This window comes from Alteromonas sp. AWJ4_199, from assembly GCF_056159165.1.
In genome coordinates, this window is the sequence record NZ_JBSWUR010000004.1 from 57,672 (window position 1) to 115,342 (window position 57,671).

Here is a 57,671-nt window from a genome sequence, read left to right on the forward strand (position 1 = left end):
TGAACTTTCACCCTATTCTCTTCAAAGAAAATGTCGACGCCTTTATAAATGACGTGATACCTCATGAAGTTAGTCATTTACTGGTATGGACGTTGTTTGGAAAGGTTCAGCCCCACGGCAGAGAATGGCAATCGGTTATGCATGGTGTTTTTAACCGTACACCTGCAGCCACCCATCAGTTCGATGTAAAAAGGGTGATAAAAACCTTCCAATACGTTTGTGACTGCGACACCTATGCACTATCCACGCGCAGACACAATAGTATTTTGAAAGGCGGACAGTACAAATGTCGGAAATGTCAGGCTTTGCTGCGAGCCGTATAAAAAGCTACGAGCCGTATAAGTAGCTACGAGCGGCCTAAACAGCTACTAGCCGCCTAAACACTTCATTTCTCGGGCGAGAGTTCGCCTAGTAGCTAGACTACTATTAGTAGGCTACGAGAGTTTGGAAGCAACAGATGGCTTTTAATTAAACCAGTGTTTGGTAAATGCGTTATCAAGATCGTTAAAGGCCGTTTTAAGTAGCTGAGCCAGCTCCTTATATTTAGGCTTAGACTTAGCATTACTGATATTCACTCCCTGCGTGCGCATTTTAGAATGAATTTCCTGATACCAGCTTTTTAGCTGTGGTGGAAGATACTGATCTGAGCGATGCCCCAACCATAGTAAGCCCTGCATAGGTAAGCTTAGAAAAAAAGCGCCTATTGTAATAGTTTGAGGAAGATAGTCTGTGCCTAAGTTCTGGTACAAAAGCGCACACGACACCATAGCAACCGGCGGCATAGTTTTAATAGCAAACTTGGTGGCTGCGACTACTCTGCATTCTGGGAAAAAAGCATAAAGTTCTTTTCTCACAGGCCATGTCTTCATGTACTGCTGACCGTTTTTCAACATTGTCATTACTGATTGAGACATGGTTCACCTCTTCGTTCTCAGATAGGTATAGTTAAATTGTAAACTGCTTTTTATCTATTACAATTTAGTTGCGTGATTTTCACTCGTTATTTTTGCGCTAAACGCAGCACCTTCTACAAGGTATCTACGACACAAAACATTTTATCAAATAAGATAACGATTTGGGTAATTAAGTTTTGTCTAAGGCGCTGTAAAGCGCTTCAGCGAACCCACTGTGACTATTTACGCTCTGGCTTACTTTTTAGATGCGTTCGGCACATTGATTTCAGTGGTTATGCTTTAAAGGTACTACAAAGTTAAAAGCATCGTAATAATTAAAAGGTATAAATTGAACTTATCTTTAAGTGACATTTTTAGCACTTGAAGGCATCATATAGCGCTTTAGCCTGAACATAGTCTTGTATGGCTTAGTTGTTACTTTTGTTGACACAACTAACTCACGACCTGCAGATAATGCGCTGGCAGATTACTATAATAAAAGTAACTGGGTATTGAGCTTGATTTACGAATTTTCGCCCCTACCTAGCTTTCTAAGAGAATTTTATAAGTAACCCATAACGGGTGAATTATTTGGAGAGGAAAATGGCAGAAAGCAGACACGTCCGTCTACTTATCTTAGGTTCAGGCCCTGCGGGTTATTCAGCGGCGGTTTACGCTGCACGTGCAAACCTTGAACCTGTATTGTTAACTGGTATTCAACAAGGCGGACAGCTTACTACCACCACTGAAGTTGAAAACTGGCCGGGCGATCCAGAAGGACTTACAGGTCCTGACCTAATGGTTCGTATGCAAAAGCATGCAGAAAAGTTTGATACCGAAATTATTTTCGACCATATCAACAAAACTGACTTTTCAAAGCGCCCTTTCACTCTTTACGGTGACAGCGGTACGTATACCTGTGACGCATTAATTATTGCAACAGGTGCCTCTGCTAAATACTTAGGCCTAGAGTCAGAACAAGCCTTTATGGGTAAAGGTGTATCTGCCTGTGCAACCTGTGACGGTTTCTTCTACCGCAACCAAAAAGTAGCGGTTATCGGTGGTGGTAACACGGCTGTTGAAGAAGCACTATACCTTTCGAACATTGCTTCAGAAGTACACGTTATTCATAGAAGAGACAGCTTTAGAAGCGAAAAAATTCTAGAGAAGCGTCTTCGCGAAAAAGCTGAGAATGGCAACGTGGTCCTTCACCTAAATCGTACCCTTGATGAAGTGCTTGGTGATGAGATGGGCGTAACCAAAGTTCGTATCAAAGATACCAACAGTGAGGCAACAGAAGAGATTGATGTTATGGGTCTTTTCGTGGCTATCGGCCACAAGCCAAACACTGATATCTTTGATGGCCAACTAGAAATGAAAGATGGCTATATCGTAGTGAATAGTGGAACTAACGGAAACGCAACTCAAACTAGCGTTGAAGGTGTATTTGCCGCGGGTGACGTGAGCGACCACATTTATCGTCAAGCTATTACATCAGCCGGAACAGGCTGTATGGCTGCGTTAGACGCCGAAAAGTACCTAGACGGTACCATGCCTGAGCAAGGTTAATACTCTATACCCAAGCCCTACATTCCTGTGGGGCTTTTTTCTGGCTGAATTATGATAGCGTTACACTATATAGAAGAAGGCGCTCCCTTCCCTTCTGTTGATACCGCATTGCAAGATCCTAACGGCCTGTTAGCGTTTGGTGGTGATCTCAGCCCAGCCCGTTTATTTTCAGCGTATTCGCAAGGAATATTTCCTTGGTTTAGCGACGACGAACCTTTGTTATGGTGGTCACCTGACCCAAGAGCCATTATCGAACTCGACAATTTTGTTGCATCGAAAAGCCTTCAGAAACTCGCTCGTAAGAGGAAGTATCAAGTTACCCTGAATCATGCGTTCGACCGTGTGATAGAAGCGTGTTCATCAACACCTCGTAAGAACCCTAATACGGGTGAATTGAACAGCGAAACCTGGATTACCGACGACATGATTGGCGCCTATCGGCAGCTTAATGGTTTGGGTTTAGCCCACTCGGTAGAAGTATGGAATGGAGATTCGCTAGTTGGCGGGCTGTATGGCGTGGGAATTGGGAAAGTATATTGCGGCGAGTCTATGTTCCATATTGAAAGCAATACATCTAAGCTTGCCATGTTGGCGTTGGTCGAACATATGAAATCGCAAAACATGGCGTTTATCGATTGCCAGCTTCCTACTGATCACTTGTCATCACTGGGCGCTACCGTGTTGCCTCGCGAAAATTTCATTGAAAAACTGGAAAATAGCAACCACACTTTAACTGAAGACGGTAGGCTGTCTGAAGACTATCTTAATCGTTGGAAGCCAAGAGTGATTACTCCGTGAAGTTTGGTATAACACAATCATTTTCATGTAGCTATTTGCCTGATGAGCAAGAGCAGTTGTTAGTGTACGCCGAAAATAACGATTTTCAGGCGTGGCGATATTCACAACTGATACAAGCGGGCTTTCGTCGAAGTGGCGAGCAAATTTATCGCCCCCACTGCCCTGCCTGCCAAGCGTGTAAATCAGTGCGAATACCTGTTCATGATTTCGCGCCTTCTCGCAGCCAGAAGCGGCTTCTTAAAAATAATAACGGGTTTAGTGTAAAACTCGTTGATAAAACCAAATCAACTTACTACCCCCTATATGAACGCTATATTACAGAGCGCCATGCAGACGGCAGTATGTATCCGCCATCTAAAACACAGTTTGATAATTTCGTTTTGTGTGAGTGGATGACAACACATTATTTAGAGGCCTATGATGGCGACAAGCTTATTGCTGTAGCCGTCACTGATATCGTCGATGCCAACCAACACATGGGGGCGCTGTCTGCGCTTTACACGTTTTTTGACCCCGACTATAGTTCAGCCTCTCTGGGAACCTGGATGATATTGATGCAGATCGAGCAAGCTAAGGTTTTAGGCCATCGATACGTCTATCTGGGGTACTACGTAGATGGCTGTAAAAAAATGTCTTACAAACATAAATTTTTGCCTTTTGAGCAGTTTAGTGACAATGAATGGCATCTATTTAGCAAAAATAGTAAAATAGACACTTAATTGCTTTACACCGAACCCAAGATTGGGTAAGGTCTGCGCGGCAAAAATTTTGAATTACTGAGGTAACTGCTTTACATGGCAAAAGAAGATTGTATTGAAATGGAAGGTACTGTGTTGGACACACTACCTAACACTATGTTCCGCGTTGAACTAGAAAACGGTCACGTTGTGACTGCACACATCTCTGGTAAAATGCGTAAGAACTATATCCGTATTCTTACTGGCGATAAGGTCACTGTTGAGATGACTCCTTATGATTTGACCAAAGGTCGTATCATTTATCGCGCAAGATAATGAGCCATTTAAGCGGTAACGCATAAAAAAAGCCCGATGAATATCGGGCTTTTTCGTATCTAGTGGTTACAGTTTCAAAAAGAAACAGTAGCGCTAAGATAAACAACGTCAGTTGTATTGCCTAACGCTACGTTCGGTCACTGTTCAGTATGAATATGCTGTTCTAGCTTGGTTCTACTTCTTCAGACTTAGCATCAACGCCTGAGTATTCGAAGGTAAGCTTGTCATCAACACAATCTACTTTCACATTTCCGCCTTTAGATAGCTCACCGAACAATAATTCATTCGCCAGCTCTTTCTTAAGGTCGTCTTTAATTACCCGAGCCATAGGACGTGCGCCCATCGCTTTGTCATAGCCCTTCTCAGCCATGTAAGCACGTGCAGCACTGGTTACCTCTAGCGACACCCCTTTAACGTCAAGCTGTGCCTGAAGCTCGATAATAAACTTATCAACCACTTGTAGGATGATCTCTGGGTCAAGGTGATTAAACCAAATAATACCATCAAGACGGTTTCTAAACTCAGGGGTAAACACCTTGTTGATTTCAGACATTGCATCGTGGCTGTGGTCTTGCTGTTTAAAGCCAATAGACTTACGCACCGTTTCCTGCACACCTGCGTTGGTAGTCATAACCAACACGACATTTCTGAAGTCTACTTTACGGCCGTTGTTATCGGTCAACGTGCCGTGATCCATAACTTGTAGAAGGATGTTGTATATGTCGCTATGCGCCTTCTCAATCTCATCTAGAAGCACTACCGAGTACGGATTTTTAATTACCGCGTCTGTTAACAAACCACCTTGATCAAAACCTACGTAGCCTGGAGGAGCACCAATAAGACGACTTACTGCATGGCGCTCCATGTACTCAGACATGTCAAATCGCACTAGCTCAACGCCCATGGTTTTCGCCAGTTGTTGTGTTACCTCTGTCTTACCCACCCCGGTAGGGCCAGCGAACAGGAAACTACCAATAGGTTTTGCTTCATTGCCTAAACCTGAGCGCGATAACAAAATAGCGTCATTTAGCGTCTCTATGGCTTTATCCTGACCGAACACAACCATCTTAAGGTTGCGGCCTAGGTTCTTAAGCACTTCTTTGTCAGAAGCCGATACAGATTTCTCAGGGATACGCGCCATTTTTGCAATAATTTGCTCAATATCGCCTACATTGATTGTCTTCTTGCGTTTTGACGGTGGCAATAGACGCTGGCTCGCGCCGGCTTCGTCCATAACATCAATAGCTTTATCTGGAAGATGTCGCTCATTAATGTATTTAGCTGACAGTTCAGCAGCCGCCTGAATCGCTTTTTGAGTAAAGCGCACATTGTGGTGCTCTTCATACCGACTCTTAAGCCCAAGTAGTATCTTGGTCGTATCGCTCACACTTGGCTCAGTCACATCTACTTTTTGGAAGCGACGAGCAAGAGCGCGATCTTTTTCAAAGATACCCTGGTACTCTTGATAAGTAGTCGAACCAATGCAGCGAAGTTCACCGCTAGATAGCTTAGGCTTAAGCAAGTTAGACGCATCCATTACCCCGCCTGACGCCGCACCGGCACCAATGATGGTATGAATTTCATCAATGAATAGAATTGCGTGTTTGTCTTTGCCAAGCTCTTTCAAAATCGCTTTTAAGCGTTTTTCAAAGTCACCACGATATTTGGTGCCAGCTAACAGCCCGCCCAAATCAAGTGAATACACTGTACTTTCTGCGATAACTTCAGGCACGTCATCGTTTACAATTCTATATGCCAGACCTTCGGCAATTGCAGTTTTACCTACACCGGCTTCACCTACAAGCAGTGGATTGTTTTTACGGCGACGACACAGAATTTGAATTGTGCGTTCTACTTCTGAATCGCGGCCAATGAGCGGGTCAATTTTACCGTCTTTAGCGTGGCGGTTTAGATCAGTGGCGTATTTGCTTAATGCAGAACCGCCCTCTTCACCCGACTCACCTTCTTCAGAAGCTTCAGGATTAACGGGCTCATCGTCATCAGCTTTACTAACGCCGTGACTGATGAAGTTCACAACATCTAGACGAGTTACATCAGCTTTCTTGAGGATGTATACCGCTTGCGATTCTTGTTCGCTAAAAATAGCCACTAGCACGTTGGCGCCGGTTACTTCGTCTTTGCCTGACGACTGCACGTGAAACACCGCGCGCTGTAATACGCGTTGGAAGCCCAGGGTTGGCTGCGTTTCCCGTTCGTTTAATTGGTCATCTAAGATGAGTGGCGTGGTGTCTTTAACGAACGATAACAGTTCGCTTTTGATTGCCTCAATATCGGCACCACACGCTTTGAGCGCATCGCGAGCAGCTGAGTTATCAAGCAATGCCAACAACAAGTGCTCTACCGTCATAAACTCGTGACGGTGCTCTCTGGCAAATACAAACGCGTCGTTTAACGTTTGTTCTAATTCTTTATTTAACATATTGCTCGCCCTCTACAAAAAACCTTATGCTTGCTCCATCGTGCACATCAACGGATGCTGATGTTTGCGTGCGTACTGATTAACCTGCATCACTTTTGTCTCTGCTATCTCAGCAGTAAAAATGCCACACACGGCTTTTCCTTGATAGTGAACGGTCAGCATAAGTTGGTTGGCTTTCTCATCGTCCATATTGAAAAACTTTTTGAGTACCTCAATGACAAAATCCATCGGTGTATAGTCGTCATTGTTCAACAACACTTTATACATGGGAGGCGGCTGCGGCTTTTGTCGCTGCGCGTCTTTTTGTTTTTCCTTTTCGATACTAATAGCGTTGTCTTTACTCATAACTTAATAATAGTGGTATACCGGCAGATATGTGTACAAACTTTTGTATAAATTTATTCACATTTGCCCTTGACATAATATGGTTAAAAAATCTACATTTTGTATAGTGGTTTTGAGTATTACACGTTTGTCACTCTAAAGCAGTCACTTTAAAGTTTCTATAATGAATACTCTTTCCACAATGTCTCCGGATCTATAATGGGGGCAGATACTCGTGAGTTCAAGGATTAAGAGGAAGTCGAAGTATGGCGGTTGGCAAAGTTAAATGGTTTAACAACGCAAAGGGTTTTGGATTTATCGTACCTGAGGAAGGTGGTGAAGATATTTTCGCACATTACTCTACGATTCAAATGGAAGGCTATCGTTCGCTAAAAGCAGGTCAGGAAGTAACGTTCGAAGTTCAGCAAGGCCCTAAAGGTCTTCACGCTGAGAACATTGGCTTCAAAGAAGAACCAGAGCGTTAATTAGAGAATTTATAAAGCCTGACCTAGTGTCGGGCTTTTGCTTTCTTTGCTGTAAGCTTTTGCTACGTGAAAGTGATATGGGCGCAATTAGCGTCAGGTTTTTTGTCGTCTTTAAATTTTCATATACCGTATTCTCACACCTTCTACCCCTAGAGCCCTCTTCTCTCTTTTTTGTTTTCTGTTTTATTATTAATTCTTAAGTCTAGCCATATTTCTAGAGTTAGTTAGCGCGGGCTCGTGCTTACAGACTGCTAATGCTGTTGTTTTTATTCACGTACTTTCATATTTATTTTTAATCTGCATATCTTTCTCATTTCGCCGTTTAGCGTTTTTTAATTTTACTAACTTAGTAATTCCTTACCCTGCTAACTTTGTATTTTCACTCTGCGCTTTGCTATACCGCTCTTCTTATACCGTACTTTCAATACCAGCCTTAACTTGTAAGCGGCATAAAAAAGCCCGCTTATATAAGCGGGCTTTTAAATTGTATTTAGATAACGCTAACAGCTATCTAGGCAAGCTTACGCGGATGCAATCATACAGCCGCGTCTAAACGCTACTATTATGCGTCAAGAATCTATGCGCCAAGAATCGCTTTTAATGTCTGGCTAGGAGACATTGTTGCGAAAAGTTTGTCTTCGTCTGGGTAGTAATAACCACCAATTTCTTGCGCGCTACCTTGAGTCGCATCAATCTCAGCCAAGATGTCATCAATTTTTGCAGATAACTCTTCATACACTGGCTTAAACTGCGCTGCTAGGTCTGCATCTTCAGTTTGGTTCGCTACTTCTTCAGCCCAGTATAGACCTAGGTAAACATGGCTACCACGGTTGTCTAGCTGACCTGCTTTACGAAGTGGCGACTTACCATTGTTAAGTAGCTTCTCAGTTGCCTTATCAAGGGCAGAAGCAATCACCTTTGCTTTAGTGTTGCTGTGTTTAATCGCAACATCTTCTAGCGATACCGCTAGTGCAAGGAATTCACCTAGTGAGTCCCAACGCAGGTGACCTTCTTCAACAAACTGTTGTACGTGCTTAGGTGCACTACCACCTGCACCCGTCTCATAAAGACCGCCGCCAGCCATCAATGGAACAATTGATAGCATCTTAGCGCTTGTACCCAACTCTAGAATTGGGAATAAGTCAGTTAAGTAGTCACGAAGTACGTTACCGGTTACTGAAATAGTGTCTAAACCGCGAAGCGCACGTTCCATGCTGTAGCGGATAGCGCGTACAGGAGACATAATTTGAATGTCTAAACCGTTTGTATCGTGGTCTTGAAGGTACTTTTCAACTTTCTTGATAAGTTGCGCATCGTGAGCACGCTCGTCATCAAGCCAGAATACTGCAGGCATACCAGATTGACGTGAACGAGTCACCGCTAGCTTAACCCAATCTTGAATAGGTGCATCTTTCACCTGACACATACGCCAGATATCGCCTTCTTCAACATCGTGAGAAATAAGAACGTTACCGTCTTGGTCAACGATTGATACCGTGCCGTCTGCTTCTAGCTCAAACGTTTTATCGTGTGAACCGTACTCTTCTGCTTTTTGCGCCATTAGACCAACGTTAGGTACCGTACCCATTGTTGTCGGATCAAATGCACCATGTGTCTTACAGAAGTTGATAACTTCTTGGTAAATGGTGGCGTAAGTACTTTCAGGAATAACCGCTTTAGTGTCGTGCGCCTTTCCATCTGGTCCCCACATTTGACCAGAGTTACGGATCATTGCAGGCATAGACGCATCTACAATTACGTCACTTGGTACGTGTAGGTTCGAGATACCTTTGTCAGAGTTAACCATCGCAATTGGCGGACGGTCTGCATAACAGGCGTTGATATCTTTTTGAATTTCAGAGCGCTGGCTTTCAGGTAGGCTCGCGATTTTGTCGTAAACGCTACCAAGACCATTGTTTGGATTAACACCAAGCTCTTCAAAAAGGTCGCCCCACTTGTCGAATAAATCTTTATAGAACACTTTTACACAGTGACCGAACACGATTGGGTGAGACACCTTCATCATGGTCGCTTTTACGTGTAGTGAGAATAGAACGCCAGTGTTCTTCGCATCTTCAATTTGCTCTTCGAAGAACTCGCAAAGCGCCTTTTTGCTCATGAACATGCCGTCGATCACTTCGCCAGCAAGCAAGTCTACGCGAGACTTAAGTGTTTTCTTGCTGCCATCTTTGCCAGTAAATTCAATGCTAACGTGACCGTCTTTTTCAACTGTCACTGACTTCTCACCAGAGTAGAAATCACCGCCGCGCATGTGCGCTACGTGTGAACGAGACGCTTGAGACCACTCACCCATTGAATGCGGGTGCTTACGCGCATAATTTTTAACAGCAGTAGGCGCACGACGGTCAGAGTTACCTTCACGCAGTACCGGGTTAACCGCACTACCTAGTACCTTACCGTAACGCTCACGAATCTCTTCTTCTTCAGCATTTTTAGGTGAATCAGGGAAAGCTGGTACGTTGAAGCCTTTATCGTTTAATTCTTTGATCGTTGCACGAAGCTGAGGAATTGAGGCACTGATGTTTGGAAGCTTGATGATGTTAACGTTCGGGTCTTGGGTCATCTCACCCAGTTCAGCTAACGCGTCTGGCACTCTTTGTTCTTCAGAAAGATACTCAGGGAAATTTGCCAAAACACGCGCAGCCAATGAAATATCGCTTAGCTCAACGTCGATATCTGCAGCTGCGGCAAACTTCTGGATGATTGGAAGAAGTGAGTAAGTCGCCAGCATTGGCGCTTCATCAGTCTTCGTATAGATGATCTTAGACTTGGTCATTATATACCTCAATTTTTTCGACAGGGTACTGTCGTTTTTAGTCCATTAGGTCGCAACAACCCGTAACATGTGTCATGTTACGCCCACAGTCATTGCGAAACGTATTTGATGTTTTCCACCTTTTGCTTTTATTAAGCATTAGGTCACTTGCTGTTTTCTTCCCTGCATATTATTCAATTCCCTATGTTAGCAATAAGCACCTCGTTGCCATGCGCTTAACTTAATAGTTACGCAAAGCAGTAAGGTCTGATGTACAAGCAAGCCCGCTTGTCACTGCTAAAACTGTCTAATAATTATGCAGATGCGCTCTCTTATAAAAATGGGAGCGACCATTAGTATAGGGTCGAAAGTTTGAGTTACAAGTCATACCATTGTCTTAGCACATAAGATCACCGAATTTATCGACAAATTACTGTGCAGAAACGGCTATTTGTACTGAATTTTCTCAAGCGCGTTAATTCAATTTGAAGTAAAATCCCCCCGAAATCTCGACAATCAACAAGCGGAAGTATCATGTCTTCAAACGCCAAAGTGGTGCTGTTTAATAAGCCCTTTCAAGTTCTTTCTCAATTTACCGACGCGGACGGTAGAGAGACGCTAAAAGATTATATTGATATTCCCGATGTTTACGCTGCGGGCCGCCTAGACCGAGATTCTGAAGGCCTCTTAGTACTCACTAATGATGGTAAGCTTCAACACAAACTTGCAAACCCCAAAGCCAAGACCAGCAAAACCTATTGGGTGCAGGTTGAAGGTGTCATGGATGAAAAAGCCATGCAGGCACTACGCGATGGTGTTGAATTAAAAGATGGCATGACCCGCCCTGCCAAAGTCAAAGCAATGCAGCAGCCCGATGTATGGCCAAGAAACCCACCTGTGCGTTTCAGACAATCTATTCCAACTAGCTGGGTGTCAATTACCATCACAGAAGGCAGAAACCGACAAGTCAGGCGTATGACCGCACACGTAGGTTTCCCTACCCTTCGCCTTATAAGATATCGAGTAGGCAGCTGGACCATAGATGGCATTGAAAATGGCAAGTACGTGAGCTTTTGATGACTAAACCAAGCCCAATACTTGAATTCACTTTTGTCGACCACACTAATGTGGCACCGAGAAGCTGGAAATATATCAACCGATAGGCATAGTTGTACCTAGTGGTGCTTATTTACGCACGGAAACATTAATGCGTTAAAGACCAAGCTTGTCCACGTACATATTTAATTACTTAATCAGATAAGGATTAGATGTGAATTACCGATCGGAATCTGATAAAATCCGCGACCTCGAAAACGGGCCTGTTTGTTCGTGCTTTCTTACTGTAAAGCTTACGGTGAAGCTCATGTTGCAGCTTGCATAGTAGCTTGGTGGATAGCGGCTTGGTGGAATAGCCCACCCAATGAGTTAGTGTATTGGCAAATTCATAAATATGTTAATGCATGACCCCATTAACAAATAAGGTTTCTTTTTTATTAATCAAATGAGTGTGCAATCTGTAGTGAGTGATATTGAATCTAACGCCAGCAAAAAAGTGATCGTCGGCATGTCCGGCGGTGTCGATTCGTCTGTTTCAGCCTATCTGCTTCAACAGCAGGGATACCAGGTTGAAGGTCTTTTTATGAAAAACTGGGAAGAAGATGATAACGATGAGTACTGCGCCGCTGCGGAAGATTTAAAAGATGCGCAAGCGGTTGCTGACAAGCTAGGCATTGAGCTGCACACCATCAACTTTGCTGCAGAATACTGGGATAATGTATTTGAGTATTTTTTAGAAGAATACAAAGCAGGCCGAACGCCTAACCCAGATATTATGTGCAACAAAGAAATTAAGTTTAAAGCGTTTCTTGAGTTCGCTGCAGAAGATCTTGGTGCAGACTATATAGCCACGGGACACTATGTTCGCCGCCGTGAGGTAGACGGTAAATGGCAGATGTTGCGCGGTCTCGACAACAACAAAGACCAAAGTTACTTCTTGTATACGCTAGGTGAAGAACACGTTGCTAAAACCCTTTTCCCTGTGGGTGATATTGAAAAACCACTGGTGCGTAAAATTGCTGAAGAGCAAGGGCTTATTACCCATGATAAGAAAGATTCAACAGGGATCTGCTTTATCGGCGAACGTAAGTTTAAAGACTTCCTAGCCCGCTACCTTCCAGCGCAGCCTGGCGTTATCGAAACCGCAGAAGGTGAAGAAATTGGGCAACACGAAGGTTTGATGTATCACACTTTAGGTCAGCGTAAAGGCCTTCATATTGGCGGTTTAGCTAAATACGGTGATGACCCTTGGTATGTGGTAGATAAAGACGTTGCCCGCAATGTTCTTATTGTTGGTCAAGGTGCCGATCACCCTCGCCTTTATTCAAAAGGTTTGGTTGCCAAGCAGCTACATTGGGTAGACAGAAAAACACTCAATGAGCCTATGCGCGCGGTGGTTAAGACGCGTTATCGCCAGGCGGATATCCCTTGTACTATTACACCAACTGAACACGACACCATAGAAGTAGTGTTTGACGAACCACAAAAGGCGGTAACACCTGGCCAGTCGGCGGTATTTTACAGTGAAGAGGTCTGCCTTGGCGGCGGTATTATTGAGAGTTACATTCGCTGATGCTAGATACCGATATAGAAAATAATTTGGCCCTAGCTGGGGTATGTCAGGCTGCTGCGCTAGTGCAGCAGCTAGCCAGACGAGGCTCTGCTGAAAACGAAGCCATTGAAGCAAGTTTATCAAGCATACTGGTTACCGACCCTGAAACTCCTCAACAGGTGTTTGGGCAACTGTCTAATCTAAAAACCGGTTACACTACTCTTGCTGCGCAATTATCTGACAAACAAGCAACAAAAGACACAGAGCTAACCCGCTATATCGCAAGCATCTTAGGTCTTGAAAGAAAGCTAGCCAGAAAGCCTAAAGCTATGCAGGAACTCGGTGAACGCATTTCACATGTTCAGCGCCAGCTTGCCCACGTAGACTTTCAAAATCCGCAAATTGTTTCCTCATTAGCCAGTATTTACAGCGATATTATCAGCCCGTTAGCTCCGCGTATTCAGGTGGCGGGCAACCCAGACTATTTGAGCCAACCTGCTAATCAGCACAAAGTACGTGCCCTTTTACTTGCGGGCGTAAGGGCTGCGGTGATGTGGCGTCAGATGGGCGGCAAACGAAGAAATATATTATTTAAACGCAAACACATTCTTAACAGTGCTGTTAAAGCACTACGATTAATAAACTAGTGAGGAGCTTAAGGTGGAACTGAGTCAGTTAACTGCAATTTCCCCTGTCGATGGTCGATATGCTGGCAAAAGCGTAGAATTACGCAGTATTTTCAGTGAGTACGGCTTGTTAAAATACCGTGTAGAAGTAGAAGTACGTTGGTTACAAATGCTTTCTACTAACCCACAAATTGAAGAAGTTCCTGCCTTTTCAGACACGTCAAATGCACTACTAGACAAAATAGTAGTGGAATTTAGCGTTGAAGATGCGATGCGCATCAAAGAAATTGAGCGCACTACAAATCATGACGTAAAAGCTGTTGAATACTTCCTTAAAGAGAAAGTAGCAGACAACAGTGAGCTTTGTGCGGTTAACGAGTTCATTCACTTTGCATGTACGTCTGAAGACATTAACAACCTTTCACACGGCCTAATGCTTCGTGAAGCCCGTGAAACGGTTATTCTACCTTACTGTGACAAATTAATCGAAGCGCTAGTAGAACTTGCTAAGCGTTATCAGAATGTACCTATGATGGCCCGTACCCACGGTCAGCCAGCCTCTCCTACTACTATGGGTAAAGAGATGGCAAACGTGGCTATTCGCTTGAAGCGTCAGCGCAGTCAAATTGCGGGCGTTGAACTGCTTGGTAAAATTAACGGTGCTGTGGGCAACTACAATGCACATTTGTCTGCCTATAAAGATGTAGACTGGCACGGCGTTTCAGAAAAGTTCGTTACCTCACTTGGCCTTACCTGGAACCCGTTCACTACGCAAATCGAGCCTCACGATTATATCGCTGAAATGTTTGATGCTATTGCCCGTTTTAACACCATACTTATCGATTTCGATCGTGACGTTTGGGGTTACATTGCACTCGGTCACTTTAAACAAAAGACTGTTGCTGGCGAAATCGGTTCTTCAACCATGCCGCATAAAGTTAACCCTATCGATTTTGAAAACTCAGAAGGTAACTTAGGTCTGGCTAACGCTATATTTGACCATCTCGCTGCTAAACTGCCAATTTCTCGCTGGCAACGCGACCTAACTGACTCAACGGTTCTTCGCAACCTTGGTGTAGGTGTGGGATATGCAGTTATTGCTTATCAAGCCACACTAAAAGGTATTAGTAAGTTAGAGGTTAACGAGCAAAGCTTGCTTAACGAGCTAGACAATAACTGGGAACTATTAGCAGAGCCTATCCAAACGGTAATGCGTCGTTACGGTATTGAAAAGCCTTATGAGAAACTTAAAGAGTTAACGCGTGGCAAGAAAGTTAATGCTGAGGTTATCGCTGAGTTTATCGATAATTTAGACATGCCAGATGCCGCTAAAGCCGAGCTAAAAGCCTTATCGCCGGCAACTTACATTGGTGATGCAATCAGGCTGGTAGATCAGTTATAAGGGTTAACCCTTTCCACTACACTAAAAACGCGGTCAAAAGTACCGCGTTTTTTATACCTACTTTTTATTCATTTTTTAACCGGGTCTAAATCGCGCTTTGTATATTTATCGTTATCGAGTTTAACGAAAGAAACACTAAAATGGCCTACAAAAACGAGATGCTATGAGCACCAACGACAATACGTACTTTATTGATGCACAAACAGGTACAGGCTTTAATGCCGAAGCTTTCTTAAAGCACTACTGGCAACAAAAACCTGTGGTAATAAAGAATTTTTTTCCAAACTTTGCAGATCCTATAGATGAAAACGATTTGGCAGGGCTCGCACAAGAGTCAGATGTCGACGCTCGAATCATAAGTAATGAACAAGGAAACTGGCACGTTGAACAGGGGCCAATTAGCGACTTCGAGAAGGCATGCAAGGGTAAATGGACGCTACTTGTTCAAGGCGTTGATAAGTATGTACCGGACGTTGCGCCAATTCTCGCACCTTTTTCTTTTGTTCCTAACTGGCGACTAGACGACCTGATGGTAAGCTTCGCTACCAATGGAGCTGGAGTTGGGGCTCACATAGACCAATACGATGTGTTCCTTGTACAAGGTAAAGGAAAAAGGCGCTGGCGTGTAGGTAAACCTGCAGACTACAAAGAAGTGTGCCCACACCCGAAACTAAGACAAATTGAAGGTTTTGAACCCGTTATTGACGTTATTTGTGAACCTGGCGATGTGGTATATGTGCCGCCGGGCTGGCCTCATGATGGCGCTACGATTGAAGACAGCTTGACCTACTCGGTGGGCTATCGCGCGCCGGACAACCTGCAATTGGCAGAAAGCTTGGCAATGATGCTGGATAAAGGTGCTGGAAATTACCGCTTTACCGATGCTGGCAGAACAATACAATCAAGCAGCGCATTAGTGAATGCTAGCGATGTTGCAGCACTAAAACAGCAACTGATAGACGCTATTAATAGTGAAGATTTCACGTACTCCCTTCTAGAAGCAATGAGCGAACAAGGGGTTCCGGAATTCCCTCTCGACGATGAAGTCACCTTAGAGCAAATTTCAAATGAATTCGCAGCAGGGATTAGCTTTGCTCCAGCGCCTGGCATTCGCGCTTTAATTTGTGATGGCAAACGTGGCTTACCACGCGCGCTTTATGTAAACGGCAGTCAATTCACGTTTACGAAAAGTGACCAAGAATGGTTTGAAGTGCTAGCATCGGGTGCCGTTTTGAACGCAACATGCTGCCAAGATGCGCCTTCTTTTACATTTTTAGAAACCTTAACTACACTTGTTAATAATGGTTATTGGGAATGGGCCGAGGATTAACAGGAAAATATGGCGTTTACTATACAAAACGTCGATTGGGAAAAGGATAAACATCGACTTAAAGCACTTAGGGAACATGTATTTGTTTTAGAATGGCAAGTACCGGAAGCTATCGAGTTCGACGAACACGATAGCTCGGCGTGCCATGTGCTGATAGTCAACGACCAAAACGAACCCATTGCCACGGGGCGCTTGACGAAAAAAGGTGAACTTGGCCGTATTGCCGTTAAGCGCTGTCACAGAACACTTCCTGTTTACCGCGCTTTGTTTGGCGCTTTAGTTGCAGCAGCTAAACAAAATAACCTTCCCATAATCAAAGTTATCTGTAATTTGGAAAGTGTGTCGTATCACCAATCTATTGGGTTTAAACCGGACGGAAACGTGTTTATGGACGCAGGCGTTCCCAGACAAAGGCTTCAATGTCCGGCAGAGCGATTTCCTCTGCCAGACGTTACCCAGCTTCACTAGCTCGCTTGTTACCTAGCGCAACCCAGCGCGACATAACCTGGTTGTAAGCCTTGCTTGTTACGCCCAAAGCTCTGGGGTGTTTTGCATGGCAAACAAATTCTCTGCTCTATTGATTAAGAGTGCACCAAATTCTTTTTGGCTTTCATCAGCGCCCTCAGCGTTAATCAAGTTTTCAGCTTTCATTTGCCAGTGCATAGCAAAATGACGTAAAACTTCTTTTGCATCTTTCGCGTTGTCTATAGAAGTATAATCAGTAGGTAAATCTCCACTTATTACCCAGTAAAGTTTTCCGTCCATTGCTCTAATCTTCCACACGGCTAGATACGGCATTAAGTAACGGCTCTCTTCAGTAATAACGGTGTCAAACAATACACCATTTTCTGCTAGAAACTTGTTAGCTTTCTGAAACTGCTCTCTTACCCAATCTGCGCGCTCTTCTTCACTGATAGGTTGTCTTTCTTGTTGTTCAGCCATGATATATCTCTTTTTTATATTTTTTTTATTGCGCAAAACTTTGTTGCGTGAATTCCCAAGCAATACACGCGCTATAGTTTGCGGTTTTAAACCGTTCTTTTTTCAAAGAACCCTAAGGTATAGCGCTAATTACTACTTTGTCTGTACCCCTTTGTACTGTATTTCTAGCACGCTTTCCACCGCATTCGGCTTGATCATTAGACTTGGGCTTTTAAACGATTATTTATTCAACAATGCGAGGATTACTTTGTGTTTGCCCTTTGATAATAGCCCTTCAATATTATTTTCTAATATTGAAATAGGCGTCCACCCATACTAAACGGGCACAAACATTTACATTTTTATTATTGGCAAACCGTTAAAGTTGAGCGACACTCAAAGACATTAAATGTTTTAAGGCGAGTTCAGGCAAATGCGTATACTAAGACTTACTCTGGGAGCAATTTTATTTGTTGGCGGAATTGTTTTAACTTTACTTCCTGGCTCTATCTTTTTTGTCGTAGCAGGTTTAGTACTGTTGAGTTACGACTGGCCTAGAGCACGTGGCTGGCTTAAGTATAGTCAGCGAACAATGACAATGAGCGCACGTAAAATAGACCGTTTCCTTCTTATGCGAAAGCTTAGATAGCGCTTACCTAAGTATTTCTACCCCATTCGCATACTCGCTTCGCTCATTCAACTCTACATACCTCTTACTTCAAAAGAGTGTCTAGCGCGATTCCTTCGTTATTTTGTCGCAGACACCTAACATTTAATCTTATGTAAATGCGTAACGCTGCAATGCGTGTTAACGTAATTTAAATAAACAATTGCGAAGCCTTTAATAATAATAGTAGTGGCATATATCTCTGCATGTTCAGCATCTTAGATAGTTCGTATCATCAGGCAATGTAACCGTATAAGTATGAATTCTGTAGTGTGTTCAAATAACGCAGTACTGCTTGGGTAGTTCATGTTTATCGCTTACCTATGGAGACAAGACCATGATCACGTTTACCGTTAATGGTAACAAACACGAATTTTCTGGTGACCCATCAACACCAGTGTTGTGGTACCTTCGTGACGAATTAAACCTTACAGGACCTAAGTTTGGCTGTGGTATGGCGCAATGTGGCGCGTGTACTGTTCACATTGACGGTATGGCACAACGCTCTTGCGTGCTGCCTGTTTCTGCCGTTCAAGGCAGAAAAATTACCACCATTGAAGGACTTAGTGAAAATGGTGACCACCCTGTTCAAAAAGCATGGGTAGAACATAAAGTACCACAATGTGGTTTCTGTCAATGTGGACAAATCATGCAAGCTGCCAGTCTGTTATCGACCAACCCAACACCAAGCGACGAAGAGATTGTTCAGAACATGTCTGGCAATATCTGCCGGTGCGGCACCTACCCTCGCATTCATAAAGCCATTAAGTCAGCATCGAAATCAATGACCGGCAATGCAGGTGTTAGCTACTTTGACCCAACCAAAGCGGGAGAAGAAGCATGAGTCAGAATACCTATTTCGATATGAATCGTCGCGGCTTTTTAAAATCGACAGCTGCAGCAGGCGCTCTAGTTCTTGGTACTTACTTTATGGGCGGTGCTCCTCGCGCTATGGCAGGCGTGTTGGCTAAGCCAGCAGAAAACGCTAAGCGCGCAAACCTGTTTATTGCACTTCGCCCAGATGGCATGGTTGAAGTAACCTGTCACCGCAGTGAAATGGGTCAGCAAATTCGTACCGCAATTGCTCAAATCGTGGCAGACGAAATGGAAGCGGCTTGGGATAAGGTTATTGTTATTCAGGGCAAAGGCGACCCTAAATACGGTGACCAAAACACCGATGGTTCCCGTAGTATCCGCTTTAATATGCAGCGCCTACGTGAGATGGGCGCCAGCGTACGTTATATGATGCAACATGCTGCAGCCAAGCGTTGGGGTGTTGAGCCAAATACCTGTGTTGCCGAACAGCATGTGGTAACACACACTTCAGGTAAAACCCTTGCTTATAAAGACTTAATTAATGGCGCACTGACTATAACGCCGCCAGAAACAGATACGCTTACCCTTAAAGACAGGAAAGAATGGCGTTATATTAATACGGGTATGGCGCACATCGACCTTCAAGATATTGTGACCGGTAAAGCAACCTTTGCAGCAGACGTTCGTGAGCCTAAAGCGCTTGTTGCCATTATTGAGCGCCCGCCTGTAGTGGGTGGAAAAGTAAAAAGTTTCAACGCAGATAAAGTGAAAGCGGTTAAAGGTGTGGTTGACGTTATTGAAATGCCTGCGCCTAAAGGCGCACCACAATTCCAGCCTAAAGGTGGTATTGCAATTATTGCAAACAACACATGGGCGGCGTGGCAAGGCCGTAAGGCACTAGAGGTATCTTGGGACGATGGTTCCAACGGCGACTATAACTCAGCGAACTTTAAAGAGCAGCTACTTAACACCGTAAATACACCTCAAGCGCTTGTTAGAGAAAAAGGTGATGCGGTAAGCGTTTTAGAAAAGGCCAGCGACAAGTTAATTGCCGACTACTACGTGCCGCATTTAGCACAAGCCCCCATGGAGCCGCCATGCGCGACAGCCATGTACTATAAAGATCGCGTTGACGTATGGGCAGCAACACAAAACCCGCAGGCTGATATGGAAACTGTGGGCGCTATGGTTGGTATGGACAAAGAAAAAATCAATGTTCACGTTACCATGCTAGGCGGGGCATTTGGTCGTAAGTCTAAGCCTGATTTTTCTGCTGAAGCAGCATACCTTTCAATGAAAACGGGCAAACCAATTCGCGTTCAGTGGACACGTGAAGACGACATTCAGCACGGTTTCTATCATGCAGTGTCGGCTCAGCATGTCGAAGCGGCGTTAGATGAAAATGGTAAGATTGACGCATACCTTCACAGAACTGCGTTTTCTCCTATTGCTTCAACCTTCCAAGAAGGTGCAAACGCGCCGTTTAGCTTTGAGCTAGATTTGGGCTTTACTGACAACCCTATTCTAACGCCAAATATGAAGTTAGAGCGCGGTGAAGCACCGGCAAAAGCACGTATTGGATGGATGCGCTCGGTATCAAATATCTTCCACGCGTTTGCTGTTCAGTCGTTTATCAATGAAGCGGCGCACAAGGCAGGTAAAGACGCGAAGGATTACCTATTAGAGGTTATCGGTCCTGACAGAGTTCTTGATGTTACCGAGCAAAAAGCCGAATACAACAACTATTGGGGTGATAAATCTGTTTATCCACTGGATACAGGCCGCCTGCGCAATGTTATTGAGAAAGTGGCAGACATGGCTGGTTGGGGTCGAGAGATGCCAAAAGGCCGCGGCCTTGGTATAGCAGCGCACCGCAGCTTCCTAACATATGTAGCCACGGTGGTGGAAGTTGAGGTGTCTGACGCTGGCGATCTTAGCGTGATTAAATCATGGGTAGCCATTGATGCAGGCACTGTGGTTAACACTGACACGGTGAAAAACCAGACTCAGGGCGGCTCAGTTTACGGTATTACTACTGCCATTAGTGACGGTATTACTTTTGATAAGGGCCGCGTACAGCAGAGTAACTTCCACAACTACCGTGTACCGCGTATGAGCGATTCACCACTAGAGGTCGAAGTTGAAGTTATTGAAAGCGATGCCCCTCCAGCAGGTGTGGGTGAGCCAGCTACACCTGTTTATGCCCCGGCACTTTGTAATGCCATTTTCGCTGCTTGCGGTAAGCGCATTCGACAGTTACCTATCGGTAACCAGCTAAAAGCATAAGCACTTAAATAACCCGCACCGCCACGAGGTAAATCTCAAAACCGTGCTTTAAGTATTTAAAAAGGGTAAACGCATCATGTGTTTACCCTTTTTTGTAGGTGCATTTTATACCACTTTCCGTTCTCTGCTTGTTCCGTTTTGCTATGCCGTTTTCCTATGAAGCTTACCAACGCCTTCTGCGTGGGAAATTATCTATTCAAAATAGTACAAGATTCACTTTGGACGCTAGACATAGACTCGTTTTTTCGTTTATCTAGGATCAAACTTTAATGACAAAGCTCAGGATTTTTTAAAACACTTCAAGGATGAGAGTAAAGACAGTAAAGGTTGTAGATACTTAAGCAAAAGCAAGCGAGAGAGATAACGATGCACGCAACGAAAAGATGGATGAAAATACCATAGCTTGCGTAAGCAAATACTGCACAAATCAAACCGATGGTGAATTCTACGAGTGCTGCTTCACAAAGGGTTCTTATATTAGTGATTACTGGTTGAGCAAAAAACTTGAACCGATAAGCCATTTTTCTTCCCTTCCCTGCATCTAAAATATTGCTAACGTTATTCAATCACACTAGCACATAAATTGAACATCAAGGAAAAAAGCTTTACCTGGTAAGACCAACCAAAAATGAAAGTCGAAATGTAGACTTTCAGAATTTCATTTCAACCAAACAAAAAACTCGGACTATTAAAGCCCGAGTTTAGCGACTAGGAAATTACTCGTAGTTACGTTCCATCCACATCAGCTGCATTTTAAGTTCATTAATTTCTTTTTGTGCTTGCGCCAACTGCTCTACCACCGAGCCTGATTGCATAACATTTTCTTCGGAAGTGTTTACTGAAACTGCGCTGTCATTATGTGCCATGAGAATTCAACCAAGTTATTTATTAATGAAAGATTCAAAGTGAAAGTCACTCTGTAATATTACAATTTTAATTACACAAAGTCATGTTTTCTGCACACAAAAATGTATACTTTTGCTAAATAACCATAGTTTTTTTGAGGAATGTAATACGCTACTTTAATAACCTAAATCTTCGCGTAAATTGAGTAACAAGCAATAAAAAAGAGACCCGAAAGTCTCTTTTAAAAGTCGTTACAGCTGGTTCTAAATTAAGACTAACTATGAGCCAAACGTTTATCTAATTAAGAACCATCACGTTACGCCATTAACCGTGCTTTTCTGCAAGGTATAGCCAAGTTTCTACAACTGTATCTGGGTTCAGTGATACAGAATCGATCCCCTCTTCCACCAACCACGCTGCGAAATCTTCGTGGTCAGACGGGCCCTGGCCACAAATACCTACGTATTTACCACGCTTCTTCGCTGCCTGAATTGCCATTGAAAGCAATGCTTTAACTGCTTCGTCGCGCTCGTCAAACAAGTGCGCAATAAGGCCGCTATCACGATCTAGACCTAGGGTTAACTGCGTCAAATCGTTAGACCCAATAGAGAAACCGTCGAAAATGTCTAGGAACTTATCTGCAAGCAGTGCGTTTGATGGCAGTTCACACATCATGATAACGCGAAGGCCGTTTTCACCTTTCTTAAGGCCCTGCTCTTCAAGAAGTTCGATAACTTTACGACCTTCTTCTAGCGTGCGAACAAACGGGATCATGATTTCGACATTGGTTAAACCCATTTTGTTGCGAACCCGTTTAATTGCTTCACATTCAAGAGCAAAACAATCGCGGAAATCTTCAGAGATGTAACGGCTTGCACCACGGAAGCCCAACATTGGGTTCTCTTCGTCAGGCTCGTATTGATAGCCGCCAACCAAGTTGAAGTATTCGTTCGATTTGAAATCTGACATACGAACGATTACTTTTTCTGGCGAGAAGGCTGCACCAATAGTTGATATACCTTCTACCAATTTCTCGATGTAGTATTCCGTTGGCGATTCGTAGCCTGCAATCATGTCGCTAATTTCTTCTTTCAGCTCTTCTGGCTGGCTGTCGAAATTAAGCAGTGCTTTAGGGTGCACACCAATCATGCGGTTGATAATAAACTCAAGGCGAGCAAGACCAACACCCGCATTTGGCAAGCGAGCAAAGTCAAATGCACGGTCTGGGTTACCTACGTTCATCATCACTTTTAGCGGTAGGTCAGGCATTGCATCAATACGTGATGTCACTACGTCAAACTCAAGTTCGTCACCGTAAATGAAGCCTGTGTCACCTTCAGCACAAGACACAGTGATTTTATCGCCGTTTTTGATGCTGTCAGTGGCGTTACCACAACCAACCACCGCTGGAATGCCTAACTCACGTGCGATGATAGCCGCGTGACACGTTCGGCCACCACGGTTGGTAACAATAGCAGAAGCCTTCTTCATGATAGGCTCCCAATCAGGGTCTGTCATGTCAGTTACCAGTACATCACCCGCTTGGATTTTGTCCATCTCTTCAATTGAATCAAGTACTTTCGCTACACCAGCACCAATTTTGTGACCAATTGCGCGGCCTTCAACAACGATGTTGCTTTGACCTTTTAATTGGAAGCGCTCAATGCTTTGTGAGTCTTCACGGCTACGTACCGTTTCTGGGCGAGCCTGTACAATGTAAAGCTTGCCGTCTGCGCCGTCTTTGGCCCATTCAATGTCCATAGGACGCTTGTAGTGCTGTTCAATAATTTGTGCCTGCTTAGCAAGCTCCATTACTTCATCGTCTGTTAGTGAAAAGGTTTTGCTGTCAGCTGCATCAATGTCAACGATAGAAACTTGCTTACCGTGAGCTTCATCGTCTGAATACACCATCTTAGTAAGCTTGCTGCCAAGGTTACGACGAACGATAGCAGGCAAGCCTTTATCTAGCGTTGGTTTGTGAACGTAGAATTCATCAGGGTTAACGGCACCCTGTACCACCATTTCACCTAAACCAAATGAACTGGTGATAAATACAACGTCTTCAAAACCAGATTCTGTATCGATAGTAAACATAACGCCTGATGAAGCGATGTCACTACGCACCATACGCTGAATACCAGCAGATAGCGCTACACCTTTATGGTCATAACCTTGGTGGACACGATAAGAAATAGCGCGGTCGTTAAATAGCGATGCGAAAACGTGCTTAATAGCTACAAGCACGGCTTCATATCCTTTAACGTTTAGGAAAGTCTCTTGTTGACCTGCGAATGACGCGTCAGGCATATCTTCTGCGGTAGCCGAAGAACGCACAGCAAATGACGCTTTTTCACCTGCATCGCCCTGTAGCGTAACAAACGCAGTTTTAATTTCTTCTTCTAATTTGCCCTGGAATGGCGTGTCGATGATCCACTGGCGAATGTTCTTACCTGCTTCGGTAAGGGCATTTACGTCATCCACGTCTAATGAATCTAAAACTTCGTGGATACGCGCTTCTAGACCGCTTTGTTCTAGAAACTCATTAAATGCTTCGGCGGTGGTAGCAAAACCACCCGGCACCTGCACACCGGCGTTCGCCAGGTTTGAAATCATCTCGCCTAATGATGCATTTTTGCCGCCTACGCGACCCACATCATGCATGCCCAGTTCTTGATACCAAAGTACGTATTCTTGCACAGCCCAAGCCTCCAGCTTTTTTATGTGTAGGGTATGAGGTTAATTTCAGGTATGTGCTTTTTATCACCTGAAACTCATCAAATTGTTGCCGATATGTGGTGAGAACCACTTTTAACGCTGTCCATTACGTTTGACAGCAAACCTTTGAAATTTGCCGTCATTCACAAGAACCGTGTAGCTTTTCGACGAAATCATCTTAGAATGGGGAAATTCAGAAAGTAAACCCTTTATTACTTTTGTAATAAAATTACACCAATGTTAAGGATATGTTGTGCGCACAGCTTTTTATATTTCAGATGGTACAGCCATCACCGCAGAGGTCTTTGGCCACGCCCTGCTTTCATTGTTTCCCGTTTCTTTCAATCACAACACTATTCCTTTCGTTGAAACTGAGGAACAAGCTCACAAAGTTTTACAGCAAATTTCTGAAAGTTTTCAAGACACCGGAGAAAGGCCGCTCGTTTTTTATACAATTGTGAATGTAGATATTCGCAAAATAATCTCTAAATCCGTGGGCATTAACTATAACTTTCTCGATCAATTCGTCGCACCATTAGAAAAAGTACTTGGGGTTCCCTCTAAACCAGAAAAACATCGTACACACAGTATCCACGAAACTACTTACGATATAAGAATTGAAGCCGTGAACTACGCGTTGGCCAATGATGACGGTTCTAACCTAAAAGACTACGACGAAGCCGATATCATACTTACCGGCGTGTCGCGTTCTGGTAAAACCCCAACAAGCCTCTATTTAGCGCTTCAATACGGTATAAAAGCAGCTAACTACCCTTTCACCGAGGAAGACATGGGAGACATGCTAAAGCTCCCTCCTGCTTTGCGTAGATTTAAACATAAGCTTTTTGGGCTAACGATTGCAGCGGATAGACTCCATCAAATACGTTCAGAGCGCCGTGCAAACAGCAAATATGCATCGCTGCCACAATGTCGAATGGAGCTTCGTGAAGTAGAGAACTTATATAGAAAAGAAAAGATCCCGTTTTTAAATAGCACTAAATATTCTATTGAAGAAATTTCGGCTAAGATTCTGGCCGAGACCGGGCTCAAGCGCCGTAAGTATTAGTGAATCTAACTATTGGTAAACAAAAAAGCGTGCCGCAATGTGCATTTTGCCTGCCGCTAATCGAAATGAACCTAACGATCAATGCGGTGCGTTATCTTTAACCAATTTTCTGTAGCGCGAAAGCTGTAAAGATGGAAGCCCATCAACAGATATTTGCTTGAGCCAACGTCTCGCTTTTTCAGGGTCGTTGCCAAGCGTAGCGTTTTCCGCTATCCGTAACTTAATACTGTTAATTTGAGCGATATCATTCGCTTGCTCCGCACATGCTAAACCATTCAGGAAAGCCTGTTCTGCCTCCTGATAATTCCTATTGTTGCGAAGCGCTACAGCGTAATTGCTGTAGGCGATAGCTTGCTGTTGATAATCGGGTAGCTTCAACGCCCAATGTAATGATTTAACTCGATATTCAATATGTTTTAGATTGTCGCCTTCTTTCAATGCTACGTGCCCAAGTTCAGCAAACATTTCTTGGTAGAAAACAGGGGCATCGTAGTTTTCCCCCTCAAGTTGTTTGGCAAAGTCCTGTGCTTCTTTCGTTTTACCTAGTACGGCTAGAAGATTTAGAACCCTTATACCCACTTGTGGAGACGGCATCTTTTCATATTGTGCTCTCAAGCCCGTCAAAGATTTAGTTAACGCTATTCTTGCTTCCTGTTCTCGGCCACTGGCCCGTAGCCACTTACCGAAAAACAGAGAAACTAATGGCTTGTACTCTGGTATGCCGTTCAAATTTGTAGCTTCAAGCCAAGGTCTTAGAAGGGCATAAAGCTCATCATAACGTTGAAAGTTAAATAAGATATCAAACCTTCTTGCTTGAAGGTCCCACCATGGCGGTGTGTTCTTATCAATTAGAGATTGCTGTGCTCTGATTTTCGATAAACATTCGTCGACACTTTCCTGGCAAAGAGGCTGAATATCTCTAATCGCGGAGTTTGCGGGAAATATAAAAAACGCCAGGAATAATAGAATGGTGGCTAATGGAAATTTCATTATTACTACTGTAATACATTTATTTTTCGCGAATTATAGGTTAAAAGCAGTTCTTATAATAGTTAGTGAATGCGCCTAATTTCTAAGTTAGGCAGCTCAAACTGAAGACGTCTACTATAATCATTTAATCAATACTTCTTCCCTATCGAATGCTTCGTGACCTTTCGCTGATAGCAATTATCTATCACGGGTAAACAGTTACATCTCATTGATTAAACGTTATTGTTAGGACACTAGCGATACAATATAACATAACTAGTTATTTAAGGAGTTAACGTCATGTTTACAGAAGAGATGGTTCATACAGCATTACAGACGTGGTGCGACAATGTAGTAGCGGTAGGTAAAGTACACGCCGAAGGTGGCGATGTAAAAGCATTCGCTTCACAAGTGCTGTCAGAAAACTATGACTATGACAATGGAAAAGTACTGTTTAAACCTACACTTACGTTTGGTTCACAGACATTTCGCCCGACTAAAGAAGGCGCTTTGTCTTATTTCGTAGGCGGTAATAGTGACTATCCGAACGATAATGGCTTTAAACTAAAGCCATGGGTGAAAGTTTGGTATAGCAAAGAAGACTTTATCTTGAACGGTGAGCTTGCCATTGTTCAGTGTAACGTACACTTTATCGGCGAAGACGACAGCCATATTTTTGTAAACAAGAGCTTTGTTTTCAAACAATGTGAAGACGGAAAAATACGCATTATTCTTCACCAATCTTCGCTACCCTATCAGCCTTAAAAGGCTGTTGATACGTTTTAACTAATTCATAAAAAGTCATGGCTTAGAGACAGCCATGACTTTTTGTTTTTGACTATCACTTAATTATTCGTCTTCGACGTATCTCTACCTAGCGCTTGTTCAAGCTCAGCTAAATAGTTTTCGAAGGGTCTCCACTGCCCCATACCTGTTTTATAAATAGGTTGACGAACCTGTTCCGAACTTGGAGTTTTAATGACTCTTTTGGTTTTATGAAACGCTAAGCACGCTTCTTCAAAGTCTAACCCACAAAAATCAAGAATGCGTTTAACCTGCCCTTCTAAATCATCCAGAACATCTTCGTGCTGTACAGTAAGAATGTCGCCAGGCAGCACACTATGCCAATGATCCATAAGCTGTTCATAGGCATTATAGTAACGACCAATATCGCTAAGCGAATAGCTAAATTCTTGCCCTTCACCGAATAACTGTTTGAAGCCGCTGAAACAACAGTCCATTGGGTTTCTGCGTGCATCAATAATTTTAGCGTTAGGCAGTATCTTTTTAATTAAGCCAATGTGAATGAAGTTATTGGGCATTTTGTCAATGAAGAGCGGCGCACCTTGTCGATAGGCTTGGGTTTGCTGAATATATTGCTTACCTAGTTTTGACAGTGTCTCTTCGCTCAATGCTGATACATTTAATGGGTAAGGCGTAGTCTGATGACTAAGTGACGACGCTATCCCTAATATGTCATGCAGTTCCATCGTACCGTCCACTTGAGAATGCGACGCGAGGATTTGCTCTAGTAGGGTTGAACCAGCCCGAGGAAGACCAACAATAAAAATAGGAGCGGACGCCTGGCACCCTTGCGCTTTGTCAAAGCTTTCCTTTGTATAAGCCTGCTGCTGAGCCTGTAATGCCTTCTCAGTTTTAGCAATATCAAACTGTAGCGTACGCTTTTTAAGACTATTGCCTCGCGCGTAGTACTCAAACGCGCGGGAGGCATTCGCTTTGTCTTCAAACCCCTTTCCTAATGCAAAGCAAATATGAATTTCATCATCCAATTTTGTCGCATCAGCATCTACCAGCGCGACCATTTGCCTAAGCAGGTCATCACTAAACCGATAGGTTTTTGTGTTCGCTAAGCTCCAGTACGCATCGCCAAAGTCCTTTTCAAATACAATGGCTTTTTCATAGGCCTGTATCGCTTCGTCAATATCACCTTTAGCTTTTAGGGCATGCCCAAGTGCTACCCAAACTGCAGGCCTATCCTCGCTATCTTTTAATAACTCTTTATAAAGGTCAATGGCTTGCTCTAACTCACCAATACCAACCAGCGCGTGCGCCAAGCCTACTTTTACAGTGAAGTTGTCTGGTGATTGCCTTAGTCGCTTGTTCGCAACAGCCGCGGCATCAGGAAATTTACCCAGTTTAGATAACAGGTTTTGGTAGGCAGCGGCAGCTCTGTCATTTTCTGGGTATAGCGTTACGCAGCTTTCTAATAGAAATTCAGCGTCGCTATATACTTTCAATTGAATCCCAATTTCGGCAAGTAACATCATTGCTTCAGGGTGATGCTCATGACTAGCTAGAAATTGTCGACATACTTGTTCAGCTTTGTGCAATTGCCCTTCGTGCATTAGATCTGTCGCACCTAATAACGGCTTGGGCAAAGATGTCAGAAATGCAATTTGCTGCTGACAAAGCGCTAGTGCTTGTGTTTGATCATCTGCTTTATACATTTTTTCAAGCTGAAGCCACGCCGTTAATAACGCTGGGTTGAATCGTGTAGCCTGATAAAAACTATGCGCAGCCTTTTTGCGATCAGAAGCCAAGTAACAGTAGCCCTGTTCTTGGTAAGCCCGGGCGTAATTTGGGAAGTATGCAATGAGTTCATTTAACGTTTCGATGGCGCTGCTTACATCAGCCAATAGACGGTATGCTACCGCTTTTAAATATAGCACCTCTTTAAGGGTGTTTTGGCTTACCCCCAACGGGTCTTTAGCCCGTCGAAGTATGTCGTTGCATCCAGAAATGACGGCCTGATGCTGTGATTGCATAAGCCCTTGCTTTAACTGCTGTATTTCTTTTTGTTCTTCTTGTGTCATTAAAAACGCCTGTTTTTAAATTAGCGTAAAAACAAAAAACGGCGAACTCATAGAGCTAGCCGTTTCAAAATTGGGGGCGAACACACCTTCATTTACTTAAAACTTATGAAGGCGTGTTGCCCCGGCACCGTTGTGTGCTAATCGTAAATCGCCAATTTAGCCTTACTAACTTAACCTTAATAGTAATCGTATGAGAAACGAAGGCCAATAGTACGCGGCCTATTTGTTACTACCTTAGGCGTGAACTGCTGCGTATCAATATTTAAAATTGCACGCTCATCAAACACGTTATCAATGTAAAGTTCGGCTTTCCATACGTCGTTTGTTACACCAACAGCAAGGTTCGTCAGAATATACGACTCCTGTACGTAGCGGCCACCACGGAATGTTTCACCATTTGAATCGGTATAAGTTACCCCTTCAAACACGTCAGCTTCTTGTTCAATCTTAAGACCTGAACCTGTGCCGTAAATAAGCGACGTTGCATCTTCCATTACATAGGCATCCATCACCATACCTGCTAAGCGATCACCAGTGTAGCTTACAGAGCCGTTTACATACCCACGCTTATCACCCTCAAGCTCGAAGAAATAACGTGCATTAATGTTTCCAGAGAATTTCGCTGAGTATGGAAGCTCTGAGCCAACACCAGCCGCTATACCTTCAAGTTCTGAGTTTACGCGAGTTAATTCGGTATCTAATACGCTGAAAGCAGCATTAATAATAAGGTCATCAGTAGCAAGCCACGTCATGTCAGCATCAATACCTTTGATCTCTGCATCGCCTACATTGTCGGTGAATACCAAGAACGAGATGTTAGTGGGGTCGAAGCGCGACGTTTGCAGTTCTTCAATTTCAGAATAATAGGCCGTAGCGTTTACTCGGAATTGACCATCAAAGAAGTCACCTTTAAGACCCAATTCGTAGTTATCTAGCGTATCCGTTGTTGAGTATACTGGAATACGGAAGTTTTCAAATTTACCAGACTGATTCGTTGCAAGGCCACCACCAACACGGTTAGTAACCGGAGGTCGGAAGCCTTCTGAGTAGTTAGCGAATAGTAATACATCTTCGTTAACCTTCCAGTCTAGCGAGAACTTAAAAATAGTGTCGTCAACGGTTAGCACGCCGTTGTCGTCTAACAGGTCTACCTCTAACTGCCCGCTTTGAATAGCAGCTGCTACTGCATCAGGGTCTAGTCCAACGGCCGCAAGCTCGTCTGGGTCTTGTGTACCGAATGCACGAATACGTCGCGTTACGTCAACGGTTGACGTTGAGCCCACGTAGATATCATCGATTTCATACCAACGTGCGCCAATACTTGCTGTAATCGTGTCGGTAATATCATACTCCAGCTGACCAAATACAGCGATTTGTTCAATGGTATGCGTGATATCGTTAATAAAGCTCACTTCAGAAGGGAAAGGGCCACCATCACTATTAATGCCTTCATTTCCTACTAGGGTGCGTTGAAGGTTATCAAACCCGAATGTCGTCATTTCTGTGTTGGCAATCTTAAACTGCCCAACAGTTGCAACTTCTTGTTCGTCATAGAACAATCCAGCAGTCACGCGCCATGGCGTATCCATGGTGGTATTGAAACGAATCTCGTGAGTATTACGGGTAGAAGATGTGTCTTCTTTATAATATTTGGTGGGGTCTAAGCAGCGCTCGTCTGCGGCGTTATCAGGCGTATCGTAGTGGTTACACACGTAATACGCAGAGAATAAGCCACCGTTTGTATAGCCTGTATAGTCCGCTAGCGTATCAATTTCGCGGTCTAAATAACCACCGGTATATACCACGTTTAGTTTTTCTAAACGCCCTTCAAGCGTCCACGTCGTTAAACCGAATTCGTCTTTGTTCTCTTCTTGCTGGAAACGCAGCGCAGAGCTTTCACCTTCAAGCGTAGGGTCGTAGGCAAATACACCTTCTGTGTCTAATGTCTGTTGGGTGTGCTGTACAAGTAAGTCCCAGTCGTCATTAAAATGATAAGACAATCCAAAACGTGCACCTGTGTACATCGCATCATTGAAGTCTTCTTCGACAAGGGCATCGTTTTGTGGAGAAACAACGGCCGCTTCGGTATTAGAATTGATATTGGGGTTGGTAATTCTGTTTGCGTCCATGCCCACCGGATCTGCTAATGGACCACCTGAGATGCGGTCAATAACCACAGCACTGCCAATGTAGCCACCCTCGCCCGGCACATTCATGACGTTGTCTATCCAACCGCCTTGTTTGTCGTTGTACGCGGCAACACGAACAGCTAGGTCGTCGGTAAGCGGCATATTGAAATACGCTTGTACCGAGTTGCTCATTTCACCGTCTTTAGTAAAACCGATGTTGGTATCGAAACCTGCAGCGAAACTCGTATGCTCAGGTTTATTGGTGATTAAACGAATAGTACCCGCCTGAGAACTAGCGCCGAACAGCGTGCCCTGTGGCCCAGGAAGTACCTCTACACGTTGAACGTCTGTAGCGTAAACATCTAAATTACGCCCAGCCATTGATACAGGCATTTCATCAAGATAGAAGGCAACGGATGGCTGAAGCGCCTGTACCGAAGACAACATAATATTAGATTGGGTTGTTGCAGCACCGCGAATGTAGATTTCATTCTGTCCTGGACCTGTGCCCTGAAATACCACGTTAGGTAAGAATTCAACATAATCTTGGAAATTGTCTATCCCAAGATTTTCCAGTGCTTTTCCGTTAAGTGCAGTCACCGCAACAGGAACGTCTTGTATAGATTCGCTTCGTTTGGTGGCGGTTACTTCTATTGTTTCAAGTTTAGCAGGCGCGTCTGATTCTTGCGCAGCCAGAGAGGAGGATGCCAGTGCAGCGATGATGGCACAGCTAAGCTGAGTTTTTCGCATTTGTGTGTGTTTCCTTCAATTGTTTTTTATTCTTCGGACTGTGTTTACTTCATACACATATCAAAAAGATCATACATTACAATACAACAACTATAATTAATTACTACACTAATGATTAATATTTAACCAAAATGTAGTAAATAATAGCAGAAAGTCTAATATTAAAAGGTATTTTAGAAGACCCTGAGCGCTAGGCAATGAGTGAAATTTAAAAATACATATAAATCGAATTATTTCATCTGATATTTATTAAAAGTGTTCCATGCTGTATATTTCGCCGTAATAACCTAAGTTGAAATAAAAGGTGAAAGGAAATTACTGCGTGATTGAGAACGAAAAGAAATCTCCACTCAATAAGCCGGTGTTTATAACGTCTTCTGCGTTAATCATCTGCTTACTAATCTTCGCTGCGGGTACGCCCGAACTTGCAGACTCTGTCTTCCAAAAATTACAAAGTGTAATTGTTTCAAATGGCAGTTGGTTTTACGTTCTAACCGTTACTATCATTGTTCTAGCAGTGGTGTATTTGGGCATGTCTCGCTATGGCGAAATTAAGTTAGGGCCTGACCACGCCACACCAGAGTTTAGTTTCGGTACTTGGCTCAGTATGCTGTTTGCTGCAGGTATGGGCATTGGGTTAATGTTTTTCGGTGTAGCTGAACCGTTAATGCACTTTATGTCTCCGCCCACGGCACAGGCAGAAAGTATAGATGCCGTGCGCGAAGCGATGAAAACGACCTTCTTCCATTGGGGTATACACGCGTGGGCTATTTACGCAGTAGTAGCACTCATACTCGGCTATTTTGCCTACCGCCAAAACTTACCCTTAACCCTTCGCTCTGCACTTTACCCACTTATCGGCGATCGTATATATGGCTGGCCTGGTCATGTGGTAGATATATTTGCAGTAACCTCAACGGTGTTTGGTATTTCTACGTCGCTTGGCTTTGGCGCTTCGCAAGTTAACGCGGGCTTTAACTATCTGTTTGGTTTGCCCTCTAATACTGGTGTTCAAATTGCCATTATGGCAGGCGTAGTTGGTCTGGCGGTTATTTCGGTAACTACTGGTCTAGATAAAGGTATTCGTCGCCTTTCAGAAACCAACATGGTTCTGGCTATCATTTTACTGCTAATTGTATTGTCGTTAGGTCCAACGGTATTTTTGCTACAGGCCTTCATGCAAAACACAGGCGCATACTTGTCTGACATAGTACGAAACACCTTTAACTTATACACCTATGAGAAAACCGACTGGATTGGTGGCTGGACTATCTTCTATTGGGGATGGTGGTTAGCATGGGCGCCTTTCGTAGGTCTATTTATAGCGCGTATCTCGTTCGGCCGAACTATTCGCGAATTCGTTATGGGCGTTCTACTTATCCCTTCTGCGTTCACGCTATTTTGGATGACCGTATTCGGTAACGGTGCTATAGACCAAGTATTAGTGCAAGGAAAAGACGTACTGGCACAAATGGTTAACGACGATACCTCCGTTGCGTTATTTGTATTCTTAGAACAGTTTCCATTTGCGTCAGTTCTTAGTTTTATTGCCGTGCTTATGGTAATTATATTCTTTGTAACCTCGTGTGATTCTGGCGCAATGGTAGTCGACATGCTTTGTTCCCACGGTGAAAACGATACGCCGTTGTGGCAACGCGTGTACTGGGCGCTTGGAGTAGGTATAGTCAGTTCAATACTTCTTTATGCTGGCGGACTAGGCGCACTCCAAACAATGACAATTGCAGCTGCCCTGCCATTTGCTATTGTGCTGCTCATCGCTATTTCCGGTTTGCTAAAAGCACTGAGGATTGAGTCTTACAAACGAGAAAGTCTGCAGGTAATGGCTGGTACGCCTTTACATAACGATTCAGATAAAAACTGGAAAGACCGATTAGAAAACATCGTTACTTTCCCAGATGAAAATGCGGTTCGCCGATATGCAAACAAGGTGGTGATGCCTGCACTAACGGAAGTTGGTGAAGAGTTTAAGTCTCAGCAGTTTGATATAAAGATTGAAGACACTGCCGAAGCACTTATTCTGACCGTTGATATGGGTAACGACCCAGAATTTATCTATGCGGTATACCTAGTGCCGACAGAACAGCCTGAATTTGGTCCAAGCGATACAGCAACACTGGACGAAAACAAAAAGGCAACGTACTATCGCGCCGAGGTTCACCTGAGTGAAGGTGGTCAGAACTATGACATTATGGGTTGGTCGAAAATCTCAGTCATTAATGACGTAATCGATCACTACCATAAGCACCAACATTTTATTCATTTGCTTAAGTAACCAACTGGTTACGCATTTGTTGGAAGTAATATGCGAAAAGAAGAAGAACTATTAGTGGCACTACGGCGCGTTATTCGCGCTGTAGACCTACGCAGCAAGCAGCTAAGTAAACACGTGGGTTTGACAGGCCCGCAACTGTTAGTAATGCAAAATATTGAAGAGCGCCCTGGCATTATGGTGCGCGAAATTGCGGAGAATATTAATTTAAGCCCTGCAACTATAACCAATATTTTAGACAGACTAGAGTCTAGAGACTTAGCTACGCGCATTAGAAGCACGCAGGACAAGCGTAAAGTGGGCGTGTTTTTGACCGAGCGCGGAAAAGAAGCGGTGGTAGACGCCCCGCGCCCGCTTCAGGAACACTTTGTTGAGCGTTTTTCTCAGCTAAAAGAATGGGAGCAAAGCCAAATGGTAGCTACCGTTCAGCGTATTGCTAGTATGATGGATGCTGAAGATATTGATGCCTCACCTTTCTTGGAGCTAGGCAGCATTTCAGAAAAAAGCTAATAGCTTCTATCTTCTCTAAAAAAATGGCCTTCAATATGAAGGCCATTTTTGTATCTGTAATAAACGTATATTGCATGGTGCGAAACTAGGACTTCGCTTTCAGCGGGTTTACTTTTCCACCGGTAATTTTATCTGCCCTACCTTCTTCTTTGGCCTTTTCAGCACGACGTTTTCGAATCTCTTTAGGATCAGCAATAAGCGGGCGATAAATTTCAATTCGATCTCCGTCGGTAAGTGTATCGCGTAACTTAACAACGCGGCTCCAAATACCCACTTTTGTGGCTTTTAAGTCGATTTCGGGAAACTGCTCAAGCACATTAGACGCATTAATCGCCTCTTCTACTGTCGCATTTTCATGAATAGCAACATCAATGATGGTTTGCTTGGTGGGCAGTGCGTAGGCAACCTCAATATTGATGAGTTTATTACTCATGCGTACACGCTCCGCGCTCGGTCTGTAAACGCTGCTACCATACTGCTGGCTAAACTGTTGAACACTTTTCCGAACGCCATTTCTGCTAGCTTATTGCTGAATTCAAATTCAAGGTTAAGCTCTATCTTACACGCATCTTCAGAAAGCGCTGAAAATGTCCAACCGCCGGTTAACGAACGAAACGGCCCGTCTACTAGCTGCATTTGAATACTTCTGCCTGGCTCTAGAACATTATGTGTTGTAAACCACTGTTTGATACCTGCTTTTGCAACAAGCAAAGATGCTTTCATACTTTGCGCTGAAGTGTCGAGGATTTTACTATCGGTACAGCCTGGCAAAAACTCAGGGTAGGAAGCTACATCGTTGACTAAGTTAAACATGGCTTCTGCGCTATGAGCTACAAGCGCGCTTCTATGAATACTTGGCATTGATCCCACTACAATTAAAACTCTTGGAGGCATTGTATCACAGAAATTTTGTATCGCTTGTATTCGGTTTTGAACCAAATGCCCCAATATAAGATAACAATGACAACTAAAGACATTCCTTTGAACAATCAGTATAATAGCCAGCATGAAAAAGAATAAAGCCAACAAAAACACCTCAGGAAATATCGCGCAGAACAAAAAGGCGCGTCATGACTATTTCCTAGAAGACAAGTTCGAAGCCGGACTTGAGCTTCAAGGGTGGGAAATTAAAAGTATTCGTGCCGGTAAAGTAAACATTACCGACGCGTACATCATTATCCAGAATGCCGAAGCCTATTTGGTAGGTTGTAGAATTAGCCCGCTAAATCAGGCATCTACCCACGTAATTGCTGCGCCTGAACGCGCGCGCAAACTCTTGCTTAAAAAGCGTGAGATAGATCGCTTAATGGGCGCCCGTGACCGCCAGGGCTACTCGATAGTTGCAACGTCTATGTATTGGAAAAAGTGTTGGGTGAAACTAGAAATTCACCTTGCCAAAGGTAAGCACGCTCACGACAAGCGCGACACTTTGAAAGATAAAGACTGGCAACGCCAAAAAGAAAGAATGATGAAACACAGCGTTTAACGCTGTGTTTTCATATGTGATGCTATAAAAGAAACGTGATTTTGGCTGACTTTTATTAAAGCAGCCTTTAAAAAAACTTACCTAAACGGTAGTGGCGTTAGCCTACGTCTCGTTTGGTCATCTTCTTTCGATGCAGCATGTCAAGAATAAGGCTCCAAAGCGGTGACGGGTTTCTTAGCGTGGTTAGGTTATTTCCCAATCGCCTAAGCTGACGTCGCACCATCGCCATATTCGCAAGACTTGCTAGCGATTTATCTTTCCAAGTGCAGTGTGGAATAATGCCCGAGTACGTCCATTCTTGCTGCCACTTTTTGGCTAGGTCGGGCGTAATGGCAAGTGCACTAGCCAAGCCTACCATCGCGCAGCCCTGCTCTATCACTTCTTCTGCCACTTCGGCCCTTTTAATACCGCCCGTGGTCATAAGTGGAATGTCGGTTTTACTCACCAAGGCCTGTGCAAATTCTAGAAAGTATGCCTCTCTGGCAAGGGTGGTATCGTCCCGGGTTTGGCCCTGCATGGCAGGCGCTTCATAACTACCGCCAGATAGTTCAACCACATCTACACCCAAGGCTTCTAAGCGGTTTACTACTTCACAAGCATCATCAAAAGAAAATCCGTTCTTTTGAAAATCAGCAGAGTTAAGCTTTACCATAACAATAAAGCTTTTAGCGCACACCGCTCTAACTTGGCTGACTATGTTTATCAACAGACGCGCGCGGTTAATAATAGAACCGCCCCACTCATCTTGGCGCTGATTAGTAAGCGGAGATAAAAATTGTGTAAGCAAGTAACCGTGTGCGGCGTGAATCTCAACGCCGTCAAACCCTGCATTTTCAGCTTGCTTAGCCGTGTCAACAAAGCGCTTGCATACATCATGGATGTCTTGACAGGTCATTTCTCGGGGCTGAGCAAAGAGCTTAGAGTGTTTGCCCATATCCAGCGGAACCGCAGAAGGCGCAATAGCTTTGCCCTGCATAGCTTTGAATACTTGGCGACCGGGGTGATTAATTTGCATGATGGCTAATGCGCCATTCGACTTAATGATCTTCGCCCACTTTTGAAACGGCGCAATATCGGTATCTTTTTCTAGTGCAACACCACCTGGCCCTGTCATAGCTGCTTTATCAACCATAACATTACCTGTGATTACCATGCCTAAATTACCATGGGCCCAGTATCGATAAAGTGAATATAAAGACTCACCGGGAATGTTACCCATGCTCGACATATTTTCTTCCATTGCAGCTTTAACAAGACGGTTTCGCGCTGTTACGCCACACGGCAGGGTATAAGGAGAATACAAAATGGAATCTGAAGACATTTACACTACAAGCCTTTTAATTATGCTGACGTACTTTAATGGTTCTTGCCGCTAAATGCATCCTTGCAAAGGTACTTATTCCTTAAAAATTCGCTAAAAAGTTTTAAGACTGATGGCCTGCTTAATTAAAACAGAAAACTATCTTTAAGCTTTCTTACCCCTATATTAGTTCCGGCCCTTGAAAATTAATGTTGCTAACCACATATCAAGGTTAAGTCGATAATAGACTTGCTGTTACGAAGGTAATTTTGTTTTCTAAGCCCGCATAGTAAGCTTTTGAAAACATAAGCGTTATTTTTGGTTGTTTTATAGCCAAACCCTTAAAATTTAAAGCGTTTTCTAAAAGAAAGCATTTAATGACGTAACATTTGTGCTATTATTGAAAATCACACTCGGGGCTGATTAGGATTCGACAGGATCTAGGAAGCCGGAGGTGCATGCAGAGGAGCGGTTGGCCTCTTAAAAAAGCCGCATTTAAATAGTCGCAAACGACGAAACTTACGCACTAGCCGCTTAATAACCGGTATAGGCCCTTCCACCCTAGTCTCTTCCTGCTAGCGGGGATTCGGAAGGTCATCCAAGTAGGATAGCGAGGGAACCTTGTCTAAGGGTGAACCGCGAAACAGTATTAGGCCAGCTGCAAGGAAATCCTGTTTGTCGGAGTTCCAAGCAGTTAAATAAATGACAAACTAAGCATGTAGTACCAAAGGTAGACATTTTCTGGACGCGGGTTCAAATCCCGCCAGCTCCACCACTTTAAAACCGCTACAGCCCCACTACAACGCGGGCTGTAGCGGAATCCCCCACTAACAACCCACTAGCAATCAACAACAAAGTACACTTATTCTGCACGCACTGTATTTAAAGGGCTTCAGGCTTTTTTTGAAGATTTGTGTTTTATTCAAATTTAGATGTAAATACACAAATACTACACGTAGATTTCTTCGATTTATCGTTTAGGCTAGCGATGGTACTTTTACTCTACGTGTAGTTTTTGTGTGAAAAATTAGGGCTGTGCAACTTAATGGGTATAGTCTGTTAGGAGATAAAGCAGACTGTCATGAAATGAATCATCGAAGTCCGCTGTAGACAAGGTGCGGACCTTCATGATGTTGCTATCAGACTACCTATTTGTGCCAGAAGCTGCCGTTCAATAATTAGTAATTAAACGGCAGAAGAGTACCTATTTCGGACATTTAGGTATTTGATAAAAGATAGCAAATCTTGCATATCTATTGGCTTTGGTTTTTACTTAATTTTTGCGAATACGTAAATTAATCACCAAAATTTATTTAAAAGGACTTGTTATGAAATATTTTCTACTTGTTTTTGTCTTATTCATAAGTGGTTGTGCTAGCGGACCTATCGTTGTAGGGCAACAAATGAGAAAGGAAGTCGTATGCCCATCTGCCGACACGAGTAAATGTGTACAGTCTATTATGGATGGGCCGCGCTATTACGTAGAACGGTCTTCTCGTTATATCGAAGTAAATGAAGATGGCGTGCCAAATTACACGAAATTTCTTGGTCGAAATTTAACTCCAGATGTTTCGCCTGTTGCACTGTATTGTGGCGGAGTCTGGGACAAAAATCCCTTAGAAGAACATACGCTAGAAAAGGGTACTTTATTAGTCCAAGATCCTGCCGTTACAAGCACTTTTACTTTTACGCGAACCATAGAAAATAAATTAGATATTGGCGCTAGTATTGATATAGACAATTTATTGTCAGCCGCAGGAATACCCTCTGCGAATGGAACTTCAGAGGTTAAAGCAGAAATACGAGCAGCAATCGAAAGATTAAAGCGTTCAGAGGTGAATTTCAAAGGGGTTTATCGTTTTGTTCATTTAAACCCAACGACGATAGCAAAACTAAAAGCATCAAATCCGCCAGCTGAATTATCTTCATGCGCTAATTATTTGCGAGAAAATGATGAAGCTATCACGATAAGTATTACTGGAGTATATATAACAACTGGCGAAACTAGCGGCTCATTGGCAAGTAAAGTAAGCTCAGTTTTAAAAGCATCACTGGACGGCAAGTTAAATGAAGCCGAAATCGCGAATGTAGTATCAGAGTTTGAGAATAAAGTTAATGAAACTTACTCTGTTGCTTTTCAACCTGTCTTTCAAGTCCTTTCAGCAGCTGGATTCAACAATTATCAGGGTTAGTTTTTTTCAATACTAAATATCAAATTTATATCCAATCACATGAAGAGCGTATTCTTGGAGCGCACTCCTTACGCTTTTCAATCTTAAGATGGTTCATATATTCAATGTATTGTGCGGAGTTATAATTCTCGCCTTTTTATGCTGCGAATAAATCAAACTGTTAAAAAATACAACTTTACGGTTTCAAATTCTAATTAAAGTACAGACTTTCCAACTCCCCCTAACTATACCGATTATTGACAGCTTTTTATCAATGATGAGTGACCGATATATGAACAAGGCTGAATCCTGATTTTTAGTTTACGAAGGTCCGTTCCTTGTCTAAGTGCGCCTGTCAAACTGCCTGCCATACTTAAGTTTCCTATTAAACAGGAGACAAATCATGGCAATTAAAATCCATACACCTTGGAACAAAAATCGTATTATCGGTCAGAAAAAGCCTCTTCAGATATCACATATATGGGGTATCCGGATTCGCTTAGAGCTTAAAGGACGGACTCGTGATCTAGCACTGTTCAACCTTGGACTTGATAGCAAACTACGAGGTTGTGATCTTGTTAAACTCAAGGTTTCAGATGTTGTTTGCGGACGTTCAGTTCTGAGACGCACGCATGTCGTTCAACAAAAAACAGGTAGTCCTGTCCAATTTGAAATAACACCAAACACCGGAGAGACGATCATGGCTTGGGTAAACAAAGCCGGATTGAAAGCATCTGACTATCTTTTTAAGTCTCGCATACATGACGCTGAGCACATATCAACTAGACAATATAACCGCATTTTTCACGGATGGATTGAAAAACTTGGTCTAGATACATCGCTCTACAGCACCCATTCAATGCGCAGAACCAAGCCCTATCTGATTTACAAGAAGACTAAAAACCTTCGGGTTGTACAACTCTTGCTGGGCCATAAAAAGTTAGAGAGCACTGTCCGCTACTTGGGCATCGAGGTAGACGACGCATTGGAAATATCAGAATCTATTGAAGTTTAAGCTCTAAGGGGCTGCTTGTGCAGCCTCTTTGTACGTAAAGCAGACATTGGATATAACTATCGCTACAGGCCGCTTCAGACAATAAGCAGTCGGTCACGATTTTGGAGTCAGACTACCGCTATGTGCCGGAAGAAGACTTATTAAACTGTTAATGCAATTAAATGATAGGTGTATGTCAGTCAATTCGGTAGAGGTTCAGATTAAAATCATATATCATTCTAAAAAACAATAAGATGCATAATATCATGGATGAATACCCAATTCGTACTAAGTATAGACACAGGCGGGGTGCTAACAACATTCGCCCCCTAAATCCTATTGAATATACCGTACGTACAGGCTTTTCAGCTTCAGACATCAAAAAACACCACGACAAACTAAATAGTAAAAAGCTAAAAAATAAGGCGTTCACTTTAGCTCAGAAAAAAGCAAAGGCCGATGGTCAAGTCAACTATGCGAAGGCCATACCTTCTCTTGATGATGAACGTGGTTATAAGATAGGTATGCTTTGTGAAGTTTATAGCAATATTATTACTTCCAAAGATATATCATTATGGACGAGATACTGCCAGTTAAATGAAGAACAACAAAGACAAAGTAGAAACCCGTATAATGTTCAGTTCGAAGAGTCTCGACCAGTAGGGTCAAATTTTGCCTTAATCGCCAAATGGATCTTGTATATGTTTGCGACATTCATAGCATTAGTATTTCTTAATTTATGTTTTGTAATGTAAACGCCCGCTTTACGTACATTTTTGCCGTTTGACTAATACCTTATGAGCAGCAGCTTCTGGCACAGTCAATACGAGTTTAAATCATTTTATTAGAGTTTAAGCGAAAATATTTAAAGAGGGTTCAAAAGAGGCTTTTGCCCCAAAAGACTACCATTTCGAGCATTTACTTCAGCAGTGTAGGCCTCAGAACTACTATCTACCAAGATATACTGGTAGTCTAAGTGTTCATGAATGTAGCGCTTTGTCATTGTATCTAGCTTTAGTTCACCGCTAGCAAATTTAGGCAGGTCGTCAGCTCGTAGTGAAGGGATAACGAGCCTGTTTGCAACGTAAACGCAAAACTGGTCTCCACTCAACCGACCCGACGCATGGCTATTAAGTCTTGTTATCAGCCCAAACTTTCTGTCAGATTTGTGATTTTCAATTTGACGACCTGACATGCCGCAATAAAGAAGTTCGTCACTCTTCCATATTGCATAAATCCCAGCAGATATCTTGGGTATATCAGAGTTAGGCCATTCAGAAAATTTATAGCGTTTTGAAAATTCCATTTTTCCCTTTTAGACAGTCTTTTAACGCTTTAGAAGCGTTCGTATTGCTTTATTGCTCTATCTTAGCAATGTCGCGCTAAAACTAAAGTATCTTGTTTATAGGTATTTCAAAACAGAAAGCCAAAAGCCACTGTCTAAATTAGTCAGTGGCTTTTGGCTTTCTGAATGCTGTTATTACTTAGCTATCGGCTACGCGCTTCATGTCGTTTGGACTGCTTTTCATAAGCTTCAATATAGTTACCGTAATGTTCAAACAACTGCTGTGGCGACGAGTGCCCCATGAGCTTCGAAATTTTCCAAAGGTTTCCGCCTTGAGATATTAGCCTTGTAGCAAACGTGTGACGAAGTTGATATGGATAGCGATATCGCACCCCAGCCCTTTCAATAATTTTTGACCATCTGTGCTTTCTAAATGAGTCAGCGTTCCATTGTCTTCCTTGGTCATTAACAAATACATACTCCTCGTCGTGTTTATCCATTTCTAGCTCTAATAAGTCTGCAAGCTCTTGAGATATGGGTAAAGTGCGTTGACCAGCAGCAGTTTTCGTACCCTTTGTCACTTTGTGCACTACAGCATCGTATATAGTAACTTCTAGTGTTATAAGGCAAACATCTTCCTTTTTAAGAGCGATCCATTCACTAGGTCTCACCCCTGTCTCGCTCCAAAAAGTCACAATGGCTTTTTCGGTGGCCTCGGTCTCTTTTATGATTTTAGTCAGTTCGTTCGGAGTAAAAGGTAGAACATCTTTATGCTTTTTCCTGTTATCGGTTTTCTTTGCAATTTTAATATGTTCTTTTAACTTAAAGCCGATAAGAGGGTTCAATCTGATCACCTTATCAGTGATTGCTGCATTTAAAGCAGACCGTAAAACTGATAACCGATTACCTAACGTTTTTGAAGAAACGGTAGCGTCCTCAACAAAATTGACAATGGTTCTACGCTCCAGTTCTGCTACAGGTATGCTCCACAATGGCTCAAGACCTTTCAAATCTTTTTTGTAGCCAACGATCGTAGAAATAGAGAGTCCGCGTTCCTCGGCTTTATTAACATATCGGTCTAGATAAGTTTTAACCGTAACACCCGTCGTTGCCCCACCAAACAACTTTAGCTTATTAGATTTAGGGAAAAAATCGGCATAGAAAAATGTCCCTTTAGCGATTTCGTGCTTGATGGTTCCCAATTTATCAGCTGCCGAATTGAGGCCTGCCTGAGTAATTTCATAGCCAACAGGCTCACGACACTGAATACCCTTGTAGGTAAACGCCAGTTGGATACCCGTTGCACGCTCGTGCTTATCATAACGAATTGACACACCGCGCACCGTTTTCAGTTTTTCAGCATTTTTCTTTAACAACATATATAAATTTTCCTATTTACGAATTAGAACCGCTATTACGCGCCCAGTCACTTATCGCCACAAGATCTACCCAGCGTTCGCGAACATTTGCCGGAGTAAAATAGTGACTCCCCTTCACCCAATAACCGCGCTCAATGCGGCGCTCAACTGCCTTAATGGATTCTCCAGAAATAACGCAATACTGGCTTAATGGAACCGTTGTTAACATGTGTCTCTTCAACCTTTTTATTCTGTCAGCCAGCCTAAAAAAACTTATCGAACTGACTGTTACTATTAGTTTCCCTATACTCGTACGATGTTATCCGCCATGATAACTCTTAAAAAATGACTATCGTTGTATGCAGTTGTTGAATCGCTCTCTCTGTGCTGTGGCAATAAGGGAATGCTATAAAAAAACTTAAAAAATCCGATGCAAATTTACGTGCTTTTGTGTATTGGAGAGCTATCTACATGAATATGCTGGAAAAAATAATTAAAACTTTTTTCAAAACTTTATTTTTCGTCATAAAAATTGCTTGAATGACTTTTCGGTGTAAATAAGAAAGTCTAATTTTCGACCAAGGAATGCAGTTTATAATGAACAAAGACAGAAGGTTGTTAGCGTAGCAAGGCGTAATAGCACTATTATCTCATTTAACGCTGTCACACCTCGGCTAGTCATTAGCAACAAACTCTTTAATTAAAATAATGAGACGCTACTTTTGCGATTAATGCATCGCTGAGTGTTCAATAATCACATTAATTTCTTACGCCAGACTTACTTTCAAAGCCAGTCCTCATCGAAACTACAGAGGTCATCGCTGATAAAATCATCACAGTCAATCAACAAAACTGAGTCGGAGAAACATTCCATCTCAAGTGGTGACTCAAAAATATCAATGTTTGCGTCTACCTCAGATAATGAAGCGCTGTCTTCATGAGCGAGTGGGCCATCACCAATCACATATCCACCAATATCAATACTGCTATTTTTTATCAATGGAAGGCCTGAGCTAGGGTTTACATGTGGTGCATCTACCATCTCGGAAGGTGATTCAGAGGTCTCAAGCGAGATGTCGCAGTGATCAAATAGTTTATGGCTTAACAATGTCATATTAATTCCTGAAATCTTGATTTGGTCACTAGAAATTTAATGAAATTTATGGCATTTTCAATTTCATTGACTGCATAGTCAGCAACAATGTAATTGCCTCCTTAGCGACATCAAGTTCATACAAAAACGTTCATTTTTTCCGAGATATTGGCGCTAATCCCCCCTTTCCCAAATAAATTTCCTTCTTAAGATCCTTGTTATTTCTGAGGTCAATTCAGAAAAATCAAGAAGGTAAAATATGAAAGGTGGTCGCCGTGCGCTCTACCCAGCGTAGTTTTGGGTGACGGAATGGGGAATGATGCTTGGAGATGTTTTGTTTGCCGTATGGCTCATACAACTTATAACGCAGTTTGAAGTCCGCGTGTCTTATCCAATCATAGGGTTGAATGGCTTTTTTTCATCTTTGCGCTTTATGGTTTAGCACTGATTTGCGATGTTTTGCGAAAAAAGCTCTCTATTCAGAATAGATAATTAGAGCACCCTAGGGTGCTCTAATTTTACTAATAAATACTACTATTTACATGCCCCAGGAACACGGCACGCACATGTCGTAGGCGCATGGCATGCGTGGCCTTCACAACGCGCAGCAATGTTGCTATTTTCACCATAAAGCACACCTGTTGGATATTTTCCAAAATGCTTTTCATACAACGCAACAGTTTCGTCAAAGGCAGTTTGCAATGAGCGTTGGTCATCATCACCGTAAATACCAAAGTACGGGTAATGGTGAATGAAGTAGCCAAATATTGCTTCGCAATCCTTTTGGTACGCCACCGTATCAAGGATATGCTCATGCCAAAACTTGTCTACAAGCTTATTAGGCACTAAGGCAACTTTAGGATAAATCAGCTTCAAGAAAAGAAACTTTTTGTATTCTTCCTCTGCGAAGTCTATCAACTCTTCAGTCCATGTAGCTTCAGATGACTTTGATAGCTTCCACTTCAACTTATCCAAGTTCAGCGAATTTATTGCCACGTGCTGCTCACTGTATTTGCCGACATCAGCCCCTATGTTTTGTTCGAACGCCTTATTTACAACTTGTGCCATTACAGTATTCATATTATTTACCTCCCTGTTGAATTTGCTTACTACGATTACCGTGTTTCTGGTCATACTGCTTGTTAGTTCCAGGTGTTCCTTTGTTAGGGTTTTTCTGGTTTGCAGAATTATCCGTTGGCTTAATTTTTTTCTTTTGAGACATATCTTTGTTTCCTTTTTAAAAGTTGAAAGTGCGATACAAACACGTATCACCTTCGCTTGAGGAAACGTTCTAAGTGCTTTCGTTGAATTAAACTGTCAGGAATGAACTCTTCACGAGCTTTTTTAAATATAAGGCGGTAGTTGCCTAGTTTAAATCGTATCAAGCCTTTCGCTAAGCTCAATTGACGTCCGCCAAGTTCGGCATAGCTTTTACCAGACTTAAGGCCTTTCTCTATCTGCTCAGCTTTGGAGATGTACTTATGGCACTCAGCTGATTCGTATTGGTTGAAAAGTTTGCGTAATGTTGTCATGGCTATCTCCTTTGTTTCGACGATAGCCAGTTTTTATTTGTGCTCCGCACAAACAAGCATTAATTCAACATTTTTTGAAAATATTCCCAGGCTTCGTTTGCTTCTGCCTCGATAGCCTTTATTTTCTTATTCAGTGCTTCTATAACAGGTAGGCGAATGACCGCGTCTTCTTCAAGTTTGCGCAGTACCTCTTTAGCCTTTTCATACTGCTTGTCACCAAAGAAACGTTCTGCTTCCTCGTATCGCCCCATGTAATCTTCCCAAGGAATGACTTGAGAATACGCTGTTAAAATTGGCGATATGTCAGAAGGATCATTCTGATTAGAAAAAAACGGAGATGGCAGTTTATCCGTGAAAAAATCGAAGTCAGATGAATTGAGCGTTTCAATAATTTCATGGACATTTTCTCTAACTACGCCTAAGCAAAAAAACTCTAAATACTGCTGATTGGCAAGCTCTAACAACTCCTGTTCGTATTTTTCAGTCATACCTGATTTAGCATAGCTTTGCAGAAATTCCTTCGTCTTTTTGGTATCTCCATTTAACAGATACCAAATACACAGAATATTCCTAACAGAGTTTCGCCTACCTTTAAGAATAGGATGTTTGTTTTGTGGAATACCTATTGTTTTTTCGCAAACTATTTTTGACCTATATAGGTTAGCACCGCTTTTTTTAGCGAATATGGTATTCAATGGAATTCGAATACTATCTGGTAAGTCCGCTGTTTTCAGGCAGATGCGAGCTAACTCTAGGAACGATTGAACTTCTACATTTTCCATCAATAATACACCTCGTCACAAAGTAGTTCACGTATATCTTCCCGCCCTACTTCCGCCTTTTTAATATTCCTAACAATATCTACTGCTTTCATACCTTTGTCGCAGCGGTAAACTGTTCGGTTACTTGAACGATAACTATAGTTACTTACTCTTTCTTTATTATAGTGTTCATAGATATAGTTGATTGTTCCCATACATTGCCCTAGCAGAATTGACTCCAGCTTAGACAGAGAAAGTATCCCCAAAAAGTTTCGTCTATCCTCATCTACTTCACTGCAAGACCTCAAAAGGTCAAGCTTCTTTTGGTTTTTAAGCGCTGCTATTGCTAAGCACTCTCCTAGTTGCATAAATTCTTTCTTATTGAATAGTACAAAGGAAGCCTCTGCCACTTCACTTAGGTGGGCGCAGTTAGAAGGTAAACGTTCTTTCGCAAAAGATTGTGAAGAGAAAACTAAAATGGCTAAGATAATAAGATACTTCATCGATTTACTCCTTGCCAAAACGCTTGAAGGCTTTAATAAAAATAAGCAGCGTAACTATCCATGAAAAAAACGTAAGCGAATCTGCTGTCACTCCGTTTCCTAACCTGTCGAAAGCTCCTAATATTGTTTCGTTTGGGTGGTCTAAACCTATTATGAACAGAGCGAGTGCTAAAAAGTAAATTGAGAATTTTAGTATGTTTAAAACAATGAGGTTGAATCCGTTAGCCGCTAGCGCCAATTTATATCTGACGTCATAGTAAGTAACCTTTACTGTAAGGAGTTTCTTTAGCTTAAAGACTGTTAGCGCTGCGAGGGTTATCATGAATAACTTGTCTATCACTGTTAAATCAGATGTGTTACCCACCCCATCTAGATGCTCAAGCTCTGAAAAAACAATAAGCGCGAAATAACAGGTAATTAAGTATAATGAGAACAGCAGAGAAATCAGGTGTATAAAAGACTGATAATAAGGTATCGCGGTTCCTTTAAATTGATAGACACCTTCGGGATCAAGTAGCCTTATTTTTTTTCTGGCTTTCAAAATGAATTTAGATTCTAAATCACTCAGTTTAAAGGTCTTAAGTTCCTGCTCATTTTGGTTTTGTGAAGGCTTGGCTTCGTTGTTATCAGTTCTCGATTCAGGCGTTTCTTGTTTTTCATTAGCAAAACTAGGCTGAGAGTCGTAATCCCTTACCATACTGCGTTTCTCCATTTACAACGTGTTCTATGTAGCTTCTTTAAAGCAATGTTAACTTGGTTTATGTGAATGTAAACTCATTGAAAGTTCGAAACTTCGCTACCTAAGAAGTCCAACTTTCACTCAAAACTTCGGCCTGCTTAAGGCATAGTTCTATTGCCTCGTCAGAGCGATCAGGAGGGTATTTCCATCTTCGTAATGCTCTACGTACTAAGTTTCGTAACCTTGCTCGAACACTGTCTCGTTTTTGCCAATCAACAGTCGTGGATTTTCGAAGCTTTTCGGTAATATCTTTAGCAAGGCTACGTAAGTTATTGTCACCAAGCTCTCTAACCGCACTCTCGTTTTGAATTAGTGCTCGATAAAAAGCGATCTCGTCATTATTCATACCGAGTTCTTCAGCTTGCTTAAGATCATCCTCCATGTCTTTTGCCATCTGGATTAGCTCTTCTATCACTTGCGCAGTTTCTATAGCGCGATTGTGATACTTTCGAAGCGTTTCCATAATTCTTTCTGAATAAGCCTTTTCTGAAACCACGTCGTTTTTCATTTTGGCTTTAACGTCGTCCTTGAGCAGTTTTTCTAATAACTCAACTGCAAGGTGGCGCTGCTTCATATTTCTTACGTCATCCAGAAACTCTTCAGATAACAGCCCTACATTAGGCTTGTCTAAGCCCACAGATTCAAATACATCAACAACACCGCCAGCAACAATGGCATTATCAATAATTTGCTTAAGAGCAGAGTTCTTATCTTCATCTGACTTTTTCTTTCCACCGCTATGCTTGGCGAATGCCGATTTTATTGCACTGAAAAAGGCTATTTCTTTTTTGTACTCTGCGGTCTCATCCAATGTACTACACAATGAAAATGCTTTAGAAAGTGGAAGCATGGCATCGAGGAACCGTTTTTTACCGTCAAGTTGACCATTACCAGGGTTAGGCAAACCCAAAATATGATTCATTGCACCAGGTAAAAGCTTAAGTGCATTGCTTTCGTAATCTGAGTAATCATACCCAACCATCAACGCTCGAATGATCTCAAGCTTTTCAAGCATAATTGCACATGCTTCATGGTTATCGTGTGTAGGTTTACCCCTGCCCTGCGAATCTGCATAGGTTTTTAATGCATTTTTCAGTTCGTTAGCAATACCGATATAGTCAACAATAAGCCCTCCAGGCTTATCTTTAAACACTCGGTTTACACGGGCAATGGCCTGCATGAGGTTATGGCCTTTCATTGGTTTGTCTACATACATCGTATGACAAATAGGCGCATCAAACCCAGTTAGCCACATGTCTCGAACAATCACTATTTGTAAAGGGTCTTTAATGTCTTTATAGCGTTTCTCAAAAGACTTTTTGGTGTCCTTGTTGTGAATATGCGGCTGCAATAAGGGTTTATCTGATGCAGACCCCGTCATGATAACCTTAACGGCACCTTTGTTAGGGTCGTCATCATGCCAATCAGGGCGAAGTGCAACCAATGCATTGTACATATGAACGCAGATTTCACGACTCATGCACACAATCATAGCCTTGCCAGGAAATGTAGATATACGCGTTTCGAAGTGAATTACTAAGTCTTCGGCAACTTCACCCATTCGCGGTTCAGCGCCTACCAACTTCTCAAGCGCCGCCCACTTTGATTTCGCTTTTTCTTTCTGTAAAGCATCTTCTTCATCTTCGAACACTTCGTCAACGTCCGCATTTAGCTTTTCAATATCATCCTGCCTAATATCGAGTTTTGCCAAACGTGACTCGTAGTAGATAGGCACTGTGGCTCCATCTTCTACAGCATCTTGAATATCGTAGATAGAAACATAATCGCCAAATACTGCACGGGTATCTTTATCTTCTGACGATATTGGTGTTCCCGTAAAACCAATAAAAGAAGCATTGGGCAACGCATCGCGTAGATATTTTGAATAGCCGTAAACATATTTACTATCAATTACGTTGCCATCTTTGTCTTTAATTTCTACGTAACGCGCTTTATCGCCATATTGACTGCGGTGTGCTTCGTCACTAACGACAACAATATTACTACGGCTACTCAATACTGGATGCTCTGTTTCACCCGCAAGCAACGCAAATTTTTGAATAGTGGTGAATACAATGCCGCCAGACTGTTTTAAAGTAAGAATATCGCGTAAAGAATCACGATCTTCAGCTTGAACTGGTGTTTGTTTCAGCGTTTCGGCTGCCATCGAAAAGGTATTGAATAACTGCCCGTCTAAATCATTTCTATCGGTAACTACCACAATAGTCGGATTATTCATTTTCGGCTGGGCCATTAGTTTACCTGCGTAGCAAACCATAGAAATTGACTTACCAGAGCCTTGTGTGTGCCACACTACTCCTGCCTTACCTGAGCCTGGCTTTACTTTTTTGTGATAATTGGCGCGTGGCTCGCTGAATTCGGCTATATCATCTTCTTTACGACTAGCCACTACAGTAGCTTCAACTGCTGCTCGCACTGCGTGGAATTGGTGGTATGCAGCAATCTTCTTAATTAACTCGCCACCGCTTTCCTCAAAAAGCACAAAGTGACGAATGTAATCTAAGAAAAGCTCTGGTTCGAAGAAGCCTCTTATAACCGTTTCAAGCTGGTATTCATATGGTCTTTTGTCATCTTCATCTTTTACTGTACGCCATGGTAAAAAGCGCTCTTTATTAGCCGTTAATGATCCAACTTTCGCGGCAAAGCCATCGCTTATTACTAAAGCTTCGTTGTACGTAAACAGGTCGGGTATTTGCTCTTTGTAAGTAAGAAGCTGATTAAAAGCGCTATCGATAGTAGCATTTTCCGTTGCGGGGTTTTTAAGCTCAATTACTGCCAACGGTATACCATTAATAAACACCAACACATCGGGCCGACGATTGCCCTTTGCACCTGTAATAGTGAACTGATTAACGATGAGAAATTGATTGTTATCTACTGAAGAGAAGTCGATTAATCTTGCGTAATCAACTTTATCTTCACCATCTTCCTTATACTCTACTTTCACGCCTTCAAGCAGATATTGATGAAACTGCTTGTTGTTTTTAGTGAGTATTGGCGTGTCAGGCTGACTTACTGCGCTTACTGCCAAGTGGAGCGCGTCTTCAGGTAAAAGTGGGTTTATCTTTTTGAGTTGTGCGAAAAGTCGTTCAACGAGCAATATTTGCTGATAGTCTGCTCGCTCGGGAGACGCCCCATCTGGGGCTATGTCATAACCGTTTGCATACTGGTAGCCAGTTTCTTTGAACCAGTCGATACAAAGCTGTTCTAATTGGTCTTCCGTGATCATGACATTCCTTACTACTAGTTATTATTCTTTATCTGGCTATTTGCTTGAGACAGATACTGTTTCGTCGCCTTCTCAAGTTTTATCATGTGCGTAATCATCCAGTCGATGATTTCAGGCCAAGAATCTCGCTCGTAGCCTTGAAACTCTTGTGAATATTGCACACGGCTGGCTTTTTTCTCATCTAGTCTGAGCCAAGTTAACTTTTCACCAAATGTAGTTTCAATATCTTGCTCATTCGCTTGCATAAAGTCGAAAATAAACTTGTTCTCTTCTGCACTAGATCTAGTGAACTCCAACTGCACTCTAGCCTCTTTTGCGCCAAAAATAAGCGTGTAGGGACATGAACGTACACCAGAACCAGCAGACAACCAATGATCCTTCGTGGGGTTAATATTATCAAACAAATCGCATTGACTAGTTTTGAATGCCTCTAATGCTTGCTCCCAAAACCCCAAACGAATTTTATGACGGTTTTTGAGTTCTTGCTCTGTAACCTTTTCATCTGCTTCTTTAGCGCTAATACCTATCATTAACTCTTTAGCTTCGGGTGTTGGAATAATTTGCTCTACGTTTAAGAAAAGTTCTTCTCGTTGTCCCTCGGTGACGTTTAACTGCATAGAAAAAGGAGTAACCTTGAAACACTGTAACTGAATACCGTGGCTTAATAACCAAAGTGCTGTACTAGTAACTTCCTTACGATAATTTGCTGCAACAAAAATTAGCCGCTGTGCATTACCAGAATTAAGTACAACCTCGCCCATATCAGGTACTTCAAGGAACTCACATACTAAAGCGTTAGCATCACCGCCGCCGCAGTAACGATTGAGGTAACTTTGAAAAATATCGACGATTTGTTTTTTACCGAGGCCTGAACAATAAGATGCGTACTTCAATGCCTGCCATACCACATCGCGACCTGTATCATCGAGTTTGTTTTCAATAATGACTAAATTTCCGTCTTTGTCTAACGCAAGAAGATCTAGCCTCTCACGCGTATCATCGAACCCGTCGAACTCTTTTTGGATTATCAACAACTCTTCACCGAAAGCATCGGGTTGATAGGCTAACCACTCTTGAAGATGATTGCGTTCTGAAAAACCTAGTTCACTAAAGCGCTTATTTTGCAGGCGGGTAATTCGGTTTGTTAATTTGTCGATTTTGAACATTGTCTAGAGACTTCCTCTTCTACGACTTCAAACTTATCACTTAGCGAATGCAATAACGAGAATTGTCCCAATATTCGTAAACTAATAACTAAATGCCTTATGAAGTTAGTTTTTGATAAGACATCTCTCGAATACTGCTTAAACTCCCGATCATTTACATCAAGCATTTTTAAACACGACAATTCTGTTTGTAGCCTTCTTTCATATAATTCACAATACAAGGAATCAATAGCAAAATAAAAAAGTGCAGCTATTTCAGCCTGTGCTTCCATTTTTATTTCTTTCAATATTTTGGTGTGAGCCGACGACTTCGCAGAGGCCATTTCGGGATCTAATACTTCAGACATCCAATCACGACTTTCACACTCTCTCTTAGGATGAAAAATCAGCCATGAACTGATAAAGCAAGAAAGGTCTTCCAATGTTATAATTTTTAATGGAATTTCTTGTCCGATCAATGGCGCAAATGAATGGTTTTTCTGAATCAAATTTAGAGCTTCGGAAAATTCACCACTTCCAATACCAAACTGAGCTTTCAGCTTGTTCTTTTTATCGATGAACTCTTTTGACCCCCAAGACCCCCTATCAGGTAATTGCTCAGCGATTTTCCTTATTTGATATCTGGAAAGTTTTTTCGTAAAAGTTCCTGTTGCATACTCACGCTCCAGTAACTCTATTAAGTTATTTAGCTCTTTAATGACGTTTTTTAACTCACTTATTCTTTTAGTTAAGTTAGAAATATTTATAACGGGGGTCTTTATGAGGTGTTTCTTATTTTCAGTATCAAACGGATACCTAAAAGTTTGCCCCGTTGCATCAATCTGTCCTATTGAAATTATAAATCTATCGAGTCTGTTATTTATTTCAATAAATCTGACGTCGCGTAACTCTGAGTTATATCTGAACCAATACCAAAATTTATTCAGGTCATGTGTCCTAACTAAATCTGAATCGGTTATTTCTCTCTCAGTTTCACCGAGCTTTACAGGATGTAAAAGCCTGTCATAACGAATTACTTTTAGACTTTCAAGAAAATGCTTCAGCCATAGTTCGCACCCGTGACGTAAATTAAAGCAAATGGGGTAGATAAATGTGTCAACGGAATTTGTAAAGTAGTCGGAACATACTTCTAAGCCTAGCTTTAAAGCCGCATCAATAAACCCATCTGCATAGTAAGATATATCTGGTTGCCCATTATTACCAACACAAGCGTTCAAATGACTGCGCTCCAGATCTCCTGCAAACAACAGATTGTATACTAGGGGCGGAGTGCTACTATTTTTCATGAGTTACCCTAATTAAATAGCCTGCATTTGTCCTGATAAGAGTTTGGGCAACAAAGTATCTCTTACTTCACTTAGTAAACTGTTTTGACGGACATTGAGTTCGATACGTTTCATGATAGGTTCAACTACCGTATCAAAAACACTTGAAATTTCATCCCCGCCGTATGCAAGTGAGTATGTTTCAAATGTTCTCGTAGTTATAGTGTCAAAAACAGCTCCATGAGTATTTCTTTGTAAGGTTTCTACAGATTGTCTTAAATTGAAATAATTATAGAAATCACCAAACCTATCACTTCTGATGGCGTAACAAGATTGATTCATGCACATGTCTTCGGCAACCAGTGCAAGTTTTCCCACTGTCCCCCTAGCTGTGATGATCGTAGAACCTTTTGGGATCAACTTGGTTGAAGACTTCTTCAAACCAAGTTCAGTAATTTTTTCTTCGGTTCTTGTTACAAAAATATCAGACGAATTGGGAACATCCCTCACCGAGAACCATGAAATATCTCCTCCCCAAAAAGAGGATTCAGAACGTTTAGGTGTCCCTCCGCCCGTGATATTTATTAACTCTATCAGCCTATTCACTTCCCAACCATAAGGTATCTCCCCCAACTCGCTATCCACAAGGTGATTAGGAAATAAATCGGCGACGATTTGGAGTTGTTCAGTTGGAATGACGTCACCAGCGCCAGCTATTGCTTGAATAGCGGCCTGTTGTTCGGCGGTGGCAATTTGCTCTGGTGTGGCGGCTGGGTTTTCTGCCAGTAATGCTTCGCGGGCGGCGATTTTGACTTTGGTTGGTTCGAAATCTATAAACCAGCTTTTGAAAATGGCTTGGGAGATTTGTTCAAGAACGTTATTTTGCTTTTCATTCAAATCAATTTTAGCGTTCAATAGTTGAATTTGGTTCGATATGAACTCTTGTTCATGTAAAGGCGGAATTGGAACTTCTACTTTCCTTAACTCGCTTTGCTTTATGCCTTTAACCGTCGAGCCAGACGCTCTAGCCTCAAGTTGATGTTGTACAAAATCTCCTTGAAAAACACAATACAAGTAGTCACTTGTTGTAATTCCTTTTTTGCCTCTCAAAGTTACAATTCGCTGAGCTAAAGCAACCTTGTTTGACTTTAACTGCGCCACTTCTCCCAAAGGAGCTTCAGTAGTAATGACAACATCACCAATTTCAGGAAAACCACGCTTCATCCAAGAGTCGTAATTATCTTCAGAAATATACTCTGAAGCTTCTAACAACTTTCCAGCTTTCACAATTTTAGCAGTCACTAGTGGGATACCACTTGATTCCTTCTTCGGAGTTTTTCCTCTGTAATCAATTATTGCCCCAACTACCTCCTCTAGAGGCAGCAACTCCCACTCAGTAGGGTAATTTTCACTCATAACCCAACCCCTTGAGATTTTCCTTAATCTGCAGCTCCAATCGGTTACTTTCCTCAAACTGTTCTTTCAGTTGAGATGTCAGTCGCGTCATTTTTTCAGCAAAAGGTTCGCCATCGTCTTCTTGCTCGGTTGCACCTACATAGCGCCCTGGCGTTAACACAAAGTCATGCTTTTCAATTTCATCAAGCTTTGCAGACTTACAGAATCCAGCCGCATCTTCGTAACCTTCGCCCGTTTGCCAACTGTGAAATGCATCAGTAACTTTCTGAACGTCCTCTACCGTAAAGTCTCTAAGCACCCTGTCTTTCATATAGCCGAGGTTACGTGCATCGATAAACAGCACTTCGCCTTTTCTGTCTCGCAAGTTTCGGCCATAGTCATTTACTCGTTCGCCTTTGTTTTTGGTTAAGAACCAAATACAGGCTGGAATTTGCGTATTGGTAAATAGCTGGCCTGGTAATGCCACCATACATTCAACCAAGTCATTTTCGATAAGCGCTTTACGGATGGCACCTTCGTTGTTGGTGTTCGAACTCATGGAGCCATTAGCTAACAGCAGGCCGATAGACCCATTTGGGGCCAAATGGTACAACATGTGTTGCAACCAAGCGAAGTTAGCATTACCTGAAGGTGGTGTTCCGTATTTCCAGCGTGGGTCGTCAGCGGCTACACCCGCATCCCACTCCTTCATATTAAACGGTGGGTTCGCCATAATATAATCGGCGCGCAAATCTGGGTGTTGGTTATTGGTGTAGGTACTGGCTGGCTCTTTACCGAAGTTAAAATCGATACCACGTATCGCCATATTCATGGCGGCCAACTGCCATGTGGTGTAGTTGTATTCCTGCCCGTAAATACTTACGTCGCCGATGCGCCCACCATGTTCTGTAATGAATTTTTCTGATTGAACAAAAAAGCCGCCGCTGCCCATCGCGGGGTCGTATACGCGACCTTTGAATGGCTCTAGCATTTCAACAATCAGCGATACGATGGATTTTGGCGTATAGTATTGACCGCCTTTTTTACCCTCTGCCAAGGCGAATTGCCCCAGGAAGTATTCGTACACATGCCCCAGAATGTCTTTGCTGTTCATGGTGGAGTGATTAAACGGAATAGTAGCGATAAGGTCGATAAGCTCGCCTAATTTACTCTGGTCAATTTTCAATGTGGTGTACTGCTTATTGAGCACGCCTTTAAGCTTGGCATTGTCGCGCTCAATCGCTTCTAGTGCGTTATCAATTAATTGACCTACAGAGCGTATTTTCTTACCCGCTTTGCCAGTATCTTTGTCAGCTCCAATCTCAATTTCACCACCGTTAACAACTTTATTGTTATCTTGAAGAAACGACCAACGGGCTTCTTTGGGCACCCAGAACACATTCTTCTCAGTATAAAAATCGCGAACTTCCAGCTCAGCGTTAACTTCCTCTAGGTATTCGGGGTCTTTTTCGCGGCCATCGAAGTCAGCGGGATCTATAAAGTATTCGTCATCGGGGTTACTGAATGCCGCTTTCAACTCTTGCTGGCGAATGGCGAACGCGTCGGAAACATATTTAAGAAAAACTAACCCCAATACAGCATGTTTATATTGAGCGGCATCCAAGGTCGAGCGCAGTTTATCTGCTGCATTCCACAGCTTCTTTTCAAGACCGTTAAGAAATTCTTGTTCTTTGTTATCCACTACATTGTCCTGTTTTCTGTTTTGTATGCAGGCCCATTGTCGCCAGCATCACTTATTCTGTTTGTTAATGTTACCGCGTGTATTACGTTGGTTTTAGCGTTTTATGCTATTAGCTTGTTTAACTGCTTAGGATGTAACCACGGGATAGTTTGCAGTACCCCACAACTCCTTGGGGTTATGCATCATAATGTCTAGTAACGCAGGGACGAGTTTATGTAAAAAGCAATTTGCATCTCGTAACTGTTCACGATTAACACGGCTATTCCATGTTGCACCGCCATGGATGAGTTGATTTCTTAGTGTGTATAACCGTTGTAACACTAATTGAAGCACTGTTTGAGTCTGGGTGTTTCCCAATGCTTTAGCAGCTTTAGACTTTGATTCAGCGAAGCGGGTTTTGAATTCATCTTCCGTTATATTTCCGTTTTGATAATCCCAGAACGGCTGATAAACATACTGGTTGTTCAACAATACCCTTATACTGCGCGGAAATTCCTGCCACACTATGGCACTTAGGGTATTGTTACTGTCCAATGAAAGCAGTTTTTCGATAAACCGCGAAAAGCTCTCTGCTTCTCTCAGTTTTAGTGCATCTAAGTCTTGTGCAT

52 protein-coding genes and 1 other RNA gene (2 of these 53 cut by a window edge) are annotated in these 57,671 nt (G+C 42.6%); 24 read left to right on the forward strand and 29 right to left on the reverse strand.

The window, feature by feature from the left end:
* On the forward strand, positions 1–323 hold the 3' portion of the coding sequence (locus ACXAER_RS18620) for a SprT family zinc-dependent metalloprotease (protein ID WP_474832103.1). Its footprint begins 130 nt before the window's first position; the window shows 323 of its 453 coding nt (coding positions 131–453); its start codon lies beyond the left edge, outside the window; it ends in the stop codon at positions 321–323.
* A 141-nt stretch (positions 324–464) separates the two neighbouring features.
* Here the strand turns inward: ACXAER_RS18620 and yfbV are convergent, their stop codons facing one another.
* Positions 465–914: a terminus macrodomain insulation protein YfbV gene (yfbV, locus tag ACXAER_RS18625; RefSeq protein WP_269916513.1), complete on the reverse strand. Its 450-nt coding sequence runs from the start codon at positions 912–914 to the stop codon at positions 465–467.
* 582 nt (positions 915–1,496) lie between these two features.
* Between yfbV and trxB the strand changes: the two genes are divergently transcribed.
* From trxB to infA, 4 genes are all read left to right on the forward strand, one after another.
* Entirely contained in the window at positions 1,497–2,462 is a 966-nt protein-coding gene (gene trxB / locus ACXAER_RS18630) for a thioredoxin-disulfide reductase (protein WP_118495102.1), read from the forward strand.
* 51 nt (positions 2,463–2,513) lie between these two features.
* On the forward strand, positions 2,514–3,260 hold the full coding sequence (aat, locus tag ACXAER_RS18635; RefSeq protein ID WP_474831813.1) for a leucyl/phenylalanyl-tRNA--protein transferase: 747 nt from the start codon (positions 2,514–2,516) through the stop codon (positions 3,258–3,260).
* The gene (locus ACXAER_RS18640) at positions 3,257–3,979 is read left to right on the forward strand and encodes an arginyltransferase (RefSeq protein WP_474831815.1); all 723 of its coding nucleotides are present in this window, start codon (positions 3,257–3,259) and stop codon (positions 3,977–3,979) included. The genes aat and ACXAER_RS18640 overlap by 4 nt, the downstream gene beginning before the upstream one ends.
* 75 nt (positions 3,980–4,054) lie before the next feature.
* On the forward strand, positions 4,055–4,273 hold the full coding sequence (gene infA, locus ACXAER_RS18645; RefSeq protein WP_008844395.1) for a translation initiation factor IF-1: 219 nt from the start codon (positions 4,055–4,057) through the stop codon (positions 4,271–4,273).
* Positions 4,274–4,436: 163 nt separating this feature from the next.
* Here the strand turns inward: infA and clpA are convergent, their stop codons facing one another.
* Both clpA and clpS read right to left on the reverse strand, forming a co-directional pair.
* Positions 4,437–6,713 (reverse strand): ATP-dependent Clp protease ATP-binding subunit ClpA, encoded by a 2,277-nt coding sequence (clpA, locus tag ACXAER_RS18650; RefSeq protein WP_474831818.1) that lies wholly within the window; start codon positions 6,711–6,713, stop codon positions 4,437–4,439.
* 24 nt (positions 6,714–6,737) lie between these two features.
* The gene (gene clpS / locus ACXAER_RS18655) at positions 6,738–7,058 is read right to left on the reverse strand and encodes an ATP-dependent Clp protease adapter ClpS (protein ID WP_118495106.1); all 321 of its coding nucleotides are present in this window, start codon (positions 7,056–7,058) and stop codon (positions 6,738–6,740) included.
* Positions 7,059–7,303: 245 nt separating this feature from the next.
* On the opposite strand from clpS, the gene cspD reads away from it, so the two are divergent.
* Positions 7,304–7,522, forward strand: a complete 219-nt coding sequence (cspD, locus tag ACXAER_RS18660) for a cold shock domain-containing protein CspD (protein ID WP_474831822.1) — start codon at positions 7,304–7,306, stop codon at positions 7,520–7,522.
* A 577-nt stretch (positions 7,523–8,099) separates the two neighbouring features.
* On the opposite strand, the gene ACXAER_RS18665 is transcribed toward cspD, so the two are convergent.
* Entirely contained in the window at positions 8,100–10,319 is a 2,220-nt protein-coding gene (locus ACXAER_RS18665; protein WP_474831824.1) for an NADP-dependent isocitrate dehydrogenase, read from the reverse strand.
* A gap of 513 nt (positions 10,320–10,832) precedes the next feature.
* Between ACXAER_RS18665 and ACXAER_RS18670 the strand changes: the two genes are divergently transcribed.
* The 6 genes from ACXAER_RS18670 to ACXAER_RS18695 all read left to right on the forward strand — a co-directional run bounded on the left by ACXAER_RS18670 (position 10,833) and on the right by ACXAER_RS18695 (position 16,732).
* A complete protein-coding gene (locus ACXAER_RS18670; protein ID WP_474831826.1) occupies positions 10,833–11,375 on the forward strand; it encodes an rRNA large subunit pseudouridine synthase E in 543 nt (180 codons plus the stop codon).
* 424 nt (positions 11,376–11,799) lie between these two features.
* The gene (gene mnmA, locus ACXAER_RS18675; RefSeq protein WP_474807061.1) at positions 11,800–12,927 is read left to right on the forward strand and encodes a tRNA 2-thiouridine(34) synthase MnmA; all 1,128 of its coding nucleotides are present in this window, start codon (positions 11,800–11,802) and stop codon (positions 12,925–12,927) included.
* Positions 12,927–13,553, forward strand: a complete 627-nt coding sequence (gene hflD / locus ACXAER_RS18680; RefSeq protein WP_334058349.1) for a high frequency lysogenization protein HflD — start codon at positions 12,927–12,929, stop codon at positions 13,551–13,553. The genes mnmA and hflD overlap by 1 nt, the downstream gene beginning before the upstream one ends.
* A gap of 13 nt (positions 13,554–13,566) precedes the next feature.
* A complete protein-coding gene (gene purB, locus ACXAER_RS18685) occupies positions 13,567–14,934 on the forward strand; it encodes an adenylosuccinate lyase (protein ID WP_474831829.1) in 1,368 nt (455 codons plus the stop codon).
* 163 nt (positions 14,935–15,097) lie between these two features.
* Positions 15,098–16,264, forward strand: coding sequence for a cupin domain-containing protein (locus ACXAER_RS18690; RefSeq protein WP_474831832.1), 1,167 nt, complete (start codon positions 15,098–15,100; stop codon positions 16,262–16,264).
* A gap of 9 nt (positions 16,265–16,273) precedes the next feature.
* Complete coding sequence (locus tag ACXAER_RS18695) at positions 16,274–16,732, forward strand: GNAT family N-acetyltransferase (protein WP_474831835.1); 459 nt, start codon at positions 16,274–16,276, stop codon at positions 16,730–16,732.
* Positions 16,733–16,789: 57 nt separating this feature from the next.
* Here the strand turns inward: ACXAER_RS18695 and ACXAER_RS18700 are convergent, their stop codons facing one another.
* Positions 16,790–17,206, reverse strand: a complete 417-nt coding sequence (locus tag ACXAER_RS18700) for a DUF4826 family protein (RefSeq protein WP_474831837.1) — start codon at positions 17,204–17,206, stop codon at positions 16,790–16,792.
* Positions 17,207–17,618: 412 nt separating this feature from the next.
* On the opposite strand from ACXAER_RS18700, the gene ACXAER_RS18705 reads away from it, so the two are divergent.
* The 3 genes from ACXAER_RS18705 (at position 17,619) to ACXAER_RS18715 (ending at position 20,954) form a co-directional block, all read left to right on the forward strand.
* Positions 17,619–17,834: a PGPGW domain-containing protein gene (locus ACXAER_RS18705; RefSeq protein ID WP_474831839.1), complete on the forward strand. Its 216-nt coding sequence runs from the start codon at positions 17,619–17,621 to the stop codon at positions 17,832–17,834.
* 355 nt (positions 17,835–18,189) lie between these two features.
* The gene (locus tag ACXAER_RS18710; RefSeq protein ID WP_474831842.1) at positions 18,190–18,696 is read left to right on the forward strand and encodes a (2Fe-2S)-binding protein; all 507 of its coding nucleotides are present in this window, start codon (positions 18,190–18,192) and stop codon (positions 18,694–18,696) included.
* Positions 18,693–20,954, forward strand: a complete 2,262-nt coding sequence (locus ACXAER_RS18715; RefSeq protein ID WP_474831844.1) for a xanthine dehydrogenase family protein molybdopterin-binding subunit — start codon at positions 18,693–18,695, stop codon at positions 20,952–20,954. Before ACXAER_RS18710 ends, ACXAER_RS18715 begins: the two co-directional genes overlap by 4 nt.
* A 716-nt stretch (positions 20,955–21,670) precedes the next feature.
* Here the strand turns inward: ACXAER_RS18715 and ACXAER_RS18720 are convergent.
* Together ACXAER_RS18720 and ppsA are read right to left on the reverse strand one after the other, a co-directional pair.
* Complete coding sequence (locus ACXAER_RS18720; protein ID WP_156964778.1) at positions 21,671–21,820, reverse strand: hypothetical protein; 150 nt, start codon at positions 21,818–21,820, stop codon at positions 21,671–21,673.
* A gap of 304 nt (positions 21,821–22,124) precedes the next feature.
* On the reverse strand, positions 22,125–24,497 hold the full coding sequence (gene ppsA, locus ACXAER_RS18725; RefSeq protein WP_474831846.1) for a phosphoenolpyruvate synthase: 2,373 nt from the start codon (positions 24,495–24,497) through the stop codon (positions 22,125–22,127).
* 271 nt (positions 24,498–24,768) lie between these two features.
* Between ppsA and ppsR the strand changes: the two genes are divergently transcribed.
* Positions 24,769–25,581, forward strand: coding sequence for a posphoenolpyruvate synthetase regulatory kinase/phosphorylase PpsR (ppsR, locus tag ACXAER_RS18730; protein WP_049586695.1), 813 nt, complete (start codon positions 24,769–24,771; stop codon positions 25,579–25,581).
* Between the two features lie 78 nt (positions 25,582–25,659).
* On the opposite strand, the gene ACXAER_RS18735 is transcribed toward ppsR, so the two are convergent.
* Positions 25,660–26,571 carry a hypothetical protein gene (locus tag ACXAER_RS18735; protein ID WP_474831850.1) on the reverse strand — a complete coding sequence of 304 codons (912 nt, stop codon included), beginning with the start codon at positions 26,569–26,571 and terminating at the stop codon, positions 25,660–25,662.
* 279 nt (positions 26,572–26,850) lie between these two features.
* Between ACXAER_RS18735 and ACXAER_RS18740 the strand changes: the two genes are divergently transcribed.
* Positions 26,851–27,315 (forward strand): hypothetical protein, encoded by a 465-nt coding sequence (locus tag ACXAER_RS18740; protein WP_474831852.1) that lies wholly within the window; start codon positions 26,851–26,853, stop codon positions 27,313–27,315.
* Positions 27,316–27,395: 80 nt separating this feature from the next.
* Here the strand turns inward: ACXAER_RS18740 and ACXAER_RS18745 are convergent, their stop codons facing one another.
* Positions 27,396–29,384: a tetratricopeptide repeat-containing sulfotransferase family protein gene (locus ACXAER_RS18745; protein WP_474831854.1), complete on the reverse strand. Its 1,989-nt coding sequence runs from the start codon at positions 29,382–29,384 to the stop codon at positions 27,396–27,398.
* A 176-nt stretch (positions 29,385–29,560) separates the two neighbouring features.
* Positions 29,561–32,263 carry a TonB-dependent receptor gene (locus ACXAER_RS18750; protein WP_474831856.1) on the reverse strand — a complete coding sequence of 901 codons (2,703 nt, stop codon included), beginning with the start codon at positions 32,261–32,263 and terminating at the stop codon, positions 29,561–29,563.
* A gap of 322 nt (positions 32,264–32,585) precedes the next feature.
* Between ACXAER_RS18750 and ACXAER_RS18755 the strand changes: the two genes are divergently transcribed.
* Both ACXAER_RS18755 and ACXAER_RS18760 read left to right on the forward strand, forming a co-directional pair.
* Positions 32,586–34,556 (forward strand): BCCT family transporter, encoded by a 1,971-nt coding sequence (locus ACXAER_RS18755; protein WP_474831859.1) that lies wholly within the window; start codon positions 32,586–32,588, stop codon positions 34,554–34,556.
* A 30-nt stretch (positions 34,557–34,586) separates the two neighbouring features.
* Positions 34,587–35,063, forward strand: a complete 477-nt coding sequence (locus tag ACXAER_RS18760) for a MarR family winged helix-turn-helix transcriptional regulator (RefSeq protein ID WP_012518305.1) — start codon at positions 34,587–34,589, stop codon at positions 35,061–35,063.
* Between the two features lie 85 nt (positions 35,064–35,148).
* On the opposite strand, the gene ACXAER_RS18765 is transcribed toward ACXAER_RS18760, so the two are convergent.
* Both ACXAER_RS18765 and ACXAER_RS18770 read right to left on the reverse strand, forming a co-directional pair.
* On the reverse strand, positions 35,149–35,496 hold the full coding sequence (locus tag ACXAER_RS18765) for an RnfH family protein (protein ID WP_474831862.1): 348 nt from the start codon (positions 35,494–35,496) through the stop codon (positions 35,149–35,151).
* Positions 35,493–35,924: a type II toxin-antitoxin system RatA family toxin gene (locus ACXAER_RS18770; protein ID WP_474831864.1), complete on the reverse strand. Its 432-nt coding sequence runs from the start codon at positions 35,922–35,924 to the stop codon at positions 35,493–35,495. Before ACXAER_RS18770 ends, ACXAER_RS18765 begins: the two co-directional genes overlap by 4 nt.
* Positions 35,925–36,069: 145 nt before the next feature.
* On the opposite strand from ACXAER_RS18770, the gene smpB reads away from it, so the two are divergent.
* A complete protein-coding gene (smpB, locus tag ACXAER_RS18775) occupies positions 36,070–36,549 on the forward strand; it encodes an SsrA-binding protein SmpB (RefSeq protein ID WP_179983283.1) in 480 nt (159 codons plus the stop codon).
* Positions 36,550–36,646: 97 nt separating this feature from the next.
* Here the strand turns inward: smpB and ACXAER_RS18780 are convergent, their stop codons facing one another.
* Positions 36,647–37,870, reverse strand: a complete 1,224-nt coding sequence (locus tag ACXAER_RS18780) for an NADH:flavin oxidoreductase/NADH oxidase family protein (protein ID WP_474831867.1) — start codon at positions 37,868–37,870, stop codon at positions 36,647–36,649.
* Positions 37,871–38,264: 394 nt separating this feature from the next.
* On the opposite strand from ACXAER_RS18780, the gene ssrA reads away from it, so the two are divergent.
* The 4 genes from ssrA to ACXAER_RS18800 all read left to right on the forward strand — a co-directional run bounded on the left by ssrA (position 38,265) and on the right by ACXAER_RS18800 (position 41,769).
* Positions 38,265–38,624: a transfer-messenger RNA gene (gene ssrA, locus ACXAER_RS18785) on the forward strand.
* 553 nt (positions 38,625–39,177) lie between these two features.
* Positions 39,178–40,041, forward strand: coding sequence for a hypothetical protein (locus ACXAER_RS18790; RefSeq protein WP_474831869.1), 864 nt, complete (start codon positions 39,178–39,180; stop codon positions 40,039–40,041).
* 382 nt (positions 40,042–40,423) lie between these two features.
* Positions 40,424–41,035, forward strand: a complete 612-nt coding sequence (locus ACXAER_RS18795) for a tyrosine-type recombinase/integrase (protein ID WP_474831872.1) — start codon at positions 40,424–40,426, stop codon at positions 41,033–41,035.
* Between the two features lie 245 nt (positions 41,036–41,280).
* Complete coding sequence (locus ACXAER_RS18800) at positions 41,281–41,769, forward strand: hypothetical protein (RefSeq protein WP_474831875.1); 489 nt, start codon at positions 41,281–41,283, stop codon at positions 41,767–41,769.
* A 110-nt stretch (positions 41,770–41,879) separates the two neighbouring features.
* On the opposite strand, the gene ACXAER_RS18805 is transcribed toward ACXAER_RS18800, so the two are convergent.
* The 16 genes from ACXAER_RS18805 to ACXAER_RS18880 all read right to left on the reverse strand — a co-directional run.
* Complete coding sequence (locus tag ACXAER_RS18805) at positions 41,880–42,320, reverse strand: hypothetical protein (RefSeq protein WP_474831877.1); 441 nt, start codon at positions 42,318–42,320, stop codon at positions 41,880–41,882.
* A 182-nt stretch (positions 42,321–42,502) separates the two neighbouring features.
* A complete protein-coding gene (locus ACXAER_RS18810) occupies positions 42,503–43,678 on the reverse strand; it encodes a tyrosine-type recombinase/integrase (protein WP_474831880.1) in 1,176 nt (391 codons plus the stop codon).
* Between the two features lie 16 nt (positions 43,679–43,694).
* The gene (locus ACXAER_RS18815) at positions 43,695–43,886 is read right to left on the reverse strand and encodes a hypothetical protein (protein WP_020745041.1); all 192 of its coding nucleotides are present in this window, start codon (positions 43,884–43,886) and stop codon (positions 43,695–43,697) included.
* A gap of 555 nt (positions 43,887–44,441) precedes the next feature.
* Positions 44,442–44,771: a hypothetical protein gene (locus ACXAER_RS18820; protein ID WP_474831885.1), complete on the reverse strand. Its 330-nt coding sequence runs from the start codon at positions 44,769–44,771 to the stop codon at positions 44,442–44,444.
* A 513-nt stretch (positions 44,772–45,284) separates the two neighbouring features.
* Entirely contained in the window at positions 45,285–45,830 is a 546-nt protein-coding gene (locus ACXAER_RS18825) for a glycine-rich domain-containing protein (RefSeq protein ID WP_474831887.1), read from the reverse strand.
* A gap of 1 nt (position 45,831) precedes the next feature.
* On the reverse strand, positions 45,832–45,972 hold the full coding sequence (locus ACXAER_RS18830; RefSeq protein ID WP_020745037.1) for a hypothetical protein: 141 nt from the start codon (positions 45,970–45,972) through the stop codon (positions 45,832–45,834).
* A 46-nt stretch (positions 45,973–46,018) separates the two neighbouring features.
* On the reverse strand, positions 46,019–46,282 hold the full coding sequence (locus ACXAER_RS18835) for a ParE family toxin-like protein (RefSeq protein ID WP_474831890.1): 264 nt from the start codon (positions 46,280–46,282) through the stop codon (positions 46,019–46,021).
* A gap of 59 nt (positions 46,283–46,341) precedes the next feature.
* The gene (locus ACXAER_RS18840; RefSeq protein ID WP_474831893.1) at positions 46,342–47,064 is read right to left on the reverse strand and encodes a hypothetical protein; all 723 of its coding nucleotides are present in this window, start codon (positions 47,062–47,064) and stop codon (positions 46,342–46,344) included.
* Complete coding sequence (locus tag ACXAER_RS18845) at positions 47,064–47,546, reverse strand: hypothetical protein (protein WP_474831896.1); 483 nt, start codon at positions 47,544–47,546, stop codon at positions 47,064–47,066. Before ACXAER_RS18845 ends, ACXAER_RS18840 begins: the two co-directional genes overlap by 1 nt.
* 4 nt (positions 47,547–47,550) lie before the next feature.
* Entirely contained in the window at positions 47,551–48,243 is a 693-nt protein-coding gene (locus ACXAER_RS18850) for a hypothetical protein (RefSeq protein WP_474831898.1), read from the reverse strand.
* Between the two features lie 103 nt (positions 48,244–48,346).
* A complete protein-coding gene (locus ACXAER_RS18855; protein ID WP_474831900.1) occupies positions 48,347–51,535 on the reverse strand; it encodes a type I restriction endonuclease subunit R in 3,189 nt (1,062 codons plus the stop codon).
* A gap of 14 nt (positions 51,536–51,549) precedes the next feature.
* The gene (locus tag ACXAER_RS18860) at positions 51,550–52,701 is read right to left on the reverse strand and encodes a DUF4268 domain-containing protein (protein ID WP_474831904.1); all 1,152 of its coding nucleotides are present in this window, start codon (positions 52,699–52,701) and stop codon (positions 51,550–51,552) included.
* Entirely contained in the window at positions 52,680–53,987 is a 1,308-nt protein-coding gene (locus ACXAER_RS18865) for a hypothetical protein (RefSeq protein WP_474831906.1), read from the reverse strand. The genes ACXAER_RS18860 and ACXAER_RS18865 overlap by 22 nt, the downstream gene beginning before the upstream one ends.
* Positions 53,988–53,999: 12 nt before the next feature.
* Complete coding sequence (locus tag ACXAER_RS18870) at positions 54,000–55,382, reverse strand: restriction endonuclease subunit S (RefSeq protein WP_474831908.1); 1,383 nt, start codon at positions 55,380–55,382, stop codon at positions 54,000–54,002.
* A complete protein-coding gene (locus ACXAER_RS18875) occupies positions 55,375–57,063 on the reverse strand; it encodes a class I SAM-dependent DNA methyltransferase (protein ID WP_474831911.1) in 1,689 nt (562 codons plus the stop codon). Before ACXAER_RS18875 ends, ACXAER_RS18870 begins: the two co-directional genes overlap by 8 nt.
* Positions 57,064–57,189: 126 nt before the next feature.
* Positions 57,190–57,671: the 3' portion of a hypothetical protein gene (locus ACXAER_RS18880; protein WP_474831914.1), read on the reverse strand. It continues 172 nt past the right edge of the window; only the last 482 of its 654 coding nucleotides appear in the window; the start codon falls outside the window, past its right edge; the stop codon is at positions 57,190–57,192.

Bases quoted from the DNA above. Each gene is read 5' to 3' on its own strand.
- ACXAER_RS18855 (WP_474831900.1), bottom strand. From the start codon at position 51,535: ATGATCACGGAAGACCAATTAGAACAGCTTTGTATCGACTGGTTCAAA.
- ACXAER_RS18830 (WP_020745037.1), bottom strand. From the start codon at position 45,972: ATGTCTCAAAAGAAAAAAATTAAGCCAACGGATAATTCTGCAAACCAG.
- ACXAER_RS18815 (WP_020745041.1), bottom strand. From the start codon at position 43,886: ATGTTAACAACGGTTCCATTAAGCCAGTATTGCGTTATTTCTGGAGAA.
- clpA (WP_474831818.1), bottom strand. From the start codon at position 6,713: ATGTTAAATAAAGAATTAGAACAAACGTTAAACGACGCGTTTGTATTT.
- hflD (WP_334058349.1), top strand. From the start codon at position 12,927: ATGCTAGATACCGATATAGAAAATAATTTGGCCCTAGCTGGGGTATGT.
- ACXAER_RS18820 (WP_474831885.1), bottom strand. From the start codon at position 44,771: ATGACATTGTTAAGCCATAAACTATTTGATCACTGCGACATCTCGCTT.
- ACXAER_RS18740 (WP_474831852.1), top strand. From the start codon at position 26,851: ATGTTTACAGAAGAGATGGTTCATACAGCATTACAGACGTGGTGCGAC.
- ACXAER_RS18750 (WP_474831856.1), bottom strand. From the start codon at position 32,263: ATGCGAAAAACTCAGCTTAGCTGTGCCATCATCGCTGCACTGGCATCC.
- ACXAER_RS18760 (WP_012518305.1), top strand. From the start codon at position 34,587: ATGCGAAAAGAAGAAGAACTATTAGTGGCACTACGGCGCGTTATTCGC.
- ACXAER_RS18865 (WP_474831906.1), bottom strand. From the start codon at position 53,987: ATGAAAAATAGTAGCACTCCGCCCCTAGTATACAATCTGTTGTTTGCA.
- ACXAER_RS18710 (WP_474831842.1), top strand. From the start codon at position 18,190: ATGATCACGTTTACCGTTAATGGTAACAAACACGAATTTTCTGGTGAC.
- ACXAER_RS18795 (WP_474831872.1), top strand. From the start codon at position 40,424: ATGGCAATTAAAATCCATACACCTTGGAACAAAAATCGTATTATCGGT.
- ACXAER_RS18800 (WP_474831875.1), top strand. From the start codon at position 41,281: ATGGATGAATACCCAATTCGTACTAAGTATAGACACAGGCGGGGTGCT.
- ACXAER_RS18790 (WP_474831869.1), top strand. From the start codon at position 39,178: ATGAAATATTTTCTACTTGTTTTTGTCTTATTCATAAGTGGTTGTGCT.
- ACXAER_RS18850 (WP_474831898.1), bottom strand. From the start codon at position 48,243: ATGGTAAGGGATTACGACTCTCAGCCTAGTTTTGCTAATGAAAAACAA.
- ACXAER_RS18770 (WP_474831864.1), bottom strand. From the start codon at position 35,924: ATGCCAAGTATTCATAGAAGCGCGCTTGTAGCTCATAGCGCAGAAGCC.
- aat (WP_474831813.1), top strand. From the start codon at position 2,514: ATGATAGCGTTACACTATATAGAAGAAGGCGCTCCCTTCCCTTCTGTT.
- ACXAER_RS18665 (WP_474831824.1), bottom strand. From the start codon at position 10,319: ATGACCAAGTCTAAGATCATCTATACGAAGACTGATGAAGCGCCAATG.
- smpB (WP_179983283.1), top strand. From the start codon at position 36,070: ATGAAAAAGAATAAAGCCAACAAAAACACCTCAGGAAATATCGCGCAG.
- ACXAER_RS18720 (WP_156964778.1), bottom strand. From the start codon at position 21,820: ATGGCACATAATGACAGCGCAGTTTCAGTAAACACTTCCGAAGAAAAT.
- infA (WP_008844395.1), top strand. From the start codon at position 4,055: ATGGCAAAAGAAGATTGTATTGAAATGGAAGGTACTGTGTTGGACACA.
- ACXAER_RS18735 (WP_474831850.1), bottom strand. From the start codon at position 26,571: ATGAAATTTCCATTAGCCACCATTCTATTATTCCTGGCGTTTTTTATA.
- ACXAER_RS18845 (WP_474831896.1), bottom strand. From the start codon at position 47,546: ATGAAGTATCTTATTATCTTAGCCATTTTAGTTTTCTCTTCACAATCT.
- trxB (WP_118495102.1), top strand. From the start codon at position 1,497: ATGGCAGAAAGCAGACACGTCCGTCTACTTATCTTAGGTTCAGGCCCT.
- ACXAER_RS18690 (WP_474831832.1), top strand. From the start codon at position 15,098: ATGAGCACCAACGACAATACGTACTTTATTGATGCACAAACAGGTACA.
- cspD (WP_474831822.1), top strand. From the start codon at position 7,304: ATGGCGGTTGGCAAAGTTAAATGGTTTAACAACGCAAAGGGTTTTGGA.
- ACXAER_RS18700 (WP_474831837.1), bottom strand. From the start codon at position 17,206: ATGGCTGAACAACAAGAAAGACAACCTATCAGTGAAGAAGAGCGCGCA.
- ACXAER_RS18705 (WP_474831839.1), top strand. From the start codon at position 17,619: ATGCGTATACTAAGACTTACTCTGGGAGCAATTTTATTTGTTGGCGGA.
- clpS (WP_118495106.1), bottom strand. From the start codon at position 7,058: ATGAGTAAAGACAACGCTATTAGTATCGAAAAGGAAAAACAAAAAGAC.
- ACXAER_RS18825 (WP_474831887.1), bottom strand. From the start codon at position 45,830: ATGAATACTGTAATGGCACAAGTTGTAAATAAGGCGTTCGAACAAAAC.
- ACXAER_RS18765 (WP_474831862.1), bottom strand. From the start codon at position 35,496: ATGAGTAATAAACTCATCAATATTGAGGTTGCCTACGCACTGCCCACC.
- ACXAER_RS18870 (WP_474831908.1), bottom strand. From the start codon at position 55,382: ATGAGTGAAAATTACCCTACTGAGTGGGAGTTGCTGCCTCTAGAGGAG.
- ACXAER_RS18715 (WP_474831844.1), top strand. From the start codon at position 18,693: ATGAGTCAGAATACCTATTTCGATATGAATCGTCGCGGCTTTTTAAAA.
- ACXAER_RS18810 (WP_474831880.1), bottom strand. From the start codon at position 43,678: ATGTTGTTAAAGAAAAATGCTGAAAAACTGAAAACGGTGCGCGGTGTG.
- yfbV (WP_269916513.1), bottom strand. From the start codon at position 914: ATGTCTCAATCAGTAATGACAATGTTGAAAAACGGTCAGCAGTACATG.
- ACXAER_RS18745 (WP_474831854.1), bottom strand. From the start codon at position 29,384: ATGACACAAGAAGAACAAAAAGAAATACAGCAGTTAAAGCAAGGGCTT.
- ACXAER_RS18835 (WP_474831890.1), bottom strand. From the start codon at position 46,282: ATGACAACATTACGCAAACTTTTCAACCAATACGAATCAGCTGAGTGC.
- ACXAER_RS18805 (WP_474831877.1), bottom strand. From the start codon at position 42,320: ATGGAATTTTCAAAACGCTATAAATTTTCTGAATGGCCTAACTCTGAT.
- mnmA (WP_474807061.1), top strand. From the start codon at position 11,800: ATGAGTGTGCAATCTGTAGTGAGTGATATTGAATCTAACGCCAGCAAA.
- ACXAER_RS18695 (WP_474831835.1), top strand. From the start codon at position 16,274: ATGGCGTTTACTATACAAAACGTCGATTGGGAAAAGGATAAACATCGA.
- ACXAER_RS18840 (WP_474831893.1), bottom strand. From the start codon at position 47,064: ATGGAAAATGTAGAAGTTCAATCGTTCCTAGAGTTAGCTCGCATCTGC.
- ACXAER_RS18780 (WP_474831867.1), bottom strand. From the start codon at position 37,870: ATGTCTTCAGATTCCATTTTGTATTCTCCTTATACCCTGCCGTGTGGC.
- ACXAER_RS18670 (WP_474831826.1), top strand. From the start codon at position 10,833: ATGTCTTCAAACGCCAAAGTGGTGCTGTTTAATAAGCCCTTTCAAGTT.
- ACXAER_RS18860 (WP_474831904.1), bottom strand. From the start codon at position 52,701: ATGTTCAAAATCGACAAATTAACAAACCGAATTACCCGCCTGCAAAAT.